General features: G+C 69.0%; 52 protein-coding genes and 1 pseudogene (1 of these 53 running past the window's edge). 19 read left to right on the top strand and 34 right to left on the bottom strand.

Features of this window, described 5'->3' with window-relative positions; all coding sequences use genetic code 11:
* Positions 1 to 293, bottom strand: the beginning of a protein-coding gene (locus ACFV1J_RS04840; RefSeq protein ID WP_385855785.1) for an SDR family oxidoreductase. 529 nt of this gene lie to the left of the window's left edge; the window shows 293 of its 822 coding nt (coding positions 1-293); the start codon lies at positions 291 to 293; its stop codon lies beyond the left edge, outside the window.
* 152 nt (positions 294 to 445) lie between these two features.
* On the opposite strand from ACFV1J_RS04840, the gene ACFV1J_RS04835 reads away from it, so the two are divergent.
* Entirely contained in the window at positions 446 to 973 is a 528-nt protein-coding gene (locus ACFV1J_RS04835) for a TetR/AcrR family transcriptional regulator (protein ID WP_385856001.1), read from the top strand.
* Between the two features lie 84 nt (positions 974 to 1,057).
* On the opposite strand, the gene ACFV1J_RS04830 is transcribed toward ACFV1J_RS04835, so the two are convergent.
* Complete coding sequence (locus tag ACFV1J_RS04830; protein ID WP_385855784.1) at positions 1,058 to 1,477, bottom strand: YybH family protein; 420 nt, start codon at positions 1,475 to 1,477, stop codon at positions 1,058 to 1,060.
* A 228-nt stretch (positions 1,478 to 1,705) separates the two neighbouring features.
* Entirely contained in the window at positions 1,706 to 2,353 is a 648-nt protein-coding gene (locus tag ACFV1J_RS04825; RefSeq protein ID WP_385855783.1) for a TetR/AcrR family transcriptional regulator, read from the bottom strand.
* A gap of 249 nt (positions 2,354 to 2,602) precedes the next feature.
* Here ACFV1J_RS04825 and ACFV1J_RS04820 point away from each other — a divergent pair, with 249 nt between their 5' ends.
* On the top strand, positions 2,603 to 3,163 hold the full coding sequence (locus ACFV1J_RS04820) for a GNAT family N-acetyltransferase (protein WP_385855782.1): 561 nt from the start codon (positions 2,603 to 2,605) through the stop codon (positions 3,161 to 3,163).
* 159 nt (positions 3,164 to 3,322) lie between these two features.
* Here the strand turns inward: ACFV1J_RS04820 and ACFV1J_RS04815 are convergent, their stop codons facing one another.
* Positions 3,323 to 3,958 carry an isochorismatase family protein gene (locus ACFV1J_RS04815; protein ID WP_385855781.1) on the bottom strand — a complete coding sequence of 212 codons (636 nt, stop codon included), beginning with the start codon at positions 3,956 to 3,958 and terminating at the stop codon, positions 3,323 to 3,325.
* A gap of 259 nt (positions 3,959 to 4,217) precedes the next feature.
* Here ACFV1J_RS04815 and ACFV1J_RS04810 point away from each other — a divergent pair, with 259 nt between their 5' ends.
* Both ACFV1J_RS04810 and ACFV1J_RS04805 read left to right on the top strand, forming a co-directional pair.
* Entirely contained in the window at positions 4,218 to 5,207 is a 990-nt protein-coding gene (locus ACFV1J_RS04810; protein WP_385855999.1) for a GlxA family transcriptional regulator, read from the top strand.
* Between the two features lie 277 nt (positions 5,208 to 5,484).
* Positions 5,485 to 6,021 carry a hypothetical protein gene (locus ACFV1J_RS04805; RefSeq protein WP_385855780.1) on the top strand — a complete coding sequence of 179 codons (537 nt, stop codon included), beginning with the start codon at positions 5,485 to 5,487 and terminating at the stop codon, positions 6,019 to 6,021.
* Between the two features lie 49 nt (positions 6,022 to 6,070).
* Here ACFV1J_RS04805 and ACFV1J_RS04800 read toward each other — a convergent pair whose 3' ends face one another.
* Both ACFV1J_RS04800 and ACFV1J_RS04795 read right to left on the bottom strand, forming a co-directional pair.
* A complete protein-coding gene (locus tag ACFV1J_RS04800) occupies positions 6,071 to 6,427 on the bottom strand; it encodes a hypothetical protein (RefSeq protein WP_385855779.1) in 357 nt (118 codons plus the stop codon).
* Between the two features lie 234 nt (positions 6,428 to 6,661).
* The gene (locus tag ACFV1J_RS04795) at positions 6,662 to 7,468 is read right to left on the bottom strand and encodes a PIG-L deacetylase family protein (protein ID WP_385855778.1); all 807 of its coding nucleotides are present in this window, start codon (positions 7,466 to 7,468) and stop codon (positions 6,662 to 6,664) included.
* A 219-nt stretch (positions 7,469 to 7,687) separates the two neighbouring features.
* Here ACFV1J_RS04795 and ACFV1J_RS04790 point away from each other — a divergent pair, with 219 nt between their 5' ends.
* Positions 7,688 to 8,887, top strand: a complete 1,200-nt coding sequence (locus tag ACFV1J_RS04790) for a glutamate--cysteine ligase (protein ID WP_385855777.1) — start codon at positions 7,688 to 7,690, stop codon at positions 8,885 to 8,887.
* A 48-nt stretch (positions 8,888 to 8,935) separates the two neighbouring features.
* Here the strand turns inward: ACFV1J_RS04790 and fabV are convergent, their stop codons facing one another.
* From fabV to ACFV1J_RS04770, 4 genes are all read right to left on the bottom strand, one after another.
* Positions 8,936 to 10,153, bottom strand: coding sequence for an enoyl-[acyl-carrier-protein] reductase FabV (gene fabV, locus ACFV1J_RS04785; protein ID WP_385855776.1), 1,218 nt, complete (start codon positions 10,151 to 10,153; stop codon positions 8,936 to 8,938).
* A gap of 167 nt (positions 10,154 to 10,320) precedes the next feature.
* On the bottom strand, positions 10,321 to 10,773 hold the full coding sequence (locus tag ACFV1J_RS04780; RefSeq protein WP_385855775.1) for a hypothetical protein: 453 nt from the start codon (positions 10,771 to 10,773) through the stop codon (positions 10,321 to 10,323).
* A gap of 60 nt (positions 10,774 to 10,833) precedes the next feature.
* Complete coding sequence (locus ACFV1J_RS04775) at positions 10,834 to 15,510, bottom strand: hypothetical protein (protein ID WP_385855774.1); 4,677 nt, start codon at positions 15,508 to 15,510, stop codon at positions 10,834 to 10,836.
* A 17-nt stretch (positions 15,511 to 15,527) separates the two neighbouring features.
* The gene (locus ACFV1J_RS04770) at positions 15,528 to 18,500 is read right to left on the bottom strand and encodes a hypothetical protein (protein ID WP_385855773.1); all 2,973 of its coding nucleotides are present in this window, start codon (positions 18,498 to 18,500) and stop codon (positions 15,528 to 15,530) included.
* Positions 18,501 to 18,509: 9 nt separating this feature from the next.
* On the opposite strand from ACFV1J_RS04770, the gene ACFV1J_RS04765 reads away from it, so the two are divergent.
* Complete coding sequence (locus ACFV1J_RS04765) at positions 18,510 to 18,851, top strand: hypothetical protein (protein ID WP_385855772.1); 342 nt, start codon at positions 18,510 to 18,512, stop codon at positions 18,849 to 18,851.
* Between the two features lie 207 nt (positions 18,852 to 19,058).
* Here ACFV1J_RS04765 and ACFV1J_RS04760 read toward each other — a convergent pair whose 3' ends face one another.
* The gene (locus tag ACFV1J_RS04760; RefSeq protein ID WP_385855771.1) at positions 19,059 to 20,159 is read right to left on the bottom strand and encodes a hypothetical protein; all 1,101 of its coding nucleotides are present in this window, start codon (positions 20,157 to 20,159) and stop codon (positions 19,059 to 19,061) included.
* A gap of 205 nt (positions 20,160 to 20,364) precedes the next feature.
* Positions 20,365 to 20,913, bottom strand: coding sequence for a MarR family winged helix-turn-helix transcriptional regulator (locus ACFV1J_RS04755; protein WP_385855770.1), 549 nt, complete (start codon positions 20,911 to 20,913; stop codon positions 20,365 to 20,367).
* 106 nt (positions 20,914 to 21,019) lie between these two features.
* On the opposite strand from ACFV1J_RS04755, the gene ACFV1J_RS04750 reads away from it, so the two are divergent.
* The 4 genes from ACFV1J_RS04750 to ACFV1J_RS04735 are packed head-to-tail and all read left to right on the top strand — an operon-like array spanning position 21,020 to position 24,808.
* Positions 21,020 to 21,937, top strand: coding sequence for an SDR family NAD(P)-dependent oxidoreductase (locus ACFV1J_RS04750; protein WP_385855769.1), 918 nt, complete (start codon positions 21,020 to 21,022; stop codon positions 21,935 to 21,937).
* 6 nt (positions 21,938 to 21,943) lie between these two features.
* Positions 21,944 to 22,819 carry an amidohydrolase family protein gene (locus ACFV1J_RS04745; RefSeq protein WP_385855768.1) on the top strand — a complete coding sequence of 292 codons (876 nt, stop codon included), beginning with the start codon at positions 21,944 to 21,946 and terminating at the stop codon, positions 22,817 to 22,819.
* Between the two features lie 10 nt (positions 22,820 to 22,829).
* On the top strand, positions 22,830 to 24,356 hold the full coding sequence (gene menE / locus ACFV1J_RS04740; protein ID WP_385855767.1) for an o-succinylbenzoate--CoA ligase: 1,527 nt from the start codon (positions 22,830 to 22,832) through the stop codon (positions 24,354 to 24,356).
* Positions 24,353 to 24,808 (top strand): MaoC family dehydratase, encoded by a 456-nt coding sequence (locus tag ACFV1J_RS04735; protein WP_385855766.1) that lies wholly within the window; start codon positions 24,353 to 24,355, stop codon positions 24,806 to 24,808. Before menE ends, ACFV1J_RS04735 begins: the two co-directional genes overlap by 4 nt.
* Here ACFV1J_RS04735 and ACFV1J_RS04730 read toward each other — a convergent pair.
* The 4 genes from ACFV1J_RS04730 to ACFV1J_RS04715 form a co-directional block, all read right to left on the bottom strand.
* The gene (locus ACFV1J_RS04730) at positions 24,799 to 25,725 is read right to left on the bottom strand and encodes a PaaX family transcriptional regulator C-terminal domain-containing protein (RefSeq protein WP_385855998.1); all 927 of its coding nucleotides are present in this window, start codon (positions 25,723 to 25,725) and stop codon (positions 24,799 to 24,801) included. The genes ACFV1J_RS04735 and ACFV1J_RS04730 overlap by 10 nt on opposite strands.
* 171 nt (positions 25,726 to 25,896) lie before the next feature.
* The gene (locus ACFV1J_RS04725; protein ID WP_385855765.1) at positions 25,897 to 27,411 is read right to left on the bottom strand and encodes an alpha/beta hydrolase; all 1,515 of its coding nucleotides are present in this window, start codon (positions 27,409 to 27,411) and stop codon (positions 25,897 to 25,899) included.
* A 524-nt stretch (positions 27,412 to 27,935) separates the two neighbouring features.
* Positions 27,936 to 28,634 carry a hypothetical protein gene (locus tag ACFV1J_RS04720; RefSeq protein WP_385855764.1) on the bottom strand — a complete coding sequence of 233 codons (699 nt, stop codon included), beginning with the start codon at positions 28,632 to 28,634 and terminating at the stop codon, positions 27,936 to 27,938.
* 299 nt (positions 28,635 to 28,933) lie between these two features.
* A complete protein-coding gene (locus ACFV1J_RS04715; protein ID WP_385855763.1) occupies positions 28,934 to 29,710 on the bottom strand; it encodes a DUF6333 family protein in 777 nt (258 codons plus the stop codon).
* Between the two features lie 350 nt (positions 29,711 to 30,060).
* Between ACFV1J_RS04715 and ACFV1J_RS04710 the strand changes: the two genes are divergently transcribed.
* The 4 genes from ACFV1J_RS04710 to ACFV1J_RS04695 all read left to right on the top strand — a co-directional run bounded on the left by ACFV1J_RS04710 (position 30,061) and on the right by ACFV1J_RS04695 (position 34,007).
* Positions 30,061 to 30,327: a DUF3761 domain-containing protein gene (locus ACFV1J_RS04710; RefSeq protein WP_385855762.1), complete on the top strand. Its 267-nt coding sequence runs from the start codon at positions 30,061 to 30,063 to the stop codon at positions 30,325 to 30,327.
* Between the two features lie 192 nt (positions 30,328 to 30,519).
* The gene (locus ACFV1J_RS04705; RefSeq protein ID WP_385855761.1) at positions 30,520 to 31,419 is read left to right on the top strand and encodes a hypothetical protein; all 900 of its coding nucleotides are present in this window, start codon (positions 30,520 to 30,522) and stop codon (positions 31,417 to 31,419) included.
* Entirely contained in the window at positions 31,416 to 33,401 is a 1,986-nt protein-coding gene (locus ACFV1J_RS04700) for a hypothetical protein (RefSeq protein WP_385855760.1), read from the top strand. The genes ACFV1J_RS04705 and ACFV1J_RS04700 overlap by 4 nt, the downstream gene beginning before the upstream one ends.
* Positions 33,402 to 33,509: 108 nt before the next feature.
* Positions 33,510 to 34,007: a TetR/AcrR family transcriptional regulator gene (locus ACFV1J_RS04695; protein ID WP_385855759.1), complete on the top strand. Its 498-nt coding sequence runs from the start codon at positions 33,510 to 33,512 to the stop codon at positions 34,005 to 34,007.
* Between the two features lie 29 nt (positions 34,008 to 34,036).
* On the opposite strand, the gene ACFV1J_RS04690 is transcribed toward ACFV1J_RS04695, so the two are convergent.
* Entirely contained in the window at positions 34,037 to 34,375 is a 339-nt protein-coding gene (locus ACFV1J_RS04690; RefSeq protein WP_385855758.1) for an ArsR/SmtB family transcription factor, read from the bottom strand.
* A 353-nt stretch (positions 34,376 to 34,728) separates the two neighbouring features.
* On the opposite strand from ACFV1J_RS04690, the gene ACFV1J_RS04685 reads away from it, so the two are divergent.
* Entirely contained in the window at positions 34,729 to 35,739 is a 1,011-nt protein-coding gene (locus ACFV1J_RS04685) for a zinc-dependent alcohol dehydrogenase family protein (protein ID WP_385855997.1), read from the top strand.
* A gap of 245 nt (positions 35,740 to 35,984) precedes the next feature.
* Positions 35,985 to 36,416, top strand: a complete 432-nt coding sequence (locus ACFV1J_RS04680) for a nuclear transport factor 2 family protein (protein ID WP_385855757.1) — start codon at positions 35,985 to 35,987, stop codon at positions 36,414 to 36,416.
* A 61-nt stretch (positions 36,417 to 36,477) separates the two neighbouring features.
* Here ACFV1J_RS04680 and ACFV1J_RS04675 read toward each other — a convergent pair whose 3' ends face one another.
* The 11 genes and pseudogenes from ACFV1J_RS04675 to ACFV1J_RS04625 form a co-directional block, all read right to left on the bottom strand.
* Complete coding sequence (locus ACFV1J_RS04675; RefSeq protein WP_385855756.1) at positions 36,478 to 36,708, bottom strand: e9imm peptide; 231 nt, start codon at positions 36,706 to 36,708, stop codon at positions 36,478 to 36,480.
* A gap of 67 nt (positions 36,709 to 36,775) precedes the next feature.
* Entirely contained in the window at positions 36,776 to 37,783 is a 1,008-nt protein-coding gene (locus ACFV1J_RS04670; RefSeq protein ID WP_385855755.1) for a hypothetical protein, read from the bottom strand.
* A 112-nt stretch (positions 37,784 to 37,895) separates the two neighbouring features.
* On the bottom strand, positions 37,896 to 38,090 hold the full coding sequence (locus tag ACFV1J_RS04665) for a DUF1918 domain-containing protein (RefSeq protein WP_385855996.1): 195 nt from the start codon (positions 38,088 to 38,090) through the stop codon (positions 37,896 to 37,898).
* Between the two features lie 114 nt (positions 38,091 to 38,204).
* Positions 38,205 to 38,954, bottom strand: a complete 750-nt coding sequence (locus ACFV1J_RS04660; protein WP_385855754.1) for an anti-sigma factor family protein — start codon at positions 38,952 to 38,954, stop codon at positions 38,205 to 38,207.
* A gap of 361 nt (positions 38,955 to 39,315) precedes the next feature.
* Positions 39,316 to 39,879, bottom strand: a pseudogene (locus tag ACFV1J_RS04655) (RNA polymerase sigma factor); the annotation flags it as partial.
* Between the two features lie 92 nt (positions 39,880 to 39,971).
* Positions 39,972 to 40,283 carry a hypothetical protein gene (locus ACFV1J_RS04650; RefSeq protein WP_385855753.1) on the bottom strand — a complete coding sequence of 104 codons (312 nt, stop codon included), beginning with the start codon at positions 40,281 to 40,283 and terminating at the stop codon, positions 39,972 to 39,974.
* A gap of 233 nt (positions 40,284 to 40,516) precedes the next feature.
* The gene (locus ACFV1J_RS04645; protein WP_385855752.1) at positions 40,517 to 41,533 is read right to left on the bottom strand and encodes a serine/threonine-protein kinase; all 1,017 of its coding nucleotides are present in this window, start codon (positions 41,531 to 41,533) and stop codon (positions 40,517 to 40,519) included.
* Complete coding sequence (locus ACFV1J_RS04640) at positions 41,530 to 43,392, bottom strand: ABC transporter ATP-binding protein (protein ID WP_385855751.1); 1,863 nt, start codon at positions 43,390 to 43,392, stop codon at positions 41,530 to 41,532. The genes ACFV1J_RS04645 and ACFV1J_RS04640 overlap by 4 nt, the downstream gene beginning before the upstream one ends.
* A gap of 453 nt (positions 43,393 to 43,845) precedes the next feature.
* Positions 43,846 to 44,256 carry a RidA family protein gene (locus ACFV1J_RS04635; RefSeq protein ID WP_385855750.1) on the bottom strand — a complete coding sequence of 137 codons (411 nt, stop codon included), beginning with the start codon at positions 44,254 to 44,256 and terminating at the stop codon, positions 43,846 to 43,848.
* 141 nt (positions 44,257 to 44,397) lie between these two features.
* On the bottom strand, positions 44,398 to 44,949 hold the full coding sequence (locus tag ACFV1J_RS04630) for a YcxB family protein (protein WP_385855749.1): 552 nt from the start codon (positions 44,947 to 44,949) through the stop codon (positions 44,398 to 44,400).
* A gap of 307 nt (positions 44,950 to 45,256) precedes the next feature.
* Complete coding sequence (locus ACFV1J_RS04625; RefSeq protein ID WP_385855748.1) at positions 45,257 to 46,462, bottom strand: macrolide family glycosyltransferase; 1,206 nt, start codon at positions 46,460 to 46,462, stop codon at positions 45,257 to 45,259.
* 179 nt (positions 46,463 to 46,641) lie between these two features.
* On the opposite strand from ACFV1J_RS04625, the gene ACFV1J_RS04620 reads away from it, so the two are divergent.
* Entirely contained in the window at positions 46,642 to 47,490 is an 849-nt protein-coding gene (locus ACFV1J_RS04620; protein WP_385855747.1) for a MerR family transcriptional regulator, read from the top strand.
* Positions 47,491 to 47,571: 81 nt separating this feature from the next.
* Here the strand turns inward: ACFV1J_RS04620 and ACFV1J_RS04615 are convergent, their stop codons facing one another.
* Entirely contained in the window at positions 47,572 to 47,760 is a 189-nt protein-coding gene (locus tag ACFV1J_RS04615) for a hypothetical protein (protein ID WP_385855746.1), read from the bottom strand.
* A 210-nt stretch (positions 47,761 to 47,970) separates the two neighbouring features.
* On the opposite strand from ACFV1J_RS04615, the gene ACFV1J_RS04610 reads away from it, so the two are divergent.
* Positions 47,971 to 48,717, top strand: coding sequence for an SOS response-associated peptidase (locus ACFV1J_RS04610; RefSeq protein WP_385855745.1), 747 nt, complete (start codon positions 47,971 to 47,973; stop codon positions 48,715 to 48,717).
* A 107-nt stretch (positions 48,718 to 48,824) separates the two neighbouring features.
* Here the strand turns inward: ACFV1J_RS04610 and ACFV1J_RS04605 are convergent, their stop codons facing one another.
* Complete coding sequence (locus ACFV1J_RS04605; protein WP_385855744.1) at positions 48,825 to 49,415, bottom strand: hypothetical protein; 591 nt, start codon at positions 49,413 to 49,415, stop codon at positions 48,825 to 48,827.
* Between the two features lie 203 nt (positions 49,416 to 49,618).
* Here ACFV1J_RS04605 and ACFV1J_RS04600 point away from each other — a divergent pair, with 203 nt between their 5' ends.
* On the top strand, positions 49,619 to 51,136 hold the full coding sequence (locus ACFV1J_RS04600) for a hypothetical protein (RefSeq protein WP_385855743.1): 1,518 nt from the start codon (positions 49,619 to 49,621) through the stop codon (positions 51,134 to 51,136).
* Positions 51,137 to 51,203: 67 nt separating this feature from the next.
* Here ACFV1J_RS04600 and ACFV1J_RS04595 read toward each other — a convergent pair whose 3' ends face one another.
* The 4 genes from ACFV1J_RS04595 to ACFV1J_RS04580 form a co-directional block, all read right to left on the bottom strand.
* On the bottom strand, positions 51,204 to 52,004 hold the full coding sequence (locus tag ACFV1J_RS04595) for an SDR family oxidoreductase (RefSeq protein ID WP_385855742.1): 801 nt from the start codon (positions 52,002 to 52,004) through the stop codon (positions 51,204 to 51,206).
* A 121-nt stretch (positions 52,005 to 52,125) separates the two neighbouring features.
* Entirely contained in the window at positions 52,126 to 53,109 is a 984-nt protein-coding gene (locus tag ACFV1J_RS04590) for a helix-turn-helix transcriptional regulator (RefSeq protein ID WP_385855741.1), read from the bottom strand.
* Positions 53,110 to 53,196: 87 nt separating this feature from the next.
* A complete protein-coding gene (locus ACFV1J_RS04585) occupies positions 53,197 to 54,099 on the bottom strand; it encodes an alpha/beta fold hydrolase (RefSeq protein WP_385855740.1) in 903 nt (300 codons plus the stop codon).
* Positions 54,096 to 55,691: an ABC-F family ATP-binding cassette domain-containing protein gene (locus ACFV1J_RS04580; protein WP_385855739.1), complete on the bottom strand. Its 1,596-nt coding sequence runs from the start codon at positions 55,689 to 55,691 to the stop codon at positions 54,096 to 54,098. Before ACFV1J_RS04580 ends, ACFV1J_RS04585 begins: the two co-directional genes overlap by 4 nt.
* Between the last annotated feature and the right edge of the window lie 168 nt (positions 55,692 to 55,859).

The raw sequence follows: 55,859 nt of genomic DNA, 5'->3' as shown, positions 1-55,859 counted from the left end.
CCCGCGCCCTGGCTGGACAGCAGAACGAGCCTGCGGACCCCCGCGGACTTGGCCGCTCCCACAACCCCCTGCGGATCCTCCCCGGCCACCAGCAGGAACACCGCCTTTGCCCCCTCAAGGGCGGGCCGCAAGCTCTCGACGTCCCCCAGGTCGGCTGCGACTACGCGCACGCCTGGAGGTACGTCAGTCTCGGTGATGCGGCGGGCCACGGCGGTGACCTGTTCACCCGCCCCGACCAGCATCCGCACCAGCGTCCGTCCGACATTGCCCGTGGCGCCCGTAACGACGATCACGACGACCCCCCATAGGTGAGTAATCAAGCGAGTTAGTTAGTTGACTGACTTACTGAATGGAAAGGTAGCACACCTCCCGGCTTATAGTTAGTCGGGTGACCAACTCACAGAGTGCGAGAGCGAAGAACGCCGGTGCCAAGCGGCAGCGCCTGATGGCCGCCGCCGCCCAAGTGGTGCATCAGCAGGGCATCGAGCGCACCACCATCGCCGACATCGCGCGCGCCGCCGACGTTCAAGTGGGGAACGTCTACTACTACTTCAAGACCAAGGACGAACTGGTCGCCGCGGCGCTCACCGAACACGCCCGCCAGCTGGAGACCATCACCGGCGAGCTGGACCGGCTGCCCGATCCGCGCGAGCGGCTCAAGGCTCTCGTACGGGGCTGGGTCGAGCAGCGTGACCTCGCGGCACGCTACGGCTGTCCCACGGGGACGCTCGCCATCGAGCTGGACAAGCGCGCGGAGGGCGGCCTGGACAGAGAGGCCGGCAAGGTCATCCGCCTGCTGCTGGACTGGGTGGCGGGCCAGTTCCGGGAGATGGGCCTGCCCGACCCCGATGGGCTCGCAGTGACCCTGGTGGGCGCGTACCAAGGAATGTCCCTGCTGACCAACGCACTGCGGGACCCACAGATCATGGTGCAGGAAGGCGACCGCTTGATCGCGTGGCTGGACACCCTCTGAACACCCACCGCTTCCAGGCACGGAACGGCTCCAGGCACGGAACGGCTCCGGGCGCTGAACGTCTCTGGGCGCTGCTCGCCGCGTTCAGCCGAGGCGGGACACCTGGTAGTGGCAGATGTTCCAGCCGTGGGACGTGTGCCTCACCAGCGTGCTGAGGAAGACGCTGACCGTCGGGCGGTCGGTGAACGAGAAGTCGACGGCCGAGTAGCCGAGCACGAGGTCGTGATCGGCGAGGTCGTCATCGGCGAGGTCGTCATCGGCGAACCGCCTGGTTTCGAGAATGCGGTACGCGGCCGTCATACCGAGCGGCTGGGAAGCGTAGTAGTCGGCGACGCCCTGTCGGCCGACGCTGTAGGGGCGGAGCCCCTGGAAGATCGCGTCCTCGGTGAAGAGGGAGGCGACGCGCTGGGGGTCGTGTGTGTCGACAGCCGCCTTCCACCGGTCGAGGACGCCGCGGAGGATCGCCTCACCGTCCGGCGTGCTGTTGTCCTTCGTGCTCTTCATGCCGGTCGAACCTCGTAGATCCACGGATGCACCGGACCGCTGCGGGCAGGTTTTCCTCGGCGCCATCCTGTAATGCCGCGTTGGTGCCGGACAACGAGACGCGCTCAGGTCTCCCGTTCGTCCGTCGTTCGGCTCACCTCTGGCATGGCACGACGCCGCCCCCTGCCGACGAACCCTACTGACTGGTCCGAGCGCGGCGGGGCCCAGGCGGCATGACCGGGCGGTGGGTCAGGTGCGGGGGAACTCCGGCGGCAGGCCGAGGGCGGCGGAGATCTGGCGCCAGATGGATGTCAGGGCGGTGTCCAGGCAGACGGTGGGGTCGTCCATCATCAGGCGGATGCCGTAGCCGTCGCTCAGGGCGAGTACGAGCGTGCTGAGCTCGTCCACGTCGGTCGGGGTGAACTCACTTGATTCGATGCCCCGTTGTACTGCTCCCGCGACCCATTGGTGGAGCTGGGCGTACAGGTCGACGGCGAAGGTTCGGGTGGCCTCGTCGCGGAGTGCGCGTACCCACAGTTCCTGCCACAGTCGCCAGTCCTGCTGCAGTTCGGGGTCGGTCGGCAGCAGGCTGCGGACGATGCGGGCGAGGATGACCGCGGCGGGCGCGTTCGCCGCGTCGCGTTCCAGATCGACGGCGGAGTGGGCGAAGGAATGGGTCATCGCCTCGGTGAAGAGCTTCTCGCGGGTGTCGAAGTGGTAGTGCAACAGGGCGGTGGACACCCCCGCGCGTTCCGCGACCATCCGCATCCTGATCTTTTCGAAGCCGATCTCGGCGATGGCCTGGCACGCGGCGGACAGGATGCGCTCGCGGGTCTCCTCCGTGCGCCCCTTGGTCTCCAAGGGGTATCCCCCCTGCTCGTCGGGTCGGTATGTCATGACCATCCTCTCTCACCGCTGCCTGACCGTGGCGCCCGCCTCGCCAGCTCGATCTTCCCCGCCCGCGTGGCGGCCTTCCCCAGCCGGTTCTCCACTCTTGACGCGGGCGTGGCCGCCTCGTCCGGCTGGTGCTCGTTCGGAACACGGGGACCATGGCTGGCAGGCACCTGGTCCTCGCTCTCCTCGGCAGCTCCTCGACCACTGGTAATTGCGTTGTCGAGGTGACGTGGTTCCGTCAAGATCTCGGCCATGGAGCAACCCGCTGCCATCCTCCGCTCGGACCTGGTCGAGCTGCGACGTTGGCGTACCCAAGACATCGAGATCCTGGACCGGTTGGTCATCGAGTCACGCGACCACTTGCTCCCCTGGATGCCCTTTGCGGCCAGCCACGACCGGAAGCAGGGCGAGGAGTGCCTGGCCCGGTGGGAGGAGGAGTGGGCGGCGGGGCAGGCGTACTCCTACGCGATCACCTCGGGCGGTGCGGAGGTCGGCAGCTGCAGTCTGATGCGCCGGATCGGTCCGGGCGGACTGGACATCGGCTACTGGCTCCACCCCGCGTGGACGGGGAAGGGGTTGGCCACCATGGCTGCTGCCGCCCTCGTCGATGCGGGACGCCGGCTGCCCGGCATCGATCGCATCGAGATCCATCACGACGAGGCCAACCCCGCGAGCGGGGCCGTCGCCCGGCGCCTCGGATTCACCGAAGTCGGGCACGTACGCCTGCCGGACGGGCCCGACACCCCGCACGAGACAGGCATTGATGTCATCTGGCGACTGCAGATCCACCCCTCGCCCTCACCGAGCCCCTGACGCCACTGGCGCCGCGGCAGCATGTGTGCGGCCGTGGAGGGGCCCGCCGCCCATGTGGGCGACGGGCCACCGGGGGGGGAGCGACTGCCGGCTCCTCCCCCGTCTCTGCTCAGGGCAGCCCAGACCAGCTCAGGTCTGCTCAGGTCTGCTCAGGTCCGGTCAGGTCAGCGACGAACCGGACGGGACGACGGCGCCGTACAGGTCGGCGATCGTCGCGAGCGCGCCGTGGTGGAGCTGCTCGGCGGACACGTCGGCCACCGCCGTCTGCAGGGGCCGCGTCGCGCAGGCGTCGGCGACGACGGTGGGGCGGTTGCCGCGCAGGAACGCGCCGGCGGCCGTGAAGGCCACGCACATGTGGGTCATGAACCCGGCGATGATGACGTCCTTGTTCCCGGCGGCGTCCACGTGGTCCCCCAGGTCGGTGTCGTGGAACGCGTTGGGCGTGGTCTTGACGACGACGGACTCGCCCTCGACCGGTGCCACCCAGGGGTGGATCCGGCCGATGTCCACGCGGATGTCGTAGGGAGTTCCCTCGCCACCGTCGTTGATGATGTGGATGATCTTTGCGCCCGCGTCCCGGGCTCGGGCCAGCAGTGCGGCCCCGGCGTCGAGGGCATCCTGCCACCCGGCCAGCTCCATCGCACCGCGGGTGTAGGTGTTCTGGTAGTCGATCAGGATCAGCGTCGCCTCGGACAGGGCTGCCGGGGTCTGATCAAATCCGTTGAGATCCCGCAGAGTTGTCGCAGATCTCGTAGCTGTCGTAGATGTCGTGGGTCTCGTAGATGTCGTGGACATTGCTGCTCTTTCTCGGGCTGGGTGCGAAAGGTTCGGGCCGCCGCGCGAAGGCAAGGTCCACGCTACGAATCCGCACTGCATGGCGGCAATGTCAGGTAACTTGCAGATACAGACATCGACTCCCTCGCCTCACCTCATCCCGATCGCATCGCATCGCGCCGCATCGCACCGCATCGCACCGCATCGCCTCGCCCTTCCCGCCCGGCCGGAGCCCCCCTTGAGCAGTTCGACCAGTTCGACCAGCTCGACCAGCTCGAGCATCAGCAGCGTCAAACGACTCCTCGTCGTCCTCCTCTTCGACGGCGTCGACCTGTTGGACGTCACCGGTCCCCCGGAGGTCTTCTCCCTCCTGCAACGGGAGACGGGCGATGCGACGGGCTACCACGTCGTACTGGCCGCCGAAACCATGGACCCGGTCACCACCTCGGCCGGGGTGCGGGTCCTCCCGGACATCACCTTCCAGGAGGCATCGGCGAGGAAGATCGACACGCTGATGGTTCCCGGTTCGGTCGAGGTCGACGACCAGCGCCGCGTGCGCGCGCTCACCGACCCCGCGGTGGTGCAGTGGGTGAAGACGCTCGCCGGACGGACGCGGCGTATCGCCTCCGTGTGCGTGGGAGCGCATCTCCTCGCAGCCGCCGGGCTGTTGGACGGGAAGCGCGCCACGACCCATTGGTCGACCGCGCAGCAACTCGCCGCCGATTTCCCGTCGGTCGAGGTCGACGCGGACCCGATCTTCATCCGCGATCAGCAGGTGTGGACCGGCGCCGGCATCACCGCCTGCCTCGATCTCTCGCTCGCCCTCGTTGCCGAGGACTTCGGCGAGGCCGTTGCGCTGCGCGTCGCCCGGCAGCTCGTGATGTACCTGAAACGGCCGAGCGGTCAGAGCCAGTTCAGCGTTCCGATCGAACCGGTCTCGACGACGAGGCGAATGGACGATCTCCGCCACTTCATCACGCGGAACATCACCGAACGCCTCACCGTCGCCGATCTCGCCGACCATGCCCATGTGAGCGAACGACAGCTGACCCGGATCTTCAAAACGGAACTGGGCACGACCCCGGCCGCCTACCTCGAATCGGCCCGCGTCGAGGTGGCCCGAAATCAACTTGAGTCAACGGATGACACCCTCGAACGCATCGCATCGGCCTGCGGTTTCCACACCACCGACACCCTCATCCGGGCATTCCGCCGCCAGCTCAATACGACGCCGACGGAGTACCGCAATCGGTTTCGGCATGCCGGTTAGCGGACCTCATGCGGCCAGAGCGGTCAGCATCTGGGCGCCGCTGTCCGACCGTTCTGGGTGGGAGAGTGCGAGCACCCACCCAGAACGGCTTGAGGGACCCACCAGTCCCTTGCGCGCCCTACGCACGCACGGTGACTCTATGCCGGAGAATTTAACGAGACATCAACGGTTCGATGCGAACGTGATAACGCGTCGGCCATTCTCGCGCCGGCGCATGAGGGCACGCTGGCCCGAATTGAATGACCCCTTAAACCGACGCCCCTAGGCTGGGGTCCGCATGCTCATGGCCGCCGTTCATGACCGCTGCTCATGGCCGCTATTCATGACCGCTGATCATGACCGCATGCTGATGTTCCGCATCCCGAGGAAGGAGACGTTCATGAGTGCCTTTCACCGTAGCGCGTCGCTGGTAGCGGCTGGTTTCGCCGTCCTGCTGACCGTGTCAGCGGCTGCCGAACCCGCCGTGGCCGCCGACCCGGTCCGTCAGCCCCTCTCCTGCTCGCCGTCGACGGCAGGCCCCTTCCTGCTGTGCAACGCCGAACGCAACTTCTCCGACACCTGGGACGGGCGTGCGCTGTTCCGTCTGACATCGGCCACCGCACGTGCTGGGGAAGGGAGTTACTTCCTGTACGTGCCGGAGACCGCGGCCGTCCAGAGCATCCCCCACAGCGGCCCGGAGGCACCCTCCGACTGGCGCGCCGTGCTGTTCACCATGCCGCGTTCGGCGCACCGCGTGGAGGTCCGCTTCGGCGATATCGACCGTCCCGAGACAGCCGAGCAGGTGGCCTGGGTGGAAGAAATCCCGGAAGGCTGACGGCGCTTCCGACCGAAGTTGAATCCTCAAGCCAATTCGAGAATGAGCGTCACGCGGCGAACCACGGAACGCGGCAGGTGTGCGGTGCCATGTCCTCCGGGCACATGGTCTTGATCACCGTTTTGCGGATTGCTCGCCAGGTCCGCAAGGAGCACGCCAACTGGACGCGCAGCTCGACCAATTCCCGCGTACCGCTGTGCTGACCGGGGTTTTCCCAGGCCCACTGGTCCGCCAGAAGGTCATACATGTCGGCGGTCGTCAGATTGCTCCCGGGAAGGGTGTGGAGGACGGCCTCCCCGATGATCCGGGCGCTCCGGGAATCCACGGCCTGGTCGATGAGTCCCCTGACCCATGCCAGCCCCTGCTCGTCCGCGTACAAGCCGAACCTCAGGGTGCGCGTCCTCATTCTCTCAAGCCTTCTCTATGGTCTTCATGGTGTTCATGGTGTTCCTTGGATGGGGCACGTGCACGGTAACCAGTCACCGCTGGTCGTTCACCTGCTTTTTGGGCTACGGAGAGGCACCGCGCCTGTGAACTCCCATTGCCGGCTCCTCACCGTCGACGGCCACGACCTGTACGTCCAGGGTCCCCGCGTCTTCGCCAGCCGTGGCAACCCGTGCGTGGCCGGTACGGCGGCCGACTACCTCGTCGACGGCACCGTGCCGGACAAGAACGTCCACTGCGCGGGGCCCGGGCTGCCCACGCCCTGAGCCGCCCCTACAGGCGCGGGGTCGTGGCGGATGTACCACTCGGTGGACAACAGCCGCTTCCTGGCGTCCCACGGAAGGCCGGCGATCACACCCGGCAGGGCTCCCCGCTCCACCTCGGTGCGATGGGCCAGCACGGCGGCGACCTTCTGCTCCAGCCAGGGACCGACGTCGACGGCGGCGGTGACCTGTTCGTCCGGCACGCTGTAGACCGCCTTGCGGGCACCGACCACCTCCGCCAGCGCCCGCACCACCGAGCGCGGGTGGGTGGCCAGGTAGAGCGCGCTCGGCCGCCAGGGGTCGCCGGCGTCCGGGTAGAGCTGGTCGAGCCCGGCCGCCTGGACGGCGAGCACGGTCACCCGGTGGGTGTGCACATGGTCCGGGTGGCCGGGCAGCCCGCCGTAGCCGTCATGGGTGACCACCACCTCCGGGCGGAACTCCCTGAGGTGCGCCACCAGCCGCCGCACGGCGTCGTCGAGCGGCGCCTCGACGAACGGCACCCTGCCCGGCGCCGACTGCGGTACCCGGGCATCGGCGTAGCCGAGCAGCCGCGGCTCACCGGCACCGAGGACCCGCAACGCCTCGGCCAGCTCCCCGGCACGCTGCGTACCCGCGGCCCAGGTGGCCGTGACGACGCCCGTACGCGCTCCCGCCGCCACGTGCCGGGCGAGCACTCCGCCCGCCGCCAGCGACTCGTCGTCAGGATGGGCAAAGACCCCGAGCAGACTGGGCACGGACATCGTTGGGCCACCTTCCAGTAAGGGAGAGTCGGATCACGGTCCACCGCCGCGGCTCATCATCCTCGCCGTCCACCGCCGGGACTCATCATCCTCGCCCTGCCTCGGGGCGGTGAGGTCGGGCAGCCCCTGTCAGGACACCTCACCCCTGACGTTGAACGGCGGTGGCCAACTCCCGTCGCTCCGTGCCGAGTTGCGTCATCCCTCGTGCACTATGGTCGCGTGGAGAGCGAAGCTGACCGCCCTGCGAACGCGAACCGCCGCCTTCCCACCACCACCGCAGCGGCGACCGAAGCCCCGCTGACACTGGGGGTGGAAGAGGAGTACCTGCTGGTCGACCCGGTGACCCGGGAAGTCAGCCCTCAGGGGCAGAAGGTGGTGGCCCAGGCATCCGCTTCCGGACTCGGGAACCGGGTCGGCACCGAATTGACGTGTTATCAGGTCGAGGCGCGCACCGAACCGCACACCCTCGTGGGGGAACTCGGGGAGCAGATCCGGTCGATGCGCGCCCTTGTCGCCGATGCCGCCGAACGCCAAGGTTTACGCCTGGTTTCCAGCGGTTCGCCCGTTCTCGGGCAGTCGGCTCCGCCGCCCATCTCGGAAGGACCTCGGTACGCACGGAGCGTCGCGACCTTCCGCGCCCTGGACGACGAGCAGACCGCCTGTGCCTGCCACATCCACGTGGGCATCGCGGACCTGGGCCGGGCGCTCCAGGTCAGCAACCACCTGCGGCCGTGGCTCCCCACCCTCATCTCCCTGATGGCCAACTCGCCGTACTGGTGCGGTCGGGAGACCGGTTACGCCAGTTGGCGCGTGATGACCTTGGCGCGCTGGCCGATCGCCGGTCCTCCGCCGTACTTCGCGTCTCCGGCCCATTTCGACGACCTCGTCGGCCGTGTCATCGAGACCGGGGCGGTCATGGACCGGGGCGGCCTCTACTGGGACATCAGGCCCTCCGGCCATGTGCCGACCCTGGAGATCCGGGTGGCCGACGCCGCTGCCACCGCTGACGAGACCGTGCTGTTCTCGGCCATCGTCAGGGCCATGGTCGCCACCTCACTGAAGGCCATCGACGCAGGAGAGCCGGCTCCGCGTCCGCGGCCGGAGCTCCTGCGGGCGGCCTGCTGGCGTGCCGCCCGCGACGGCCTGTCCGGGCAGAGCGTCGCGCTGCCCAGCAGCCGCCTCGTCCCGGCGGTGGCTCGGGTGGACCGGCTCCTGGCGTGGATCCGGCCCGCGCTGCGGGCCTACGGCGACCTCGAACGGGTGCGCTCCGGCTGGGCCCGACTGCAGGCCGTGGGCAATGGCGCCGACCGTCAACGCACCGCCGGTCAGCGCCGCCACAGCCTGTCCGATGTCGTCGACCACCTGATCGCCGCGACGACCCCGCCACCAAGACCGACACCGACCCCGACACCGAGTTAGAGGTGGACGCGGGCACCGGCCTGTCGGGGCTGAGCTGATGGGGTCGGGTCAGGCCCCGTGGCGGGGCCAGGGAACATCGGTGGCGACGGGAGCGGTGTAGTCGACGCCCGGCACGGCGAAACCGTAGAGGCGCTGGACCTCGCCGTGGAACCAGTCGAGGTCGGCGAGTTCGGCGATGTTGTCGGTGGTGGCGGCCTGCCAGCGTTCGGCGACCGCGGTCTGGACGTCGGGGGCCAGCTCCCAGGTGTCGAGGCGTACCCGGCCGTCGTCGTCCAGGTCCAGCGGGCGGGCGCCGGTGAGCTGGTCCCACAGGTCGGTCAGCTGGGCGAGCGGCGGCACCACTCCCTCGCCGAGGACGCCGCGCAGCAGCCCGACGTACAGGGCGATACCGGGAATGGCGGTGGAGGACTGGGTGACGGCGGCACCGTTGACGGAGGTCACCGCGCGACCGCCGACGAGCCTTTCCAGGCGCTCGCTCAGGGTGCGGGCGGTACCTTCCAGGTGGGCCTTGGCGGCGCCGATGGTGCCGTCGCGGTAGATCGCGGCCGTCAGTGGGGAGCCGATGTAGGACAGGGCCGCGGTGGTGAACCCGTCCGCGAGCAGCCCGCGGTCCGCGAGGTGGTCGATCCACCGCTCCCAGTCCGCACCGCCCATCACCGCGACGGTCTGCTCGATGTCGTCGCCCGCGGCGGGCTGGGTCTCGACCTCCTTGACCTCGCCCGCGCCCTGGTCGTCGAAGACCAGCGTCTTGGTGCGGTGGGCCTGGCCAATGGGCTTGAGTACGGAGGCGTAGAGCGTTCCGGTGTCGGGGTCGGTGCGGCGGGGCGCGGCGACGGAGTAGATCAGGTGGTCCAGGCGGCCGCCGAACCGCCGCTTGAGGAGGTCCGCGACCTGGTCCTTCATCTCGTCGGCGAAGGCGTCGCCGTTGAGGAAGACCATGTCGCTCCCCGTCTGGGTGGCGAGTTCGGCGGTCGCGGCGGTGCGGTACCAGCCGGCCGTCGCGGTACGCCGTTCGGTCGGGCCCTTCTCGAAGCAGACGCCGATGCCGCGGATCGCGGCCCGCCGGAGGCCGGCGATGGTGGCGGCGAGCCCGTATCCGGCGGACGAACCGATGACCAGGGCCACCGGGCCGTCCCCGGTCGGATCCGCGGCGGGTCCGGGCCCCGCCGCCTGCCACATGTCCTCGACCAGGCGCCGGCAGCCGGCCGGGTGGGAGTCGAGGAAGAGAAAACCACGATGACGTGGGGTGATGACGCGTTCGATCACGATCAGTCAGTCCTTAGGTCATTCGGACGTGAAGGTGCGACGCCGGCCTCGGCCGGCGCGCCTTGTGCACCTTTGACAAGTCTCTCCCCGCACCGACACGGACCGTGACACCAACGGGTACAGCGATGGCGATCTTGGATGGGAGCTTTTCCACTACGGGCTCGGCCTCACCAGGCCGGCGGCCGGGACCGGTCGCCGGCCTCGCTCTCCTCCGGCCACTCGAGGGGACGGCAGTCCGTGCGGTAGAGGACTCCGGGGTCCGGTGCGGACGCGTCGTCGTAGGGCCCGGGCCAGAAGCCCCGCCGGGTACGCGGAAGGGAGATCTCGACCAGCTTCCCGTCATGGATCATCCACAACCCGAAGCAGTCGTCCTCCTCGTCGTGTATCAAGATCTGCACCGTCTCCGGCCGGGGCCACGGCAAGGACTCCAGATGTCTCAGCAACCCCGATCTGCTGCTCACCCGCACGAACTCCGCGCCCCAGCCGAAGCCGTAGTTGCCGCCCGGGGACATCGCGTAGAAGATGCCCTTCCAGGTACGCGAGTCGTCGTACCGCGTCAGCGGCTCCATGACCTCGTCCGCGTCCTGTGCCAGCACGATGACTTCGGCGATTCTGCTCATGCCGGGAGTATCACCGCCGGTCCGGGATCCACCAAGTTGGTTTTGTCGCGTCAGCGCAGGTCAGCGGTCACGGAACCCGCCGCCTCCGCCACCGAACCCACCACCGAACCCGCCATGGTCGTGGCCGTCGTGATCGTGACCGTCATGGTCATGGCCGTCGTGATCGTGACCGTCATGATCGTGACCGTCGTGGTCATGGCCGTCGTGGTCGTCGTGCCCGTCATGGTCGCCGTCCGGGCTGCCCGGCCGTCGCGCGAAGGTGACGGTGTCGCAGTAGATGACCGGCCCGGGTGTGGTGGGCGGGGCAGTGGTGGCGTCGGGGCGGATGCCCTCGGTTTCGAGGACCACCAGGCGCAACGGCCCGCCGCGATGCCCGCGCGGTATCGGGATCTGGCCCGTGTAGAAGGGCGTTCGGGAGGACTCCGCGTCGACGGAGGTGAGTTGGACGGTGGTGTCTTCGAGGGTCACCCAGCCGAGGTCATCGTCGTCGACCAGGCTGTTCCGGCGTTGCAGCGTGGCGGTGATCCGCGGCGGCGGGGAGTCGGTGGGGTCCCAGGAGGGGCCGGTGAGGCTGATCGACAGCGGATCGTCGCGAATGACCCTCAGTTCGCGGTCGGGCAGGGTACGCACCAGGTCGGCGAGGACGACCGTGGAGATCTCGGCTCCTTGGACGGAATCCGGTTGGTAGCGGACCAGGGCGAGCCGAACGAAGGGCAGGCAGGCGTCCCCGGTGTCCAGATCCAGGTCGAAGAACCAGCGGCCGACCTTGTTCTCGTCCTCTCCGGGCTTCGGAGTGACCGCTTCGAACTGCGGGCTGAAGCCGACGACCCTGACCGGGACATCGCCCGACGGCGTGGGGAGGGAGAGCGGAGGGGACTGTCGCACCGCGTTGGTGAACATCTCCGGGGTCGGGGCGACGACCGACGCGGAGCGGTGGATGGGGTCACGGCCCATGAGGGTGACCACGGAGTCCCGTACGGACCTGGGGTCGCCTCCCGGCGGTTCGCCGATCACGACGCCGAGCAGTTCGCCGTCTCCGGACGAGAACCAGGGGCGGTCCACGTACACGCGGATTCCGCGACCGCGCCGTTGGTGGACGATGGGACCGGGCGGCCCGCCGACGTGCTCCAGGGTGAGCGTGGGCACGCAGTACAGCAGCCGTGGCGCCGCGGGGGGCTTGCTGCTCGGCACCGGGTATTCCTGCGCCGCTCCCTCCACGGTCAGCTTGTTCTCACCGGGCGCGGCGAACTGTGCCGGGAAGTAGTCGGCGAACTTGCTGCCGGCCACCGGGTGGTAGTGCACCGTCCGGTGTTTGGTGTCGCCGAACTCGTGCTTGGCGGGCTTGGGCGGCCCGGGCGGGGTGGGGTGCTGATCCGGGTGCGCCACCGCGTCCGCGGCATCCGCCTTCGCCTTGTCCTCCGCCGCCCGGGTGTTGAAGGTCAGGACACCGTCCCGGAGGAGGGCGGGTTCGGCGCCCGGAACGTCCTTCTGGCCCGCCGCCCACGCCGTCAGGACATCGAACACCGGGGCGGTCATCTCGCGCTCCATGCGGCCGTCTCGGCCGGCGTCCGTCACCTCGGTCCACTGGGCGATCAGGTCGATCCGGTCCGTAGTGGCCTCGTCCAGCGTGACGGAGCCGGCGAGGTGCTCGGCGGTCGCGCCGGGGTCACGGGGGATCGACGCCGGCGGTAGGTTCAACACCGGTGATTTCAGCGGCCGTTGTACCGCGTGGACGAGTGTCAGTTCCTGCCAGGGGGTGAACATCCAGTGCCGGCTGGCCGCGGCCAGAGCCAGCGTGTCATCGGTCCTCCGGACCTCCGCCGCTCTCCTCGCCGCCACGTCCCCCTCGGTCTCCGTCGCGCGCCTCGGTGCCACCGATTCCTGCTCTTCCCGGCACCACCCGGCCACGCCCATGAGGTTCTCGTCGAAGTCGATCCTGGAGCACACCCGGACGGTCGCCACGACACCCTTCGGCAGCGATACGGTCAGCACTCGGGACGCCTCGTCGAAGCGCGGCCGCCCGGTGCCTTCGGCCAGCCGCAGCCTCAGGGACCGGGGCCGATGCCAGACCTCGCCGTCCCAGGGGACCGGGAACGGCTCCCCGGCGGGCATCCCCGGCAGGTCCAGGAAGACGGCTCCCGTGGACAACGGGTCGGGGAGGTAAGGAAGTTCGACCTGCTCGCCGGTGTGCAGAACGGTGTTCACCGGGTTGTCGGGGTCCGCCGCCGGCGACTTGATCGGCTCCACTTGGACGTCCGGCTGGGCCGGGGAGGTGTCGCTCAACGAGCCGCTCTCCCGTGTGGCCAGATCGTAGACCGCGTCCTGCACGTCCTGATCCCTGGATCCGATGGCCTCGTCCAGCAGCCCGTGCCACTCGACGCACCGCAGCGACGCCTTCGGTGCCACCACATGGCGTTCGTCGGTCCCCCGGTACGGGCCGTGTCCTTCCGTGGTGACCAGCGACGACCGGTTGAAGTCGGCGGCGTACTGCTCAGCCGTCCGGCCGGCTCCGGTGCCGGCCGCGGTGCCGGTTCCCGTGCCGGTGCTGGTGCCGCCGGTGTCGCAGTCGACGGCGAAGCCGCTCTTGCGGCCGAGTTCGGTCAGAGTCGTGCAGCCGGGGTCACCGTCGGCATCCCCTCCCGAGAAGCCCTGGGCGCGCTGCTCGGCGGCGTAGGCGGCCCTGGTCTGGTCGCCGAAGAATCCGGTCGGACCGGCCGGGATGGGATGTCCCTGGTCGATGAGGGCCTGCTGGACGATGCGTACCTCGTCGTTGGTCATGCCGGGGTGGACATTGTCCAGATGGACGGTGATCTGTCCCGTCCCCGTAGTGGCCGGTGGCGGGCCGGATCCCGGGCTGCTCCGGATCACCATCCGGAAGGCCGAAGCGCCCTCCTCGAAGGCGAATCTGGGCACGACAGCCGGCGCCAGGACCGGCTCGAACCTCTGGAAGGGCTGCAGTCCGGCATTGTCGGGGAGCATCAGGGCCGCTGCGTCCTTCGGCGCGGCGGCGGTTTCCGCCTTCAGGGCCGCGTCGGCGTCCTCCCTGCTGAGGCCGTTGCCTGCCAGGTCGACGGTGCGCAGCCGTACGCGGTAGTGGTGGCCGAACCGCAGTCTGGGCAGCGAGCCGGGCTGTGCCTTGGACGTGATCTCCAGCGGCAGTTGTGTCTGCGCCGCGTTGTTGAGCGGCTTCGGCGGGTTGGGTGGGCGGTGGTCCTTGACGGAGCCCTCGTCGATGTCCAGTACCAGGCCCGGGCGGGGCGCGGACACCGACCATCCTTCCCAGGTGACCAACTGCTCGGGCACGTATAGATGGTCGGGGTTGTTGGCGTCGCGCGGAGGTGAGGCCAAATGGGCCTGGAAGAAACCTTCGTCGGAGGCTCTGTGCAGGACGGGCCCGCCGCGTGGCTGCCGGTACTCCACGACGCGCGCGTGCAGCGAGAACCATTCCTGTCGTTCGTCGTCCCAGATGTCCATACGGTGGCCGCGGATCAGGTCCTCGGCGACCAGTTCGGGGGTGGCCTCGGGCTCCTGCGCCTCGTGCGGGCCGGCGGCTCCCGGAGGTTGCGGCCCCGGCGAACCCTGTCCGTTCTTCTGCTGCTCGACCACGCGGGTGAAGGCACCGTCATGCTCGACCGCCCGCGTGAAGTCCTCCGTGAGGCTGTCCAGGCGCGCGTTCCTGACCAGTGATATCCCATGGGTACGCACCGGGGAGAGGCCGGTGGCGTCCTTGCCGGGCGAGATCATCTTGCGCGCGGCGCCGTCGATGTCGGCCTGCTCGACGGCGAAGGTGTCCTTCAGCGCCACCAGGCCGCGCGACGGCGGCGGCAGTGGCTCCTCGTCCGTGAGGGCCTTCGCCCCGGGCACGAAGGCATGGCGGTCCGGGAGGAAGACGTAACGAGTGCGGGGGGCCACATCGTGCGAACGATCCCGCAGTGCGGGGTCCCAGTGCGGGGTGACGGTCAGGATGCGCTCGCCCGAGGAGACCGGAAGCAGGCTGGTCGGCAGGACGAAGTCCAGGACGAGGCCGAGGGCCCGGAGCAAGGAGGGATGGTCACCGAGCGAGGTGAGCATCTGGTGGAAGTCGGGATCCTGCTTGGACGGACGCGGCCGCCGGATCGGCTCTCCGCTGGCGAGCGTTTGGGGAGGGGGCATGTTGAGTGTGTGGAATTCTTGCAGCTGGGCCAGCTGCGAAGGCATGGGTGGCGCGCCGTCCGCGGCGGGGTCGCCGGTCGCCGTGGTCTCGTCCCTGGTGGCTGCGGGGGCGTCACTCGCCGAGCGCAGCAGCGCCCTGGTGGAGGGCGGTGTCTCGGGCGACGTCTTGGCCGCTTCCACGTATCTTTCCCTGGTGAACGCGCCGACTTCGTTCGCCGAGTAGGTGTGGAACTTGTCCGGGTCGGTGTGGCTTTCGAAGACGTAGGGGTCCAGCGGCGTGTTCGTGCCGAAGAGGCTCTTCCACAGGTTGGTGTTGGGGGGCGGGCCCAGCGGCTTCAGGCCGGTGACGAAGGGCGTCGAGGTCGCGGAAGTGCGTGCCCCGGTGCCGAAGTCGAAGATGGCCGACTTGACCTTCTCCGTCCAGGGAAGGAAATCGGGGAAGTGCGGGCCCAGCGTGGTACGCGTCGTCGTTGCGTCGGACGTCACCAGTCGCGGGGCGATGAACACCGAGACGGTGGCTTGCGTGCCGTCCTTGGAAAGACCGGTGGGGAGAACGGTCCAGTTGATGTGCTGTTCGAAGTCCATGGTCGTCTCCCCGCGGCTCATGCGGCGAACGCCGCGCAGTACTCGCGCCAGTCATGTTCTTTCGAGATGCACTGGGCGAAGGTCGGGTCGCCCGGCGCGCCGGAGAAGCTCCGCTCCAGTTCGAGCGTGACGGACTTGCTGAAGAAGGCGATGCGCACGCTGACCGTGAGGCTGCCCCGGCCGCGGACCACTGACTGGCCGTCGTGCTTTTCGTAGCTGAGCTCCAGATAGAACTCGACGGACACCGTGATGATGCCCAGCACGGTCAGGAAACCGTTGCACCGCAGATATCCGCCCAGCTTGACGTCACCGTCGGCGAGCACGAAGTGGATGCCCGCCATGACGGACACGCCGCCGCTCGCGACCCCCAGGTCCAGTGCTGCGCTACCGCCGAACTCCAGCGCGCCGTCGACCTCCCTCACGCCGCTGGTGTCGACCAGCATGGAGAAGTATCCGCCGCCGCCGAACAGGGACACCGTGACGTTGAACGGGTGCTTCTGCTCGGATACCGAGAAGCGGAACGAGACAGGCTTGCCGTCGAAGGGAATCGCCACCTCCGCAGACAGGGCCAAGTTCGACAGCATGAAACCGCCGAGCGGGATGGAGGGCAGCGCGAGTTTGTAGCCCGCGCGGATACCGCTGGGCTGGACGTCCAGGAACGCGCCGGGACCGAAGACGCTGGCGGGCAAGGCGGTGCGCAGGCTGTTGAGGAACTCCAGCTCGCCCCGGAACTTGAGCTCCACGCCGGAGGCCGTCACCTCGGGTTTCTTGCCCGGCCCGGCACTGAACCTCAGCTCGGTGAACTCCACCCGGGCAACACCGAAGAAGTTCATCGCGAAGTTGCTCAGTTTGCCGTCCACAGTGGCCTTGTCGACGGCGTCCTTGGAGCGGACGGTGCGGGCGTCCAGTACCAATGAGGCCTTGGACACATCGAGGAGGGCGTCCGGGTCCGGCGTGTTGTCGGCCTTCTTCGGCGGCTCCAACGCAGGCTTCCACACATACCGCAGCTCTTTGCCCCGGCCGTCGGCCAGGTCGCGGATGCGCAGCACGGGCGCCGGCAGCTGACGGTTCGCGTCCGCGAGGATGGCCTCGATCTCGGCGTCGCCGAGCTGACGCAACGTGTCGAAGTTGTCCTTGACCAGGCCCTTCAGATACGTACCGAGGTCGATACCGAGCAATTGGGCGCCGCCGAAGGCCCTCTTGATGCTTTTGAGGTCTTTCGCGCCGACGACCGCCCCGGTGTTGGGGTCCGTGTCGAAGACGTCCGGGACGACACCTGCCCGGCTGGTGATGGTCTTCACCGCGGAGTTGGGACTGGAGAGCCCGCCGGCCTGCTCGGCCCCGAACGTGAGGGGGAGCGACGTGAGCAGATCCAGGTACGCACCCGCCGGATGTCCCGCCATGGTCTGCTGGAGATAGGTGGGGTTGAATTCGACGGGGAGATCACCGGCGTTCGGCGTGAACTGCTCGACGGCGGGGACCCGTACCGCCGCGGCGGAGACGCAGGGTTGTCCCACCCGAGGGGTGCCACCCGCCGCAAGGGCGCCACGCCGGGGGTCGAGCCTGAAGGTGCCGCTCCCGAAGGTGAGGGTTCCGACCGCGTGGCTGGTGCTGCCGGGAGCATCGTCGGGCGCCTTCGTCATGGCCATCACTTGGCCATGTACCTCCCGCCTCAGGCGCTTGTCCATCTGGTCCGCTGTTTGAGTCGCCGGGTTGTACAGGTTCGTCAATTGCTCCTGCTCATTGGCCAGTCCGTCAGGCACGAACACCAGCGGCATGGTGAAGCTGACCTTTCGCCCCTCCGTATCCGTGCCGATCAAGGTGAACTCGAAGTCCTTACCGGACCCGTTGAGCTTCACCCAGAACGCAGTGTTCTGCGGTTTTTCGGGCATGGGCTCGATCAGCGGTGTGACGCGGTCGGTGATGCGCAGTGTGCGGAACGGCATTTCGCGCCCTGCGTGCTGGTAGCCGGTATCGGCTCCGTACTCGACCTCCGGCTGCTTGACGACGATGTACTGCTCTTTGTGCAGGTACGCAACGATTCCGTCGTCCGGGCGCGCGATGAACCACCGCCTGGTTTCCGTCACCAGCAGGGATTCGTGACCGGTGGACACGCGGCCGTGTATCACGACCCGGACGTATTGGTCACGCCCCAGTCCCGTGATGTGGTCGTACGCCACCAGGTCGGGGAAGTGACGCCTGACCTTCTTGTACCGTTCCCGTTCCTCGTTGGTATCCGGCGGACTCCCCCATGCACCGTGCAGGTGGACCGAGGAGCCCTGAGGCGTGACGATGAACTGCTCGGCGTGCAACGGCGCGCTGGGTACTTCGATGGGCACGTCGCCGGGCGGCACCAACTCGACCCGGCTGGTGAGGGTGACGAGGTCCGCCATATTGTCGGCACTGATCGGACTGTTCCCGGGCGGCTCCCCCCGGTCCCCGGCCGTCGCGAAGGCCCGCAGCCGGACGTCGCCGTCCTTTTTCCCGTGCAACTGCAGCCGGGCGTGCCACAACGCGGCGCGCCCGTCGGCCTGTTGCGGTGAGGGGCCGACCCAGTCCACGGGGTCGTCGTAGGTGAGGAACAGCCGGGTGGGGAACTCGATGACGCTTCGGGGGAGGCCCTGGAAGACCGTCGACCCCGGCGTGTCCGGACTCTGCGGGCCGACGACCGGCACCGTCATCGGCACCAGGCCCTCCCAGGCGAGCAGCGCCTCCAGCGACAGATCCAGGCCGTCGATGTTGTCCGGGACCGAGAAAGCCAGCTGGGTCGACCCGGCGGTGACTGCCTTCATGGCTCCGAGGGCGGTGTTGGGCAGCTGCCCGGGTACCTCCTCCTGCACATGCTGCGGCGGCAGCCCCGCGAGGACGAACGCGGGCTCCGCCCGGTCCCGTCGCACCAGACGGCGGCCGTCGAAGCGCAGGTTGACCAGGGTGATGTCGACGACCAGCATGTCCGCCGGCCGGACCACCCGGAACGGCCCCTCCGCCACGTCCTCCTCGTGCGGCGGCTCGGGTTCGGGGGGCCGGCCGGGGCCGGGATGCGGGTGGGGCGGGCCGCCGAACCCCCCACCGCCGAAGCCACCGCCAGGGCCCCCGCCGCCCCCACCGAACCCGCCACCGCCGGGCCCCCCGCCTCCCCCACCGAAGCCCCCGCCCCCGAAGCCCCCTCCGAAGCCGCCTCCTCCGAAGCCACCACCCCCGCCCCCGAACCCTCCGCCGCCGGCACGGTCGCCGCGGTCGCCGCGGTGGTCGTCGCCGCGGTCATCGTGCTGGTCATCACCGGGATGGTTGCGCAGCTCTGCCCCGAGCCTCAGGGAGACAGGGCGGCGGGTATGGAATGACATGAGGAACGCCTCACCCGAGCTCATGAAACTGGTGAAGGGTCAGGGTCATGCACGTGGCGAGGTGCGCCGTGGGGAGGCACCTTCACCTCTTCTTCCATGCTCACTCCGGTGCCGGATGCCCGCCACTGGGGGCGGACGGCAGCCGGCGTTGCCTGAGCAACTGCCTCCCCGGAGATCCGCTACAGGCAGGGGATCCGCCACGGGTCACGGGATGCCAAGGAAATTGAGGAGGGTCCGACGCACCATGAACGCCATCGCGTTGTGCCGGTCGTTCAGGTTCAGCAGGTTCTGCCACACGACGAGGAATTGCTGGCCGGTGTCGTCGTGGGAGAGGACGGTCGCCTCGGAGGCGACGTCTCCCCCGGCGTTGAGAGGCCCCAGCCCGATCTTGGAATGAGTGATCGTGAAACCTGCGCCGAGGCCGTTGAGGCCCTGCCGGGCTCCCGTGGTCATGAACGAGGAGTCACCGGCGGACTGGGCGTCGGCCAGGAGGTCCCGCATGTCCGAGGCAATACCGTCAACACTGCGTGAGTCCAGTGTGGCGCCCTCGGTCAGCAGCGCGAGGAACCGCGTCATATCGATGGTGGTGGTCGCCTGCGCTGAGGGGCCGTCGTTCACGGAGGGCACCCGCACGGCGGGGAAGGGGTCGGGGGGACCGGGCTTGAACGTCCCGGCCAGCCAGATGCCCCGATTCGTCATCGGGTCGAAGAGACCGGCCTTGGCCAGCAGCCCATTGATCCAGCTGTATCCGAGCGCTTTGATCGTGGCAGCGGCATCGTCGTTGTTGCTGGGTACGATCATGCCCCGCACGTGTGCCGCGAAGGCGGCGTTGAACGACATCAGGCATCCACCACTCGCGAGGCCCCGCGGCGAATCGAAGATCCTGGGGTACTTCGGCACGCGCATCTGCTCGGTGATGCCCGCTTCACTCAGGAAACGAGGGGCGGCTTTCTGGATGTCCGCGTTGAAGGCCGACTTCACATCGTTGAACACCACGTTCGCCGAGCAGTCACCTTCGGTAATGGCGAAATCGGAAGCGCTCTGCCGCAGCTCAAAGGCGGCGAGCATGGCCGCGACCTTCAGCAAGCTGCCCGAGAAATGCATCTCCCCGTCACGGAAGCCGGCATAGGCGAAGGACGGGGAGGTGCCGGTCGGGTTCCGGACCGCTGCCACCGAGAGGGGGCAATTCAGGTGCACCCCCAGGGTGGGGAACGTAAGGCCCGTCTGTGCCTGGGCCGCTGTCAGCGCCACTGTCATCCCCGGGTCCGGCGTCAACAGATCCGGCAAGGGGTCGGGAAAAAGCATTGATGCCTCCTCAATGCCCGCCCCCTCAATCATCCGCGCACGTGACGATCGTAATAGCCCCTCGGTCGGGCGGCAAAAGCAGCTCAACTCGGCCGCGGTGCAGGAAAATTACCCGTAACGGAGACTCGTCCTCACGGGAATTGCTCGCCCTCCGTAGCCGCCACTGCCTGCGTGCTCCCTGAGCGCTACAAGGAGCACGGCCTCCTCACTCCAGCCCCGCCTCCGCGATCCGCAGCAGCAGCTCGTGCAGCGTCTTCCGCTCGGCCGGCTTGAGCGGATCCAGCAGCTCGTTCGTCACGCGCAGGCCCGATGCGTCGGTGTCACGGAGGAAGGCGCGTCCCTCCTCCGTCAGCACGACGATTCTGCTGCGCCGGTCGTCGGGGGCGGGTCGGCGCTCCACGAATCCCAGCTTCTCCAGATCGTCGACGAGGCCGACGATCGCGCTGGGGTCGTAGCCCAGCCGTGCGCTCAGTTCGCGTTGCAGGGCCCCCTCCGACGTGGCCAGGAAGCGCAGCAACGCGTAGTGCCGCAGGCGCACCCCCGACTCCTGGAGGAAGGCGTTGAACAGTTGCCCGGAGCGCAGCCCCAGCCGGTACAGGAGGTAGCCCGTGTCCGCGTGCAGTCCGCGCATCCATGGCTCGTGCGCGTCGATCGGTACGGGGGTCTTGGTACGCGGCTGGCGGGCGATGACGGACTCCCTGGTCAGGGCCCCGGAAGGGGGCGGAATTCGGGTGCTGAGCCCAGTCTGACGCATCGTGCCGGTCGAGAACAACTATTGACGACACCAATCATTGTTCTTACCTTCGATCTCGATGTCGCACCCCGAGCGCCGTGCAGGCGCCCTACGAAGGGACGGGTACGTGCCCACCATCGATCTCACCGGAAAGGTCGCCGTCGTCACCGGCAGCGGCCGGGGCCTCGGACTCGCCTACGCCCAGGCACTGGCCGCGCACGGCGCCTCCGTCGTCGTCAATGACGTCGACGAGGAGGTGGCGCAAGCAGCCGTGAAGTCCCTTACCGACGCGGGTGGTACGGCCGTCGCCGAGGTGGTGCCGGTCGGTACGGCCGAGGCCGCCGACCGCCTGGTGGCGCGTGCCGTGCGCGCATTCGGGCGGCTGGACGTCCTGGTCACCAACGCGGGCATCCTGCGCGACAAGGTCCTGTGGAAGATGACCGACGAGGACTTCGACGCGGTGCTCACCACCCACCTCAAGGGCACCTTCACCTGCGCCCGCGCCGCCGCCGTCCGCATGCGCGAACAGGGCGAGGGCGGCACGCTGATCCTGGTCGGCTCCCCGGCCGGCCAGCGCGGCAACTTCGGGCAGACGAACTACGCCGCCGCCAAGGCCGGTATCGCCGCCATGGCCCGTACCTGGTCCATGGAACTGGCCCGGGCGAACATCACCGTCAACGCGATCGTGCCGGTGGCCGCCACCGCCATGACCGAGACCATCCCGGCCTTCGCCCCGTACGTCGAGGCCATGAAGAACGGCGAGCCGCTGCCGGACTTCCTGCGCAAGGGCGAGGGCTTCGGCACGCCCGCGGACTGTGCGGCCCTCGTGCCGTTCCTCGCCTCCGAGGCGGCGCGCGGCATCAGCGGACAGGCGATCGGCATCGGCGGCGACCGGGTGACCCTGTGGTCACATCCGCGGGAGGTCAAGTCGGCCTATGCGGACGGTGGTTGGACCCCGGACGCGCTCGCCTCGGCCTTCCCGACGACGGTGGGGGCCGAGCTGGAGTCGGTCGGCATCCCGGCACCCACGTTCCCGGAGGCATGAGGCGTGATGGACCTGGAACAGCTGGTCGCGATCGACGTCCACACCCACGCCGAGGTCTCCGCCCAAGGCCACTCCTCCCTCGACGACGATCTGCACCACGCCTCCTCCGCCTACTTCAAGGTCGAGGGCAAGCGGAAGCCGACCCTGGAGGAGACCGCCGCGTACTACCGCGAGCGGAAGATGGCCGCCGTGATCTTCACGGTGGACGCCGAGTCCGCGACCGGCACGGCCCCCGTTCCCAACGAGGAGGTCGCGGAGGCCGCGGCCGCCAACTCCGACGTCCTCATCCCCTTCGCGTCCATCGACCCCTTCCGCGGGAAGGCGGGCGTGAAGCAGGCCCGCCGGCTGGTCGAGGAGTACGGGGTGAAGGGCTTCAAGTTCCACCCCAGCATCCAGGGTTTCTTCCCCAACGACCGTGCACTCGCCTACCAGTTGTACGAGGTCATCGAGGAGACCGGCACGATCGCGCTCTTCCATACGGGCCAGACCGGCATCGGCGCCGGCGTTCCCGGCGGGGGCGGCATCCGCCTCAAGTACTCCAACCCGCTGCACGTGGACGACGTCGCCGCCGACTTCCCGCACCTCAAGATCATCCTGGCGCACCCGTCCTTCCCCTGGCAGGACGAGGCCCTCGCGGTCGCCACGCACAAGCCGGGTGTGCACATCGACCTGTCCGGCTGGTCCCCGAAGTACTTCCCGCCGCAGCTCGTGCAGTACGCGAACACGCTGCTCAAGGACAAGGTCCTCTTCGGGTCCGACTTCCCCGTCCTCACCCCGGACCGCTGGCTCGCCGACTTCGCGAAGCTGCCGGTCAAGGACGAGGTGCGGCCGAAGATCCGCAAGGACAACGCCGCCCGGCTGCTCGGGCTGACCACGCCGTAAGGGGCCGTCGATGCGCAACGAGGGACTGGGGTCGTGGCCCGCACGCCGGGCCCGCAAGACCCCGCACCGCACCGCCTTGATCCACGGCGACACCGCGACCACCTACGCCGAACTGCATGAGCGCACCACCCGCCTCGCGCACGCGCTGCGCGACCGCGGCATCCGGCGCGGCGACCGGATCGCCTACCTCGGCCCCAACCACCCCTCCTATCTGGAGACGCTGTTCGCCGCGGGCACCCTCGGCGCGGTCTTCGTCCCGCTCAACACCCGTCTCGCCGGGCCGGAGATCGCCTATCAGCTCGCCGACTCCGGGGCGAAGGCCCTCGTCCACGGTCCCTCGCACGCGGGGCTGGTCGCGGGGCTGCCGGGCAACACCGACGTCCGTACGTACGTCGAGGTGGGCGCCGAGTACGCGCAGGCGCTCGACGCGGCGGCGGACGAGCCGATCGACGAGGCGGTCACCGCCGACGACACCTGCCTCATCATGTACACCTCGGGGACGACCGGCCGCCCGAAGGGCGCGATGCTCACCCACGCCAATCTGACCTGGAACGCGCTCAACGTCCTGGTCGACACCGATCTCACCGCCGACGAACGCGCCCTGGTCTCCGCCCCGTTGTTCCACACCGCCGGCCTGAACATGCTCACCCTGCCGGTACTGCTCAAGGGCGGCGCCTGCGTCCTGGTCGAGGCCTTCGACCCGGACGCCACCTTCGACCTGATCGAACGGCACCGGATCACCTTCATGTTCGGGGTGCCGACCATGTTCGACCAGGTGGCCAGGCATCCGCGCTGGGCGGACGCGGACCTGGCCAGCCTGCGGATCCTCAACTGCGGTGGCTCCCCGGTACCGACGTCGCTGATCGCCCGCTATCAGGAGCGTGGCCTGACCTTCCTCCAGGGCTACGGCATGACCGAGGCGGCGCCGGGGACGCTGTTCCTGGACGCCGAGCGCGCGGTCGACAAGGCGGGGTCGGCCGGTGTGCCGCACTTCTTCAGCGACGTACGGGTGGTCCGCCCCGACCTCACACCGGTCGACATCGGCGAGACGGGGGAGGTCGTCGTCCGCGGGCCGCACGTCATGGCCGGCTACTGGGGGCTGCCCGAGGAGACGGCGGCTTCCTTCACGGACGGCTGGTTCCGCAGCGGGGACGCGGCCCGGGTCGACGAGGACGGCTATGTGCACGTCGTCGACCGCATCAAAGACATGATCATCTCCGGTGGGGAGAACATCTACCCCGCCGAGATCGAGGACCTGCTGCTCACCCACCCCGGCATCGCCGAGTGCGCCGTGATCGGCGTCCCGGACGACAACTGGGGCGAGGTACCCCGCGCGGTCGTCGTGCCCCGCGAGGGCGCCGCCCTCGACCCTGACGCGGTACTGGCCTCGCTGGCCGGGCGGCTCGCCAAGTACAAGATCCCCAAGTCGGTGGTGGTCGCGGACGAACTCCCGCGCACCGCCTCCGGAAAACTCCTCAAGTCCCGGGTGCGCCAGCGCTTCGGATCGCCCAACTCGCAGGCAGGAAAGGCCATATGAGCATCACCGTCAACGGCATCGACGCACTGAAGCAGCTCGCCGGCAGCGACCTCGGCACCAGCGAGTGGATCGAGATCACCCAGGAGCGGATCAACACCTTCGCCGATGCCACCGGCGACCACCAATGGATCCACGTGGACCCGGAGCAGGCCGCCGCGGGCCCCTTCGGCGCCCCGATCGCGCACGGCTACCTCACCCTCTCCCTCTTCATCCCGCTGTTCACCGAGCTGCTGGACGTCCAGGGCGTCACGACCAAGGTCAACTACGGCCTCAACAAGGTCCGTTTCCCCTCCCCGGTGAAGGTCGGCTCCCGCATCCGACTGGCCGGGAGGCTGGCCGAGGTCGAGGACGTGGCCGGCGGGGTTCAGATCACCGTCGACGGCACGATCGAGATCGAGGGCGGGCCGAAGCCCGCGGCCGTACTGCAGAGCCTGTCCCGCTTCTACGTCTGATCGGCGCGGACCGGCACCATGTCGAGGAGGCGTTCCGAGGCGTCCTGGGCGAGCGGTGTGAGCCGGTCGTACACCGTCCGGAACGTCTTCTCGGCCTGTTCGGCCGGCCAGTCGTCCGGCAGGTGCCGGACCGGCAGGCGCGGATCCCGGCGGATGACCTGCAGCCACTCGGCCTGCAGCCGCAGCCGGAGTGCGAGCGCGGCGAGAGGGGGCTCTTCTAGGTGGGCCCCGCGCGCGATCCGGCCGGAGGCCGGGGAAGAGGAACCCGGCGGCTCCGCTCGGCCGGATGCCGAAGAAGCGTCGTCCGCGGCCTCCGGCGGCCTCGTCTCCCACGGCTGCCAGCGCCGTACGAACCCCTGGTAATGCCCGGCGAGTTCGGCCAGGTCCCAGGTCTCCCCGATCATCTCGCCGATGTCCATGCCGGTGTCGGCATGCGCCCGGAAGACCTTCACATGCGCGGCCAGGCCGAGCTCGGCCACCAGCGACGACACCTCCACCTCGCCGGGTGCGATCCACAGGCCGCTGAACAGCGGTCCGAAGCCGCTCCAGGTGAGCTTCGCCCGCAGGTCGTGGCGCTGGCGCTGCCAGGACTCGGGCAGCGAGAAGCCAAGAAGGGTCCAGGTGCCGTCCCACTCGCGGTTGACCGCGCCGGTCTGCCAGATGCGTCGTTCGCCGTCGCGCAGCACGGCCGCGGAGTCCTCGGTCAGACCGAAGTACATCCGGCGGCCCTCGCGCTGGCGGCGCAGCAGGCCGCGGTTCACCATGCGGGTCAGCGTCGAGCGCGTCGCCTGCTCACCGACCCCGGCGCGGGCGAAGACGTCGATGACGGTGCCCGAGTACACACAGACGTCCCGCCCGAGCACCTGGTCGCCCAGGAACGCCAGCAGGAGGGACTGGGGCCGCAACGACTCTTCCATGTTCACCGGTCCACCGTAGTCCTCACCGAAGTCCCGCTCCGGAGTCCGCTGCGATCAGTGCGTGACCTGGCCGTTCGAGCCGCCGGCGACCACCGCGACGCCCGAAGAAGAAGGCAAAGGCGAAGGCGAAGGCACACGCGCACGCGCACGCCCGACGCTCCGCCGGTGCGTTCACCCCGCGGATCGCTGCGTCCCCGTGCCGCGCCCCCGCACACCGACCAGCTCCGGAGCCGTGTAGCGGAGGAACACGGGGTAGCTGCCCTCCCCCGCCTCCTTCGCGGCCTGGTTGAGCTTCTCCGGCTCGGTGGCCGATCCCCAGTTTCCGCTGTCCAGGCGGTGTTCCAGAGCGTTCAGGGCAGCGAGCCAGTTGGCGGGCTTGAAGGTGCAGTGGCCGGTGGCCTGTACGTACGTCTGGCGCAGCATGCTGCCGTCGCCCGCGCGGCGCACCGTACGGGCGTACTCGTTCTCCTGGGGCGCCGGGTTCAGCGGGTCGTCCGTGGTGTGCAGGGTGAGGTTAGGCACGGCGAGGTGACCGGAGGGCACGGCGGTGCGCTCCATGTTCCGTACGGCGTCCGGGTCCGCCTCGATGTGGGCGTTGCGCGTGAGCTTGGCCAGGTCCTGGTCCAGATCGAGGCCCGCCTTCCGGTAGAGGGCCCGGACCTGCGGGAGGTCGCGGCTGTGCCGGAGCAGCCGGGCGTAGTCGACGCCGACGTTGGAGTAGACGGGGCCGCCCTGCGCCTTCTCCACCTGATGGCGCGCCCCGAGGGTGAAGGGGAGGGACGCCTTCACGAGCCCCTCGGCCTGCTGCTTCTCGCGTGCCGCGAAGTCGTGCGCCGGGGGCGGCTGCTGGCCACTGAACCAGTTGGGCTGGTTGCGCAGCGCCGCGACGAGCGCCGTACGGGCGCGTCCGTGGGGTGTCGACTGGGCACGCTGGACGGCGTCCGCGAGGGCCTTCCCGGATGCGGCTGCTTCCCCGTCGGAGGAGAAACCACTGATTTTGATCTGTGCGCCGGAACTGCCTGAACTGTTGGAACCGCCGGGACCGTTGGAACCGCCGGAGCCGTCGGAACTGCCTGAACCGCCGGGACCGCCGGAGACGAGCAGTTGGTTGATCGCGTAGTCGCCATCCGCCTGGTACTCGTTGAAGTCGATGCCCCCTGCCACGATGCCGCAGGCGGAGAGCGCACCGTCGACACGGCCCCGACCGTGCTGCGCGATGAGCGAGTTGATCAGCCCGCCCATCGACTCACCCCAAGCAAGGGTCCGCTTCGGGTCACGCACCGCGCCGACCTTCTTCCTGACCGCGCTGAGGGTGCCCAACTGATCCTGCACGGCACCGTTCACTGCCCACCGGGAACTGCCCGCATACGAGGAGCCAATCAGCGCATAGCCCCGCTTGAGGAGCGCATCGCGGGTCCGCGGGTCGGGGGCGTTCTGCGCCCGGAGCGGTCCGTAACCGTGCGAGAACAGCATCAGCGTGCCGTTGAAGTCCTCCGGCACATCGGCGATCCACCGGGCACCGTCGGCGAGCTCACCTGTGTAGTGGGTGGAGCGGGCAGCGTGGGTGGGGTGAGCGGTGGCGTGGGCGGTGGCGCTGGCGCTGCCGGCCCCGGTGTTCCCGGCTTGCGTCCCGGCGTCCCCGCAACCGGCGGTCACCACCAACGCGGCAGCACTGCATCCGAGCACGGCGACCACCGTGCGGGGGTGGCGGAGGGGTCGGGTGAGAGGGCGGGTGAGAGGGCCGAGGGGGGTGCGACGCGCGGGGCCTGGCGATGTCATGACGACTCCGTGGGTGGCTGGCGACGAAGGAACGACAGTAGGCAATTACCTGGCAGCGGTCAATGAACTGCCCAACATCTCGCGCCATCGTCTTGCCATGGTCATTGCCATCGTTACTGCCATCACCTTCACAATCACCGTCGCGATCACCATCACCATCGCCATCGTCTTTCGCCACCGTCATCACCATTGCCCTCGCCCCTACGGCCACAGGTGCAGCCTCACCGATCCGGGCATCGGCCCCACTCTCCGACGCGCCAGGACCTCACCGGGGAGTCGTCGCCGGCCCCTTCGCACGGCAGTAAGGCCCAGGACGCGGCGTCCTGGGCCTCACAGTGACCGGTTCTTAGGGAAGTGACCGACTTCCTAGAAGAGTGACCGACCCGCCGGGGAGTGACCGATTCCCCAGGGGAAGGAGTGCGCGGTGCGGATCAGTCCTCGTTGTTCGTCAGGCTGGCCCGGTAGGTGAGCCGGCCACCGAGGACGTGCTCCTGCTTGTAGACGGCCTTGCCGAAGGACGACACCCGCGGCTCGGCGGACCAGCCGGTCTGGGCGCCGAAGCCCAGGACGCTGACGCGGTTGTGGGTGACGGCGATGGCCGCGTTCGCATTGAAGGCCTTGGCGGTGGCGGTGGCTCGCCTCGGGCCGTTGCCGGCGGTCGGGTAGGCGATGCTGATGGTCTCGGAGGTGACCGGGATCTTGAAGATCTCCTCCGTCACGGTGAAGCGGACGGTGGTCGTCCGGCGCTTGTCCTTGCCCACGGCAGTGGCGGCCTTGGTGACGAAACGCACCTCGCTGTTGTACGGGTTGATGAGGGTGCGCGGCTGGCCGATGCGCCCCTCCACCCGGCCGAGGAGGGCCTCGTAGATCTTCCGGTTCTGCAGGTCCTTGACGAAGGTGGCCTTCTGACCATTGGACAGCGCCTTGAACCCCTTGAGGGTCTTCTTCGCCTCGGGTGTCGTCTGCTTCTTCAGGTACGCCTGGTAGGAGGCGACGGTCAGCTTGGCGGGCTTCTTCGCGACGACCTCGGAAGCGTCCGCGGCATGCGCCGTGGGAGCAAGGATCGCCGCGGAGGCGCCGACGGCTATGGCCGCGGTAGCAAGGCGACGGCTCGCGGTGCGGGTGAGCATAGGGGTTCCTCCCGTTGCGGAAGTGCTGCGTGTGGTGGTCGCAACGAACCTACGGAAGCACCGGGTTGGACGAAATCGTCTCTGAAGCCAGCGTCCTTTGGGGCATGGGCCATCCGATCAACTCCCTTTGGTTCAGGGTCATTGGAGGAGTAGGCCAGGGCATCCGTGGAACCCCGCTCCCCGGCGGAGCAGGTAGGTAACCGGGAACCCGCGCCTCGACAAGACAGCCCGACCCTCGACCGCCGCACTCCCTCCGCACACGCCTACGGTCCCGTGCCCCCCCGGTCCGCCCTCCTGGATCAACGCCCGAACCACACCTCCTCCAGGTCGAATGCGGCCCCCGACGTACGGCGGACGCGGAAGACGGAAACCTGCTGGCCTCCGGCGCCGGGGCCGACGCCGAGGCCGCCGGGGAGTCCCCAGACGGCGAGGATTCCGAGATCGGACCAGACGCGGTCGCAAGGCTCCTCATCGAGGTCGAAGCCCGCTTCCGCCGCCGCCTCGCGGTCCACGCCTATGGAGCGCAACACCTCTTCCGGGTCCCCGGCGAATTCCCATTCGTCGTCGCAGTCCCACCCCTCGGCGTACGACTCCACGCCGCCGGGCAGGTCCACCACGTCCAGGAGGTAACTGTTCCCGTAGTCCATCTCGACCGACCCGGCGATCCGGGCGTCCGGGTGCCGTTCACGCTGTCTCCGGACCTCCTCCGCCATGGCATACGTCAGGAGGTCACCACCGAGGGCCGGATCGATGATGTGGACGGCATTCCCCCAGCAGCCGACCGCCACCAGGTCCAGATCGGCGCGCACCTCCGGATCCGGCATATCTGCGACGAGCCGAACCGGCAACTGCTCCAGAACCTCCTCCACGGTGCCCAGCTCCTCCACGACCTGGCGGGCACGCACCGGGTCATGCGGCACCAGGGCCTGCTCCTCGGGTCCGTCCGGGTCAGGAAACGGCGGGAAACGGAGGGTCAGTACGGCACGGCTGCCGTACTTCGGCACCACCTCATCGGTTCCTTTCTTGGCCCCCTTCTCGGAGTCTCCTCCGGGTCCTTCGTCCCTCATCTCGCTCATTTCACTCATCATGATCGGAGCCTAACTCCCACCACTGACAACGCCTTTGGGACGCCTCAGCCGGCCGCCGCTGCGTCATGAGTGCCGGGCGGCGAGAGCACCACGCTGCCGGTCCGTGCCACCCCGGCCGCTGCTCGGCCAAGCACAGAAGCCGATCCCGCCACCGCCGATCCCCACCCTCGCCGAGCGATTCCTCGCCGCGCTCAAGGCCGGCGACGGGCAGGCTGGTCGTGAAACTGGGACGCTGATTTTTCCTGTATCACGGCGACGGACTTCAATGCCTATGTACGATACGGCGGACAAAGAGCACCATTGAGTGCCATTGAGCGCCATTCCTGTGGGGGGAATTCTTGAAGAGCCGTATAGCCGCCGCGGCGGCCGCCGTTGCCCTGGTTCTCGGGGCCGCCAGTGCGGCGGAAGCCTCGACGACGCTGCCACGCACGAACACCGCGCACAGGTGCGTGCACCACACCACCGGCGTATGCGGGTGGAAGGTCGGGAAAAAGCCGGTGGACCGTTACGAGAGCGCGCGCTGCAAGGACAACAGCCACTCCTACTCGCGCCACTCCAGCGGCACCTGCTCACACCACCACGGTGTGAAGTACTGGTGGAAGTGAGATAGCCGCGATTCATTGGGAACCACGCCCCCGTCTGCCGTGCGGACGGGGGCATCGACGTACTTGGGCAGTGGACCGCTCATCTCTGGACGGTGAACATCTCACCCTCCCCACGGGTGAGAACCCGGGCCCGCGGCCGTAGCCCGCCGCTCGTGAACTCGATTGTCAGTGGCCGGCTCTAGGGTGACCCACATGGAAGCCACGGCTTTGGAACAGAGACTCCGAGAGCATCCCGACGACGCTGCCGCATGGCGCGCTTACGCCGACGCGCTGCACGAACTGGGCGATGTCCGCGGGAAGTTGATCGAATGGGAACAGCGTGCGTGCATGGCGAGCGGCGCCGAGCGCGAACAACTCACCACTGAGATACAGCTGTTGTCCGAGGAGCACCAAGAGAGCTGGGACGCTGAGGTGCCCTCGGAGGTGACCGTCGAGGCGCGTCGGCACGGGTTCGCCACGAAGGTCGCCGTCGCATGGTCCGACGAGGCACCCGCCTTGATAGCGCGGGCCTTGCAGGGTCGCTTCGTGACCGCGTTGCGGATCAGGACGGGTAATGATCCGGAAGGCGAGGAATGGGGGCATGAGGAGGAGCATTGGGACGAGAACGGGCCGCTCATGCCGCCGCCCATCGAGGCCGACGGTCTCGCGAGCCTCGATCTCGGCCGGCTCGTCGAGCTCGACCTTTCGTACTTCCGCATCGGTGACCCTGGTGCCTTGGCCCTCGCCGCCGCGACCGGCAGCGGCCGGATCGAGACACTGGACCTGCGGTACTGCGCCATCGGCGACTCCGGCCTGGCGGCCCTCACCGCAGCCCCGCAGTTCGCCGAAGTCCGGAGCCTGCACCTCCAGTGCAACGCGGTCACCGCGGAGGGTGTGCGCTCGCTGAGCGGCTTCCCGCATCTCACGGAGCTCGACCTCCGGTACAACGAGATCGGTGAGGACGGCACTGACGCCCTTCTGTCGTCACCGTTCGTCGGCTCGCTCGACCGCCTGCTGCTGTACCGCGACGACGTCTCCGAGGCAGGCGTGAAGAAGCTTGCCGCCGCCCCTCAGCTCCCGACCACCCTGCGCAGCTACTGGAGGAGCGTGTGAGCGCCGAACTCCGCGATCGATTCTTCGCCCTGTCGACCGGTGAGGCGACCGACGAAGAGGTCGCCCGCTACCGCGCCGAGGTCGACGCGACCGACACCGAGCCCGCCGCGACGCTCGACGGGCTGTCGATCTCCTGGCACCCCACCGCGCGCCACAAGTCGGTGCGTTTTATCGACGCCCAGCGGATCGACGCCGACGTGCGCGACCTGTTCGCCCGGCCCAGCGAGGGCGCGCCGCACCTGGCCGCCGTCTTCGTCGATCCCCGCGAGCTGTCGTTCCGTACGTTCGAGAACATCGTTCCGCTGGACCGCCTGTTCGCGGACGTCCCCCTGGACCTGAAGCTCGCCGAGCCCGTCGAGCTCGGGCGGGAGGCGTACGCGCTGGCGCTGCAACTGCCGGATGCCGCCCGCGCCGGCCTCGAACGGCTCGACTCGCTGAACCTCTACGTCCCGCCGCTCAACGCCTCGTCGCGCGGCGGCGAACGCTTCATCTTCCACTCGGCGATCCTCGCCGAGGCGCTCACCAAGGCAGTCTCGGCGGCGATGCCGGAGGCGGTGCTCGACGGCTTCTCGCACGTGAACCCGGTCTTCCGCTGCAACCGTTTCGAGCCCGGTGACAGCAATTTCCATCACCACCGTGACACGCCCTACTACGACGCGGCCCGCGGGCATGTCTCGCGCTACACGGTGCTGCTCTACCTCACCGGGGGCTCCGCGGATCCCGCCCTGGACCTCGTCGGCGGGCCGGCGGTGTCGGAGATCGAGCCCCTCACCTGCGTGATCTTCGATCAGCGGTACGAGCACGAGGGCGCGCCCTACCGTGACGGCCGTAAGGTCTTTCTGCGTACCGAACTCGTCTTCCATGAGCCCGAGATCACCCACGATCCCGAAATCGGGGCGCTGTTCAGCAAGGCCTGTTATTGGACCGGCGAAAGCGTCTTCGCTCCCGAGCTCGCCCGCCATGCCGACGCGTACTACAACCAGGTCGCCGCAGCGCATTGGAACGGGCTGAGCTCCGGTGAGACCGGCGAGCCCTTCGTCCACAAGCAGTTCCGCGGCGTGCATTTCCTCGCGAACGGCTACGACTTCTGGTTCCCCAAGAGCGAGACCCTCTCGCTGGCCGAATGCGCCGCGATCACGCTGCTCGACTACTTCAATTGCAAGATCGGTGATACGGCGTTCCGCGATCTGTGCGAGACGGAGGTGGTCGAGGCGGAGAGCGCGGACGGCACCTGGATCCCCGCCTACCTCGCAGCCAAGCGCGCCGGGGCGGTGACCGCCGCAGGCGAGCCGGTCTCGTCGGACCCCGTCGTCTCGTCGTTCGACAAGTCGGTCCTCTTCCCGGACGGGGAAGAATCGGACAACGTGTGCTGCCCGTTCCACGACTACGGCAGATTCGACGCGACGCGTTTCGACGAGATCGTCGATCTCTACGAGCGCGCTCAGACCTTCGCGCAGGCGCACATCATGCCGGCGCCCATTCTGATGCTCGGGGAGGACGTGGTCCTCGATCCGGAGAAGTTCGTGATCCGGGGCAATCAGATACACATCCTCGGCAAAGAGCCGCTCACCCCCGTGAACTTCGCCGCCTGCTGGAATTCCGGCGGAACTCCCGACAACTACATCGACGTCGCGGCGACGGTCGGTGCGGCACACTTCCTCGTCCCGCCGATCGTCTTCAGCGAGACGGACGACTGCTACCACCTGCAGTTCGACTTCTTCCGCAACACCTGGATGGTGCAGCACCAAAAGTCGACCGTGCCCGTCCCCATGATCCGCCGGCTCACCGAGGTCGACGCCGAGGAACTCGACGAGGAAGAGGCGTACCCATGGATGGACGCCGTCGACCCCTCGCTGGTCACCGGCGCCTCCGGCGAGCCCACCGCCCGTACCCCTTGGTGGTCCGACGAATCGCCGCTCGTGGATGAGCTCTACGAGCGCATCAGCGAACGCCTCGAGTTCTACGACGAGGACGACTACTAGGACGACTACTAGGAGGAACGAAGGCCGGGTACGCACGTCGTGCCGCCGACACCTGCACCACTGTCCGCGGCACGACATACGCCCCGAGTCGCTGCGCCGGATGTGTCGGTGACTACCCTCTTCAAGCACTTCCCCTGCAAGGAATCCCTGGACTTCGACCAAGATGCCGATCTGGCAAGGGAGTTGATCGCCGCGGTGCGCGACCGCACCTCCGGTCAGTCGATCCCGCAAGCCCTGCGCGAGCACGTCATGACCGCGGCCAGGCCGCATGCGCTGGCGGCGGCGGCCCGGGCTTCCGACCTGCGATTCTCCGCCTCCGCCAGGATGGTCGAGGACACGCCGGCACTGCGCGACTACGCGCACCGCATGTGGATGCGCCACGAAACGGCGGTCGCCCGTGCCATCGCCGAGGAGACCGGCGTCGCCGAGGACGACGCCACCTGCGCCGCCCTGGCCCACTTCGCGCTGCAACCCCCGACTCTCCCAGCAATACGCCGACCCGCACCGCGCCGCGGAGCAGATCTTCACGCTCCTCGAACACGGCTGGGCAGCCACGCACCCTGGGGACTGATCCATCCGCGGGTTGCCCCCACCCGCCCAACCTGACTCCCGGGTGAGCTGGGCGGCTCCAGGCCTCAGTCCCGCTCGCGCTGCTCCATGAGGACGCCGAGAAGTCCCGGGAAGGCCTGCTCGAACTCCTCGCTGCGCAGTGCGTTCATGCGGGAAGTCCCCGCGTAGTACTGCCTGATGAGGCCGGCCTCGCGCAGGACGTGGAAGTGGTGGGTGGCGGTGGACTTGCTGACCGGCAGGTCGATCGTGCCACAGGCGAGCTCCCGGCGAGCGTCGTACAACTCGCGGACGATCCGACGGCGTATCGGGTCGACCAGCGCCTCAAGCACCTGCTGAAGGCTGATCTCCGTAAGGTCCGGGTGGGGCGGGACCCGCTCCTGCCCGCTTCGTCGTGCTACCGCCATCGCGCGTTGATCTCCCCTACCCGCACCACGAACTCCACAAAGCGCCAGCGTGACGCCGATCCACCTACGCCACACGCCACACGCCAACCTACGACGCACATCAAAATACGGCACTCATCAAAGTACGCCACCCATCAAGGTATGACGCACGCCAAAGTATGGCGACCTTCGAAGTATGATCGCTATCGAAGTTTGACAGCCGTCGTACCTTCCGCTTGAGTGAGGCGCAACGCGGTGGCGCGAACCTCCGCAGCCAACTCACGGCTGTCAACAACTCACGACTGTCGTCGACTCACGGCTGCCGCCAGCTCCCGTCTACCGCCAACTCACGTCTACGACCAGGGGGATGCATGATGACCAGAACAGTGCGGTTCCATGAGTACGGTGGCCCGGAGGTCCTGCGGCTGGAGGACGTAGAGGTCGGCGAACCCGGCCCGGACGAGCTGCTGATCCGTGTGGACGCGATCGGCCTCAACCGTGCCGAAGTACTGTTCCGCGACGGCAACTACATCGAACCGGTCAAGGAGTTCCCCGCCCGACTCGGCGCCGAGGCCGCAGGCGTGGTCGAGGCTGTCGGCGCGGACGTGACTGGATTCGAGGTCGGCCAGCCGGTCAGCGTGGTACCCGCGTTCTCGATGAACGACTACGGCGTCTATGCCGAGCGCGCACTCGTTCCCGCCTCCGCGGTGGTGCACCGCCCCGACGGGCTCGATGCGGTCGGGGGCGCCGCGGTGTGGATGCCGTACCTGACCGCGTACGGGGCGCTGGTGGAGGTCGGCGGGATGCGTGCCGGGGACACGGTCGTACTGACCGCGGCCTCCAGCAGTGTCGGGCTCGCCGCGATCCAGATCGCCCACCGCGTCGGGGCGGTACCCATTGCCACCACCCGCACCGGCACCAAGAAGGACGCGCTGCTCAAGGCAGGAGCAGCCGACGTGATCGTGACCAGCGAAGAGGACGTCGCTGCGCGCGTGCTCGACCTGACCGGAGGCCGGGGCGCCGAGTTCGTCTTCGACGCGATTGCCGGGCCCGGTGTCGTGGACCTGGCCAAGGCGGTCGCACCCGACGGCACGCTCTTCCTGTACGGCGCACTGAGCGGCGAGCCGACCCCCTACCCAGGGTTCGAACTCGGCATGCCCGCCCTGAACATGCGCACCTACACCGTCGTACGGGAGACGACCGCCGACCCCGAACGGCTGCGCCGCGCCGTGGCGTTCGTCTCCTCAGGCCTGCGTTCCGGCGCGTTCCGACCCCTCGTCGACCGCACGTTCCCCTTGGGGGACATCGTCGAGGCCCACCGCTATCTGGAAGCGGGTGCCCAGGTGGGCAAGATCGTCGCCACTGTCGACCATGAGGACCACTGAGGACCACTGCAACACGAACGCGCACGCCCCTCGCGCTCGCCATGACCTCCCGGGCAAGACCCTTGAGCGCAAAGGGAGATGAGGCTCGCGACAGGGCCGCACGCTCCCACCTCTCCAGGGAAGCCACTATTCAAGTTTGACTAGCAGCCCCAGCGGACCTACTCTCTTCTCCCCCAGTAGTCAAACTTGATGAACTCTTACTACGCGATGCGTCGAGCGTCCGAAAGTTTTGAAGAGGAGCCAGTGTGACCGTTCTGCCCCAGACCGGGTATGTCCCGACCGCCGAGGACCGTGCGAGCCTGGACGCCTGGTTCGCGGAGTACGACGCCCAAAGCGCGCAGCGCAACATCGAGCGGATGGCCGATATGGCGGTCTTCCCCCTCAACCTCGTGAGTGACGACCAAGCCGGCAACGGTCGTTCCGCACAGTGGGACCGCGAGCAGTTCGTCGCCACGATGAGCCATGTCATGGGTGACGGGACCGAGGACATCGCGTTCGAGTCCACACGCACGCCCGTCTTCCTCTCCCCCGCCGTCGCCGTGGTCTTCACGGACTCGACCATGACGACCGAGGGCCGGACCCAACAGCTGCGCTACGCCGACATCTTGATCAGGCGGGATGGAAAGTGGGCGTTCCAGACCATGGTCCAGGGCGGCTGGGGCGACAACCTGGGCTGACTTCGAGCCTGTGCCCCGCCTGTATGACGACGGGGAGCGAAGGCGGCTGAGGGCTGGCTGCTCACAGGGCTATCGGTCGATGGGCCAGAGCTCGATCGACTACCTCATCGGCCGAAAGTTCACGCTCCGGGGGCCAGAAGATCAAGTCGCTGACGTAACCGGACGGACACGCCAGGGCCCTGTCGAGCCTCTCCAGCCAACTGTCGACCTCCTCATCGGAGGCGTAGTCCGCAACCATGATCCGCTGCACGAGCGCGACCGCCTCCGAGCGGCTCATCTCCACTTCACTCATCCCGCCCCTCTACCCGTGCTGCACTCGTCCGGTCCCCTTGCGCCCGAGTCACCCCAGCGAGACGCATTCACGCCTCGATGCGCAGCCAGGTGTCCCCCGTGCGGAGCCACAGGTAGCCGTCGCGGCCTTGGCCGCAGTACAGGACGACGCGTCCGGGCACGCGGAGCTTCCGGCGGCTGGTGACCGTCCAGGTGGTGCCGGCGGTGCCGGTGGCGCCTTCGAGCTCGGCGCGGATGAGTTCGACGGACCGCTGGTGGTGATTGCGGACGGTCATCACGGCGCGATGGCCGCGGACGGCGAACCCGTCCGGTTGAGGGACGGGACTGCGGTAGCTGGTCACTTCGCCGGTGGACGGGGTGATCCGGGTCAGGTACGTGCCGGCACCGTGGCCGCCGCCGGAGTACCACACCAGCCAGACCCGTTCGCCTTCTGTGGCGGCGGCACAACCGTCCAACGGGTAGGAGGGCAACCGCCCTTCGGGAGCCCAGATCGCCCGGCCCTCGGCATTCCAGCCCGCCATACCGGCCGCTGACTCCGGGTGGCCGCCGTAGATGCCTTCGTCTCCGTAGGTCGCCCAGATTCCTCCATGGCGGTCGGCGAGGAGAGTGGAGAGGTCGTCGCCGATGCAGAACTCGGCTTCTGGCGTCCCTGAGGGCGAGAACACCACGGCGTTGGGTGTCCAGGGGCCCTCGGTCGCCCCCTCCTCGGTCTTGCTCGTCGTGCTCGTCTTGCTCCTGAAGGTGCGGCCGGCTGCCATCAGGAATCGCGACTCCGGCAGCAGGACCAGGTGGCCGGGCCGGAGCGGGATGTTCTCCAACGGCGTGCGCCGCTCGCCCTGCGCGGTGACGGTGACCAGCTCGCCGCTGAACGGTGCCTCCGGCCTCCACCCGATCCACCCCTTGACGTAACGAGAGCGGCTCAGATGCCGCCGGTGAACCAACAGGACCGCCAGTTCACCGGCGGGCCCTACGCTCCACCACAGGGCCCGCCACCCTCGCACGGCATCGGCGGCGGGCAGCCGCCAGACTCTGCGTATGGCGGCGTCGGAACGGGCGGTCGCGGGCCGAAGATTCATAAGGAAGACGCCTCAGGGACTCCAGGAGCTCTCGCCGCCCGAAGAGCGCTACCTTACCGACCCGCGAGCCGCACCGCCGTCGCACGCCAAACGCCCCCGCCGCCCCCTGGACTCAGGCTTCGGCTGCGAAAGGCCGGACCACCGTGTCCGGGCCGGGCGACATGATGGTCTCGTGCCCGTCCTCGAAGCGCACCCGGTACGGCGGGCTGCCGTTCGTTCCCAGCACCTCGATGACCTCTGCTGTCCGGTCGTGCTGTCCGACGATGCGCCCGTGAATGAGCAGCCTGTCACCTACGCTGACCTGCATGATCATGCCTTTCTGAAGACCGGTTCCGGCCCGCATGGCATCCCCGTACCGGCACACCGATATGCAGGGTGTCACCGGATCGGACGTAGCGTCACTTTCCTTGAGCCTGAGTGATCACTGCGGAGGGAAGTGCGCGGTGGCGAGGACGCGGCCGTCGGTCGAGGTCAGGCGGGCGCCCGAGAGCGTGGAGGGGTTCACGGAGGCGGGGGCGCCCCAGTAGGCGTAGCCGTCGCGAACGTGGAAGGTACCGAGTCGGACGGTCGTGCCGTTGGTGCGCTCCAGTGTGCAGGTTGCCTTTCCGCTGTACCGGATGCCGGCGTCGGCGAGATCGACGGACATGAAGACCCAGCCGTGCGGTCCGGGATGGGCGTAGATCTCGCCGACCGATGGGCGATGATCCGCACCGGCTGCGATCAGATGTGCCCGCAGCATTCCCGTCCCCGCCTGGACGGGCGATGCGGGACCGGCCGCCACGTTTTCGATGGCCGTACCGACGGCCCAGCCGCCGAACCCGAAGCCCAGCGCGAGTGCGGCCGCGGCGGCCGCGACCCGCAGCCGTACGCCGTTGCGGAAGCCCGCGCGCCGAAGCCCGGCGGCCCGGGCGGTCTCGCGTCCGTCACGCGCTGCCTGGGCCTGGGTCAGCCGCCTCGCCACCCGGGTTTCGAAGCCGGCCGGCGGCTCGCTACCGGGCACGAGGGACAGCAGTCCGTCGCCGACGAGGGCGAGCTGCTCGATGTACTCGCGGCAGTCCGCGCAGCGGTCCAGGTGAGCGGCGGCCTCGGCCCGCTCCCGGCCCGACAGCACACCAAGGGCCAGCTCGGCACCGGTCTGGTGCAGCTGTTCGCAGGTCAGGTCGTTATTCATGGCCGCCTCGCTTCGGAGACGCGGGATGCGGATCGACGGGATGCGCAGACGCGGTATGCGGTTGCGTGGGTTGCTGGGCCGGGCGTGTGGAGTTCGCGGGTTCGGTCGGGTTCGTGGCTTTGGTGGGGTTCGCGGGTTGGGTGGAGTTCGCTGACCCGTTGGGATTCGTGGATTCGGTGGAGTTGGCGGACTCGTTGCGATTCGTGGACTCGTTGGGATTCGTGGACTCGTTGGAGTTCGTGGACTCGTTGGAGTTCGTGGGCCCGTTGGAATTAGTGCGCTCGGTGGTATGCGCGGATTCGGAATGTGTCGGGTGCGGGTGGGGGTGGGGGTCGGGATGGGGATGCGGCGGGGCGGGGTTGGGCGAGGTGAGGGTGGTCCGCAGTTTGCCCATTGCGGTCCTGATCCGCGTCTTGGCGGTCCCCAGCGGGATGTGCTCCCAGTCGGCGACCTGCTGGGCGGTCATTCCGTAGATGCCCGCCATCACCACGGCGCGGGCCTGTTCGCCCGGCAACTGCGCCACCGCGGCCCGCAAGGCCACCGATGCCTCGTCGGCAAGCGCCTGTTCCTCGGGGGTATCGGTCACCGCGCCGAGGAGGGCGTCGAGGTCCTCGGGGGCCACCGGCTCCGGCCGACGCGACCGGACGGCGTCGATGGCGAGGTTGTGGGCGATGGTCGTCAGCCAGGTCGTCACCGATCCGCGGCGTGAGTCGTAGACCTGGGCATGGCGCCACGCACGCTCGAAGGTCTGCTGGGCGATGTCCTCGGCGAGCTGCGCATCGCGGGTGACCGCGAGCGCGACGCCGAAGACCGTGTGCTGGAAACGCCGTACGAAGGTGACGGCAAGCTCTGGATCACCTGTGGCCAGGCCAGCCAGCAGCGCCTCGTCGGGGATCCGTCCGACCGGGAGCTGCAACCTCTGCATACCCTTGTGTACGGTCCGCCCCGGCCAGGGGATTGCCCGGCGGTTACGGAAGACCACGCATTCATTCTCCCTCTACCTGTGGCTATCTGTTGCTACCGAGCGTGCACGGGCGCGGTCGGCTGCGTGACGGAAGCGGGTGGGGTGCGCATTTTTGCCACGCCGCACCAGGCGACGAAGGCGGCGACGAAGGCCACTTCGGCGACCATGCACAGGACGCCGTACGGGGGTTCCCAACCTTCTTCCTGGTAGTTGGGCAGCCCTACGGTACGGGACAGTGCGAAGCCGAGAACCATGCCGCCGCTGACCACTGTGCCGAGCAGCCACGCCGGTACGGGGTTCCGCCGCGCAAGACCGGCCGCTGCGACGAGAAGTGCCACACTGCCGATGAGGAACATGATTCCCATGTAGGGAACCTCTTGAAGATGTTCGGGGACGAGGAGGAGATGGGCTACCGCGCTGAGGAGCGCGCAGACAGCCGCAACTCCCCTTAGCGAAGCCTCAATTGGGCGCGAAGACATCGGGGCCTCCTCCCTGAGCTCGCCAGGTCAGCTCTGTGGGGGTACTTGGTGTCTGGGGACTGGTGTCTGGTCTCTGTGGTCCGGGGACTGGTGTCCGGGGACTGTGTCCGGGGACTGGTCTATGGGGACTGGTCTATGGGGACTGGTCTATGGGGACTGGAGTCTGTGTCTGGTGTACGTAACGAGCGTGGTGAATGGTTCATGATCGCCGTCGATGCGTCGACCGGCGCTCCGTGCCGACCCTGCGGCAACAATCCGTCCAGCACTGAGAGGAGTTGGACGAGCGAGGGCCGGGCGCGCGGGTCGGGAGCCAGGCAGCTGTCGATGGCCGCTGTGAGGGCGTGCGGCAGACGCCGGCGCGTGCTGACGGACGGCGCTCGCCCGTCGAGCTGGGCATAACGATCGGTGTCTGTGTTGGTGTCTGTATATGTGTTGGCCTCGGCCTCGGTGTCGGCCGCGGCCTCGGTCTCGGCCTCCGTCTCGGTCTCGTCGAAGGGAACGTAGCCGGTGGCGGCCTCGTACAGCGTGCTGCCGAGTCCCCAGACGTCGGTCGCGGGGGTGAGCATTCCGCCGCGGGCCTGCTCGGGGGCGAGGTAGCAGAGGGTGCCGATGCCCGGTGGGGCGGGGCCGGGTGGGCGGGCGATGCTCAGGTCGAGGACCTTGGCCCGCCCGCAGCCGACCACGATGTTGGACGGCTTCAGGTCCAGGTGCAGCAGGCCCTTGCCGTGCAGGTAGTGCAGCGCCGAGCACAGGTGGAGGCCGAGGAGGGCGAGGTCGTGGGCGGCCAGGCGGCGGCGTCGGATATCGATGAGGTGGGCGAGGGTCTCGCCGGTGAGCGTCTCCAATACGACGTACGGTTCCGGAGTTTCGCCGGTTTCGTAGGCGCGGACCAGGTGCGGGTGGGTGAAGGTCTGGAGCCAGCGGCCCTCCTGCAGCAGTCGCTCGCGCAGCCGCTGCTCGCCTCGTCGGTCCGGGCGCAGCACCTTCACCACGCATCGGCACTCCCGCTCCTGGCTCCAGGCGTCGTAGAGGTCCAGCCAGCCGGTGCGGCAGAGGGGGGCGAGGACCTCGTAGCCGGGGGCCACGGCGGTTCCGGCCGCCAGCGGTGGCCTCGCGGGGATCGGCGTACGGCTCATGAGAGCACCTCGGCCATCGAGGCGCCGCCGGGCCCGTGCAGCCGGTAGAGCCGTGCGTACGCCGCGCTACGGCGGAGCAACTGGTCGTGGGTGCCGCGGTCGGTGATGCGGCCGCCCTCCAGGAAAACGATCTGGGTGGCGTCGCGGACCGTGAGCAGGTTGTGGGAGATGAGGATCGTGGTGCGTCCGCTCATCAGCAGGCGCAGCGGTCCGAGGATGCGCCGGCCTGATTCCGCGTCGAGGCCGGTGGTCGGCTCGTCGAGGATGAGGAGGGGGGCGTTACGGATCATGGCGCGGGCGATGGCGAGGCGCTGCCGTTGTCCGCCGGAGAGCAGCCGGCCGCGCTGGCCCACCACGGTGTCGTAGCCCTGGGGAAGTTGGCTGATGAAGCCGTGTGCGTCCGCGGCGTGGGCGGCCGCGACGATGTCGTCGTCGGTCGCGTCGGGGCGGCCGTAGGCGATGTTGTCGCGCACCGTGCCGTGGAAGACGAGGGTCTCCTGGAGCAGTACGGCGACGTTGTTCCGTAGGTCGTCCAGGCGCAGATCGCGGAGATCGTTCCCGTCGAGGTGGACGGTTCCGTGGTCCGGGTCGTAGAAGCGGAGCAGCAGTTTGGCGACGGTCGACTTCCCGGCGCCGCTCGCCCCCACCAGTGCCAGGGTCTCGCCGGGGGCCACGCCGAACGAGACCCCCGAGAGGGCCGGCCGGGCGGTCCCCGGGTAGCGGAAGGAGATGTCGTCGAACAGGACCTCGCCGCGGGCGTGCCCGAGCTCACGAGGGGCCGGGGCCTGGACGACCTGGGGCCGCTGGTCGAGCAGTTCGATGATCCGCTCTGCGGCGGCGGACGCCGAGTAGAAGGTGTTGCTGAGGCCGGAGATGCCGCGGATCGGACCGTAGAGCCTGCTCAGCAGGGTGAGGAACACCATCAGGCCGCCCAGGGTGAGGCGGCCCTGGGTCAGTTCCCAGGTGCCCAGGCCCATCACGAGCAGCGCGCCGGCCAGCTCGATGACGTCGATGACCGTGGCGTACACGGCGCCGATACGGGCCGACGCCATGGCGGCCCGGAACCGGCCGAGGTTCTCGCGCTCGAACCTGCCGTGCTCCCACCGCTGCCGGTTGTACGCCTGCACGAGGACGATGTTGCCGAGGGCCTCTTCGGTGACCGCGCTGACCGAGCCGCTGCGGCGCCGCCGCTCCCGCGAGGCGGCCTTCACCCGTCGGGAGAAGCGTCGGGCGGTCCACCAGAACAGGGGCGCGATGATCAGGGCGAGGACGGTCAGGTCCCAGCGGAGGTAGAACAGCAGGCCGAGGAAGATCCCGAGCCGCATCACCTGGGCGAACGCGTTCACGATCCCGGAGAGCAGGAACGTCTCGACCGCGTCGACGTCCCCGGTCACACGGGAGAGCACATCCCCGAGCCGTCGCCGCTCGAAGAATCCGAGCGAGAGTCCTTCGACATGACGGAACAGATCGGACCGCATTGCCAGCAGGAACCGTTCGCTGACCCAGGTGGAGGTCACGTCGTCGGCGAAGGCGAGGACGCCGGCGACGAACGTGAACGCGAGGTAGGCGAGGGCGATCGGCAGGAGGAGGTGGAGATTGCGCGGGATCAACATGTCGTCGATGACGATCTTGAACAGCCAGATCTCGGCCGCGTCGACGACGGGGCTCAGCACCACGAAGGCCAGGATCACCAGCAGCCAGCGTCGGCCGCCCCGGGTGTACGGCCAGAAGCGCCGGAATATGTCGCGCAGGGGTACGGGCGGGGCGGGCTCGACGATGCCGTCCGCGGTGCGGCCTCCGCCGTCGGGATCGTCGGCGACGGACAGCAACCGTCGCAGGGCCGACCGGAGTCGGGCCACAGCAGAAAGGCGCCCGGGGGGACGCGTTCCAGCCTCTCCCCTGCCTTCGCCTTGCGCGTCACCGGGGGACGAAGCGATCGGCCGCGGGCTGCTCATGTCGCCGCACGCCTTGTGCCTCACCGACTGGTGCGGCCGGGCGGGAAGCCCGGCCGCTGACAGTCACCAGGAGTGCTCAGTACCCCCCTCCATGATCGTCGTGGTGACCATGGTCGTTCCCGTGGCGCCGACGCCGGCGCCGACGGCGGTCGTGGTCATGTTCGCTCGTGTCCCTGCGCCTGCCCGTCGTCGAACGGTCACGACGGCTATGGCCCAGCGCGGGAGCCAGGTTTTCGAGGACTCCCATGCTCTTCCCTTCTTCGTGCCCCCCGCGAAAGCCCCCCTGGAACCACCCATCAACCACGTATACGAAAGAAAGTTGAAAAGGGATTTATTCGGCACACGAGCCAACCCGACTCAGGAATCGAGTACGGCGGCGACGGCCTCGATCTCCACGAGCTGGTCGTCGTAACCGAGCACGGTGACGCCCATCAACGTGCTGGGGACGTCATGGTCGCCGAACGCGTCCCGGACCACCTCCCATGCCGCCACCAGGTCCTGCTGCTGGTGGGAGGCGACCAGTACACGGGTGCTGATGACGTCGTGCAGCTCCGCGCCGGCGTCCGCCAGCGCGGTCCGGAGGTTCTCGACGGCCTTGGCCGCCTGCCCGGTGACGTCTCCGATCGCCGCGGTGGATCCGTCCTCGTTCAACGGGCAGGCCCCGGCGAGGAAGATCAACCGCGCTTCGGCGGGGGCCGTGGCCGCGTAGGCGTACTCGGCGACATCGGAGAGGGAGGCGGAACGAATCAATGTGACGGCACGAGGCACGGACATCCCTTTCGCGGTGTGTACAAGGCGCCCGCACCCTCTCAAAGATCCGCTCCGCGTTCGAGCGATTTTGCCGACCGCGGCGTCGGTCCCGGGCCCGCCCCTTGGCCCCGGGACCGCTCCTTGGTCTTGACCCGTTCCTCAGCCCCGGGCCCGCTCCTTGGCCCGGACCCGCACCTTGGGCCACACCCGGGTGGCGTGCCCGGTGAGGAGGCCCCTCAAGCGGTCGATGTCCTCCGGGTCCGCGGCGCCGCGTTTGGGGAGCACGACGAAGCCGACACCGTATTTGTCGGGCGTCATCAGGACGAACAACGCGTCGGTCTCCGCGTACCGGGTGAGCATCGGCCACCGGTAGGTCGTATCGGTGTCCCGCGAGGCCACCCGCACGCCGCTGCTGTCCACGACGGCCCGGAATTCGCCCTGCGGAGCGAGCATCCGATGGATCTGGCGGCCCTGGAGGGTGGGCACCAGCAGATACACCCCGACGATCAGGGCCAGCGCCGTGAGACACAGCACTATCAGCCGGGGATTGGGGCCCCTCGGGCTCATGAACGCCACCACGAGAGCCTGCAGCACCACGACGCCGCTCGCGATGATCACCCAGTTCTGCAGCCGCCCCGCGGGCGTGGCACGCTTCCGCACGCGGATGGCCGCCGCCGCGTCGGCGACCGTCGGTAGGTAGGCCAACTCCACTGCGCGCGTTTCCTGCACCCTTACCTACTCCCAGGTCGTACCGGTCTTTCCCTGCGTCGAGCCGAGAGCGTAACGGGAGCCACCGACAGTCGAGCGGGAGGGTCACCACCTGGAGGGGGTCACCACCTGGAGGGGGTTACCACCTGGAGGGGGGCACCGCCTGGAGACGGGGCAGGTCGCGGCGGCGGCGCCCCTCGTTCGTGACGGACGGGGTGTGCCGGGCGGCACCGTGATGCCGCTCCCTGCACACCCCGCCCTCGCAGCGGTGGCCGTGGTGGCCGTGGTGATCAGCCTTGTTCGGCGGCGGTCAGCGCAGATAGTCCTCGATCACATCCGCGCCGCGGGCGGCGCCGCCGCTCTCCCGGACGACCTTGCGCATCCGGTCGAGGTTGGCGCGTACCGTGGGGTCGGTGGCGACGCGGGTGACCGCGGCACGCAGCGACTCCGCCGTCACCGACGCGGCGTCCAGTCGCTCACCGAGCCCCAGTTCCTGCACCCGGCCGGCGTTGGCTGCCTGCTCGGGCATCTGTGGGACGGCTATCAGACCGACCCCGTAATACAGCGCCTCCATCGTGGAGTTCATGCCGGTGTGGGAAACGAAGGCATCCGCATGGCGGAGCACCGCCAGTTGGGGAAAGTGCGGTCGTACGTCGATGGTGGGCGGAATATCGCCGAGTTCGGCGAGGTCCACATTGCCCACGGTCATGGCCACTTGGTACGGGCCCTGCCCGAATGCCTCGATGCACGCGCGGTAGAACTCGGGCCGGTCGTTGAAAACCGTGCCCAGCGAGATGAACAGCACGGGGGCGTCGGGATCGGCGGGCGACCACGGCTCGTCCTGCTCACGGCTGCCCAGCGAAGGGCCGATGAAGTGGAAGCGTGCGTCGAAGGTGTCCCCCGCCGGCTGGAACTCCCTGGGTATGAATACCAGGTTGAGCTTTTCGGTCACGTCCATGAGGTGTGCCGGGTCGAGCTCAACACCGTGTTCGGCGGAGAATTCCGCGCACTCAGGCCCGAGAGCGGCGGTGAAGGGGTTGGTGTTCGTGGGGATGTCGTCGTCGACGCTTTCGCCGCCGCGCTGGCTTTCCATGAAGTTGGCGAAGAGCGAGAACGACTCGTTGGAGGCAAAGTTGGGAATGAGACGTACGGCGGGAATGCCCAGCTTCTCGGCGACGACGCGGGCCGACCAGTTCATTGCGTCGTAGCAGATCGCGTCCGGCAGTTCGGTGACGCAGTGCTCCTGCAGCACGGGGTACGCCGAGCTCATTGCCGTGAACAGATGGCGCATGAAGGTGGCGATCTCGGCGGGGCCGAACTCGCGTGGCGGCGTCATCATTTCCCACGACGGCAGCTCCACCCAGCGCGCGCCCGCCCGGATGACCGCTTCGGAATGTTCCGTGCTGGTGGCGTAGTCCACTCGGTGTCCCCGCCGTACGAGTTCCTCGACCAGCGGGAGGGTCGGGTTGACATGCCCGTGCCCGGCAAGGGTCACGAATAACAGGTGTTTCGGCATATCGCACACTCTACCGAGGCGGTATTTTCCCCCTGCGCTCGGGCGGATGGTCGGGCGGCCCACCGGTCGGGCGGGCAGCGGGTCAAGTGGGCGTGCAGCGCCCGTAGTTGGCCAAGCGTTCCGGCCGCCACGTCATGCGCGGCTTGGGCGCGCTCTCGGCCACATGAGACGCTCAGCCGATGCAGAACGACGCCCATGAGCCGGAATCCCCCCGCACCGCGGAAGGCGGCGAACCGATCGGCCCCGAGGGCCTCACCGTTGGCCGGGCGGCCTCGCTGGTCGGAGTCAGTGTGAAGACGCTGCACCACTGGGACGCGATCGGTCTGGTGCGTCCGAGCGACCGCACCTGGGCCGGCTACCGGGTCTATTCGGGCGACGATGTCGCCCGAATCCACCGGGTCCTCGTCTACCGGGAACTCGGGCTTCCGCTCGCCGAGATCGGACGGATCCTGGAGGACCCGGATACCCGAGCGCGCGACCATCTGCGTCGGCAGCGGTCAGAACTCGTGGAGCGCATTTCCCGATTGCAGAGGATGGTTGACGCCGTCGATCGCATGCTGGAGGCCTCCAGGACGGGGATGCGATTGACTCCCGAGCAGCAGGTCGACATCTTCGGTGCCGACTGGCAGCCCGCCTGGGTGGAGGAGGCCGAGGAACGCTGGGGCGAGAGCGCGGAGTGGGCGCAATATGCCGAGCGGGCCGCCGAGATGACACCGGAGGACTGGAAAGGGATCGCGGTCACGACCGAGGCTCTGCACGCCGACCTCGCACGTGCGTACGGTGCCGGCGTCGCCCCCGGTTCCGAAGCGGCGAATGCCCTCGCGGAGCGACACCGCGCGCTGATCTCCACGTACTTCGACTGCACTCACGCGATGCAGGCGTGCATCGGGCGGCTGTACGTCCGCGAACCCGGCTATGCCGAGTACTACGACGCGATCGCCCCGGGCCTGACCGTCTGGCTGCGCGACATCATCTTCGCCAATGCCGGAACCCACGGCGTCGACCCGGAATCCGCGACCTGGGAGTAAGGGGGCGCACCTCGTCCCGGCGGGAGCGGTTGCCTGCCGGGAGGGACGGTTGTCTGCCGGGAGGGGCGGCTTTCTGCGGCCTCATTCCCTGGCCCGTCCGTCCAGGAATGCGATCAGGCTCGTTTCGCTTCGTTCGAGACGTTCGCGTTCGTCTCGGGGCAGCGAGGCCAGGGCGTCGACGAGGGCCCGCTTCCGGGGGACATGGACCATGGAGCCGATGTAGACGCGACAGACGGAGCACCAGGCGAGTCCGATACATCGCTCGAACATGGCAGAGTCCGGTGGATGGGCGCGGTACCGGTACGAGCGGACCGGCTCCCCGCAGGCGGCGCAGATCCGCCGCTGGTCCCCGTCAGGAAGCGTGGCAGGGACCGTCTCCCAGCGTCCGACCTTGAGCCAGCGCCGCCGCTCGTCCCGTGCTCTTCATGTCGCCACAGGGAGAGCATGCACCACACAGGGCGCACATGCCACAGTGGGGGTATGTGCGGTCGATACGTTGCCACGCGCAGTCCGCAGGATCTGACCGGGCTGTTCCACGTCACCCGGTGGAACCCGGAGCAGCTGCTGACCCCGAGCTGGAACGTCGCGCCCACGGATGACGTCTGGGCGGTGCTGGAGCGTCCTGATCGCGGGACGGGCGAGGTGGAACGGCAGCTGCGGGCGCTGCGGTGGGGGCTGGTGCCGTCCTGGGCGAAGAGCGTCGACGTCGGCGCCAAGATGATCAATGCGCGGATGGAGACGGTGCACGAGAAGCCGGCCTACCGCCGCGCCTTCGCCAAGCGCCGTTGTCTGCTGCCGGCGGACGGCTTCTACGAGTGGCAGGCGGTCCCCACGGAAGGCAGGGCCAAGCCCCGTAAGCAGCCGTACTTCATCAGCCCCGAGGACGGTCAGCTGATGGCGATGGCGGGGCTGTACGAATTCTGGCGCGACCCGGACGTGGCCGACGACGATCCGGCGGCCTGGTGGACGACCTGCACCATCATCACCACCGAAGCCACCGATGCGGCCGGCCGGGTCCACCCGCGCATGCCGCTGGCCATCGCCCCGGCCCACTACGACGCCTGGCTCGACCCCACCCACCAGGACCCCGAAGAGCTGCGCGCCCTCCTGAGCACCCCCGCCGGCGGACGCCTCACTGCCCGTGCCGTCTCCCCCGCGGTCAACGACGTGCGCAACAACGGCCCGCACCTCCTGGACGACGCCCCGGCCGGCGGCCCGGGTGCCTGACGGCCGGCCCCTGCGGCAGGCCACCCCGCGTAACCCACCGCAGGAAAAGCCCGGATCGGGCAGGACGGACCTGGGCGAGCGGTTGTGGTCCCCGATGGCATCACCTCTCAGTGGCGGCTGTTGAGGAACCCTATGGCGACCGCTCCCCACCAGCACATTTGAGACACCGCCGCGGTGGCGGCGCCCCACCAAAGGGTCCGTGGCCGCAGCGCCGGTGCCGCGGCCTGCGCGGTTGCCGCAGGGCGGGCCAGGCGCCGGGCCAGGACGCGGGCCTGCAGGCCGTTGAGGGTCAGGACGAGTACGAGGGCCAGCTTGGTACGGGTGAGGGCGGAGCCGAGCTCGGGGTGGAGCAGGGCACCGCTGCCGACGAGGCCCGCCAGCCCCGTCCAGACCGGCGTGTGGAGCCGGTCGGCCGTGGTGAGGGCCTCGGCGAGGGTGCATCTGCCGGTCAGCCACAGCAGCCCGTAGTAGTCGACCACCAAGACCGCACCGAACCCGAGCGCCATGGAAGCCAGGTGGACGAAGAGGGCCACCGTGTGCAGAGCGGGGTCGGGGTGTAGGTGGGCGGAGGCCCACAGGCAGAAGGTGAGGGTGAGGACGGCCAGCAGCCCCGCGACGCCCACGGCCCACCACGAGTCGTGCAGCCGCAGCCGTGGGGGTTGATCTGCGGCGGTGGTGGTTGCGGACAGGGATTGCACGTCGAGCTCCAGGCGGGAATGGCCGATATCGGAGGTAAGGCTTACCTAAGAACTTGGGGTTTGGTCAATAATGGAGGGCGAGATGCCTAATATGGGCGCATTTCGCCGACTTAAAGCCCCCATACCCCACATATCCATCCCCTCGTTCGCTACGCGCAATCTCCGAAACGGTCGCTGTCAGTGGTCGCCCCTACAGTGTCCGCATGGTGCCTGAGACACAGCCTGAGACACAGCCTGGGACACAGCCTGAGAGCTCCCCGCAGCAGCTGCTTCAGCAGTGGATCGGCGATCTGCCGTATCAGCTACTGCTGTTGGAGAAGGTGCTTCTGGGCAGGAGCACTCCTTTCGACTACTCCCCCGAGTCGCTGGAGACTCTGGAGGCCCGCCTGCTGGAGCACCACGACTCCGTTCAAGAGCCCGAGAAGCGGGCGGAGTTCGTGGAGAGTGCGATGGCCTATCTCGGCGAGGTCCTGCTGGGTATAGCGGGCGGTGGTTGGGGCTGGAACACCCGGCCGGTCGACGACCGTCCGGGACAGCCGGTCGTGTGGCCGGATCCGGATCTCGAACTCTCGCCCATCGCACCACGGTTGCTCATCGCGCACGCCCTCCGGGTCCGTACCGGCACCGCGTTCGCCCATGAGGTGGAGCGGCTGAGGGAAGCGGTGTCCGCGCTGCAGGACGAGGTCCCGGGGTGGAAGCCGGTCAAACAGCACACGCCGCGTGTCGACCCCACGGTGCCGATGCCGGAGGATCCCGTGCTGACGGCCTGGCTGGCGGAGCGGAGGAAGTCGCTCTCCGCCTGGGCCAAGGACGCGTTCAACGGGGCATGGCGGTGGCATTTCCACCCGGACACACTGGACTGGTTGGAAACCGTCGTACGGCAACGCTTCGCCACGGTGGAGGAGTTCGACGCGGCCCAGGAGGACCCGTTCGTGCAGGGCGCCTGTTGGTACTTGGGTGAGGTGATCCGGCGCGTCAAGGGGGCAGTGTGGCAGTACATACCGTTCGATCCGGACGCCGAGCCCGGGGCCCCGGGGTCGCGGGAGAGCCCGTGGACCGAGGTGCCGTTCGTGGACCAGCCGGACAAGCGGGTCGGCGGCGCGGCGATTCCGCTGGGGTGCCTGCGTGAGCTGTTCCTTACGGAGGAGAGCCTCCGGGACGTCCTGATCTGGTTCAGGGCTTCGTCGTACGCGCAGGTGGGAGCGCTGTTGGCGCGGATGGGCATGGTGTCGCAGGAGAAGGTCGACAGCGTCCTCGACGAATACGCCGACTTTGCGCACAACGAGCTGCCACCCCATGAAGTGGCAAGCGCCCTCAAAGAGTTCGGTGTGGCGGTATCGGCCCACGGGGACGATGTCGACGACCTCGAGGAGAGCTACGCGGGCATCCTGGCAGAGGCCGAGGCGCTCACCGACGGCGCGGTGACCATCACCGACGTCCAGCTGCGTACGGACGAGAAGCTCGGCGAGGTCCTGGAGTTCAAGCGCAACGGCGTCGTGGTGATCCAACAGACCGAGCACGAGTCGGATGACTACCTGGACCACATGGCGATCATGGAGTTCATCGGGCACGTCGATCCCGACCCCGACGACGACCCCCGCCGGTTCCACCTGGTTCAGTTCGTACGCCGCAGGGAGAGCAACTACGACAGCTACTTCCTGTTTGCCACGCCCGACCAGGCGACGGCGCTGGAGAAGCAACTCGGCCTGGAAATGCGCTGAACGAGTCTTCGTCTGTGAGTCCGGTGGTTCGTTCGGTGGATTTGGTGGATTTGGTGGATTTGGTGGATCAGCGTTGTCCGGCCGGGCGGATGACGAGTTCGTTGAGGTCCACGCCGGGTGGTTGGGCGATGGCGTAGGAGAGGGCGTCGGCGATGCTGGTCGGTGGGATGGAGTTCGCGCGGTAGGTGCGCATCGCCTCCCGGGCGGCCTGGTCGGTGATCGAGTCGGCCAGTTCGGACTCCACGACGCCTGGGGAGACCGTGGTGACGCGGATGCTCGGGTCGAGTTCCAGGCGGAGGCCCTCGGTGAGGGCCCAGGCGGCGTACTTGGTGGCGCAGTAGACCGCACCCGTGGGCACGACCTGGTGGGCGCCGATCGAGGCCACGGTGATGAAGTGGCCGCCACCCTGGCGCTGGAAGTGGGGCAGGGTCGCGGCGATCCCGTGGAGGAGGCCGCGGACGTTCACGTCGATCATGCGGTCCCAGTCGTCGGTCTGAAGGGCGTCCAGGCGCGAGAGGGGCATGATTCCGGCGTTGTTGATGAGGACGTCGATGCGGCCGTGCCGTTCGACGGCCGCGTTCACGAAGGCGGTGACGTCCGCGCGGTCGGTCACGTCGAGGCGGTGCACATCCGCCTTGCCGCCCGCGGCCTCGATCCCCTGCGCGACCTCGTGCAGTCGGTCCTCGCGGCGGGCGCCGAGGACCACCTGGTGACCCTCGCGGGCCAGGCGTTGTGCGGTGGCGCGACCGATACCGCTGCTCGCGCCGGTGATGAGGATGACTTTGGCGGGGGTGGGCACGGCGGGGGCGGGAACGGCGGCGGCGCCCGGCGCGGGCGTGGTGGTAACTGCGGTTTCCTGAACGGGCATGGGTTCTCCTGAGCGGGATGGTGGGGCGGCGCGCGGGCCTGGCGGCACGGCGGCAGGACGGCAGGACGGCATGGCGCATCGGCGGCAAGCAGCAAGGGCCGATGCGCGGATCGAAACGGGATCAGGGCCGGCGCGGGTCCGTGTCGGCGGCGGGATCAGGTGCGGGGTCGGCGGCGGGATCGGCGGACTCGGCGGCCGGGCCGGCCCCGGCGTCGGTGTCGGCGTCGGCGTCGGCCTCGGCGGGGGCGTGGGGAGCGGCGGTGAGGCTGCCCAGCAGGGAGAGTGCTTCCTCGGAGCGGCTGGCCGGGGCGGCCTGGTAGACGACGAGCTGCTGGCCGTGGGCGCTGTTCACGGTCAACGACTCGTAGTGCAGGGTCAGTTCACCGACCAGTGGATGGTGGAAGCGTTTGGTCTCGTGGGTCTTCCGGCGGATGTCGTGGCGGGCCCAGAGGCGGCGGAACGTCTCGTTCCTGAGCGACAGTTCGCCCACCACCTCGATGAGGCGGGGGTCGTCGTATGCGGTGTCGTCGTATGCGGTGTCGACGGCCGCGCGCAGGCCGGCGACGGTGTTGACCGCCACCCGCTCCCAGTCGGGGTAGAAGTCGCGGGCGTCCGGGTCGAGGAACACGAGCCGGACCAGGTCGCCGCTGTAGGTGTGGCCGTCGAACAGCGCCTCGCCCAGGGGATTGGCGGCCAGCACGGTCAGGCAGTGGTCCAGGACCACGGCGGGGGTGTGCGGCCAGGCGGCCATCATGCGCAGCAGGTGGGGGCTGACCTGCCCGCGCCGGGCGGGCCGACGGCGTCGGACGGCGGACGGGCGGGCGAGCCGGTGCAGGTGCGCGGTCGCGTCGTCCTCCAGCTCCAGGGCGCGGGCCAGTGCGTCGACCACCTGGGTCGAGGGGTGGCACTCGCGGCCCTGTTCCAGCCGTACGTAGTAGTCGGTGCTCACGCCGGCGAGCCGCGCCACCTCCTCGCGCCGCAGCCCGACCACGCGGCGGCGGGCGCCGGCCGGTAGGCCCAGGTCCTCGGGTCGGAGGAGCTCGCGGCGGGCCCGTAGGAAGCGCCCGAGGAGGTTCTCCGTGTCGATCTCCGTGTGGATCTCCATGGCATCGAGGCTAGGGCCGGAAGCGGGGTGCGCACGACCCCGGAAGGTGGGCGTAACACTCCTACCTTCCGCTCCTCTTGGCGCCCCTCACACCTCGCCGTGCCCCAACAGCGCGCGCAACACGGCTTCCGCGTGTGTCCAGAGGAGCAGCCCGCCGGCGTGCCGGACGATGTGGCGGTGGGCCAGGGGCAGGTCGCGGACGAGGGGCTCGCTCAGGTGGTGTGAGTGGAACACGCTGGCGTCGTCCTCGCCGTACCAGAGGTCGACCGGGACGGTGATGTCGGTGAGCGTGAACGGCCAGCGGTCCATGGTCAGTACGGTGTCGCGGGCGAAGCCGCCGGGGCCCTGGGCGAAGCCTTCCTCGATCGCCCGGCGGAAGGCGTGGGCGAAGGCCGGGTGGCGGAAGACCGCGCGGTCGGCGGGGGCGCAGCCGGCCGTCACCATGTCCCACATCGCAGCGGCGCTCCCGGAGGCGGCGACCGTCGCTTCGGCGCCTTCAGGGTCGTGGGCCACGGCCGTCACGAGGGCCCGTACGTCCGGCGCGAGGGCGTCGGCCAGTTCGGGTGCGGACGGTTCGGCGCTGCCCGAGACGGCCGATACCGCGGTCGCCAGGCCGTGGGCCGCGCAGGCCAGCGCGAAGGGGACGCCCTGGGAGTAGCCGACCAGGTGGGGGCGGCGGATGCCGCGGGCCGCGAGGAGGGCGGCCACATCGTCGGCCCAGTCGGTCAGGGTCCGGCCGGGCGCGGGGTCGGAGGCGCCGAGGCCGGGGCGGTCCACGGAAAGCAGGCGGACGCCCAGGTCGTCGAGCAGATGCGTGCCGAACCCGAGGGTCCGGCCGGTGGCACCCCCGGGGCACAGCAGCACCGGCCGGCCCTCCGGCGGCCCCCATTCCGCCCAGGCCAGCCGGCGGCCGTCGGGCAGCGCGGTGCGGCCGAGCCGGGCGGGGGCGTCGATTCCCAGTGGGAGCCCTTCGTGTGCGGCGGGGGTCATGCGAGGGCCACGAGGTCGGCGTACTCGTCGCCCCACAGGTCCTCGACGCCGTCCGGGAGGAGGATGATCCGCTCCGGTTGGAGGGCGTCGACGGCGCCCTCGTCGTGCGTCACCAGGACGACCGCGCCGGTGTAGGTGCGCAGGGCGCCGAGGATCTCCTCGCGGCTGGCCGGGTCGAGGTTGTTGGTGGGTTCGTCGAGCAGCAGGACGTTGGCGGAGGAGACGACCAGGGTGGCGAGGGCGAGCCGGGTCTTCTCGCCGCCGGACAGCACCCGGGCGGGTTTGTCCACGTCATCGCCGGAGAACAGGAACGAGCCGAGCACCTTGCGGATCTCGGCCAGGTCCATGCCGGGCGCGGCGGTGCGCATGTTCTCCAGTACGGTGCGGTCGCCGTCGAGGGTCTCGTGTTCCTGGGCGTAGTAGCCGCACTTGAGGCCGTGTCCGGGGATCACCTTGCCGGTGTCGGGGGTGTCGACGCCGGCGAGGAGGCGCAGCAGGGTGGTCTTGCCGGCGCCGTTGAGGCCCAGGATGACGACCCGGGAGCCCTTGTCGATGGCGAGGTTGACATCGGTGAAGATCTCCAGGGAGCCGTAGGACTTGGAGAGGCCCTCGGCGGTGAGCGGGGTCCGGCCGCACGGTGCGGGCTCGGGGAAGCGGAGTTTGGCCACCTTGTCGGCGTGCCGCTCGGGCTCCAGGTCCTGCAGGAGCTTCTCGGCGCGGCGGGCCATGTTCTGTGCGGCGACCGCCTTGGTGCCGGCGCGCAGCCGGTTGGCCTGGTAGCTGAGGGCCGAGGCCTTCTTCTCGGCGTTGGCGCGCTCGCGCTTGCGGCGGCGTTCGTCGGCGGCCCGCTGGGCCTGGTACTGCTTCCAGCCCATGTTGTAGACGTCGATGGTGGTGCGGTTGGCGTCCAGGTGGAAGACCTTGTTGACGACGGTCTCGACGAGGTCGATGTCGTGCGAGATGACGACGAACCCGCCCTGGTAGGTCTTGAGGAAGTCGCGCAGCCAGAGGATGGAGTCGGCGTCGAGGTGGTTGGTGGGCTCGTCCAGCAGCAGGATGTCGGCGTCGGAGAAGAGGATCCGGGCGAGTTCGACGCGGCGGCGCTGGCCGCCGGAGAGGGTGTGCAGGGGCTGTTCGAGGACGCGGTCGGGCAGGCCGAGGCTGGCGGCGATGGTGGCGGCCTCCGCCTCGGTCGCGTATCCGCCCTTGGCCAGGAACTCGGTCTCCAGCCGCTCGTACCTCTTCAGCGCCTTCTCCCGGGTGGCGCCCCGGCCGGTGGCGATCCGCTCCTGGCACTCGCGGATCGACCGGAGCACGGTGTCCAGGCCGCGGGCGGAGAGCACCCGGTCGAGCGCCAGGACGTCGAGGTCGCCGGTGCGCGGGTCCTGCGGCAGGTAGCCGATGTCGCCGGTGCGGGTGACGGTGCCGTCGGCGGGCAGGCCCTCCCCCGCGAGGACCTTGGTGAGGGTGGTCTTGCCTGCGCCGTTGCGGCCGACCAGGCCGATGCGGTCGCCGCGGGCAACGCGGAAGGACGCCGACTCGATGAGGACGCGAGCGCCGGCGCGCAGTTCGAGACCGGTGGCGGTGATCATGAGAAGTGGGGCTCCAGGGCCGTAGTTCGGGTGGTGCGAGGGGTGGGCGTGCGGCGGGGGGGGGGGGGGGTGGGGGCGCCCGCCCCCGCCCCCCGGGGCGGGGGGGGGGGAGGGGGCGGGGGGGACGGGTCCCCCGGGCCGAGGGGGGGTAACGACACACGGGGGGTG

It is taken from the genome of Streptomyces sp. NPDC059649 (assembly GCF_042734445.1).
In the GTDB taxonomy this organism is placed as follows: Bacteria; Actinomycetota; Actinomycetes; order Streptomycetales; family Streptomycetaceae; genus Streptomyces.
This window is presented reverse-complemented; position numbering and strand designations above follow the sequence as displayed.

What these genes read in the sequence shown, in the direction of transcription:
- ACFV1J_RS04585 (WP_385855740.1), bottom strand. Translation starts at nt 54,099, where the DNA reads ATGACCCCCGCCGCACACGAAGGGCTCCCACTGGGAATCGACGCCCCC.
- ACFV1J_RS04760 (WP_385855771.1), bottom strand. Translation starts at nt 20,159, where the DNA reads ATGCTTTTTCCCGACCCCTTGCCGGATCTGTTGACGCCGGACCCGGGG.
- ACFV1J_RS04835 (WP_385856001.1), top strand. Translation starts at nt 446, where the DNA reads ATGGCCGCCGCCGCCCAAGTGGTGCATCAGCAGGGCATCGAGCGCACC.
- ACFV1J_RS04645 (WP_385855752.1), bottom strand. Translation starts at nt 41,533, where the DNA reads ATGAGCCGTACGCCGATCCCCGCGAGGCCACCGCTGGCGGCCGGAACC.
- ACFV1J_RS04690 (WP_385855758.1), bottom strand. Translation starts at nt 34,375, where the DNA reads ATGGCGGTAGCACGACGAAGCGGGCAGGAGCGGGTCCCGCCCCACCCG.
- ACFV1J_RS04815 (WP_385855781.1), bottom strand. Translation starts at nt 3,958, where the DNA reads ATGTCCACGACATCTACGAGACCCACGACATCTACGACAGCTACGAGA.
- ACFV1J_RS04720 (WP_385855764.1), bottom strand. Translation starts at nt 28,634, where the DNA reads ATGCTCACCCGCACCGCGAGCCGTCGCCTTGCTACCGCGGCCATAGCC.
- menE (WP_385855767.1), top strand. Translation starts at nt 22,830, where the DNA reads ATGCGCAACGAGGGACTGGGGTCGTGGCCCGCACGCCGGGCCCGCAAG.
- ACFV1J_RS04745 (WP_385855768.1), top strand. Translation starts at nt 21,944, where the DNA reads ATGGACCTGGAACAGCTGGTCGCGATCGACGTCCACACCCACGCCGAG.
- ACFV1J_RS04755 (WP_385855770.1), bottom strand. Translation starts at nt 20,913, where the DNA reads ATGCGTCAGACTGGGCTCAGCACCCGAATTCCGCCCCCTTCCGGGGCC.
- ACFV1J_RS04650 (WP_385855753.1), bottom strand. Translation starts at nt 40,283, where the DNA reads ATGGGAATCATGTTCCTCATCGGCAGTGTGGCACTTCTCGTCGCAGCG.
- ACFV1J_RS04595 (WP_385855742.1), bottom strand. Translation starts at nt 52,004, where the DNA reads ATGCCCGTTCAGGAAACCGCAGTTACCACCACGCCCGCGCCGGGCGCC.
- ACFV1J_RS04600 (WP_385855743.1), top strand. Translation starts at nt 49,619, where the DNA reads ATGGTGCCTGAGACACAGCCTGAGACACAGCCTGGGACACAGCCTGAG.
- ACFV1J_RS04795 (WP_385855778.1), bottom strand. Translation starts at nt 7,468, where the DNA reads ATGTCCGTGCCCAGTCTGCTCGGGGTCTTTGCCCATCCTGACGACGAG.
- ACFV1J_RS04685 (WP_385855997.1), top strand. Translation starts at nt 34,729, where the DNA reads ATGACCAGAACAGTGCGGTTCCATGAGTACGGTGGCCCGGAGGTCCTG.
- ACFV1J_RS04805 (WP_385855780.1), top strand. Translation starts at nt 5,485, where the DNA reads ATGCTCATGGCCGCCGTTCATGACCGCTGCTCATGGCCGCTATTCATG.
- ACFV1J_RS04730 (WP_385855998.1), bottom strand. Translation starts at nt 25,725, where the DNA reads ATGGAAGAGTCGTTGCGGCCCCAGTCCCTCCTGCTGGCGTTCCTGGGC.
- ACFV1J_RS04620 (WP_385855747.1), top strand. Translation starts at nt 46,642, where the DNA reads ATGCAGAACGACGCCCATGAGCCGGAATCCCCCCGCACCGCGGAAGGC.
- ACFV1J_RS04825 (WP_385855783.1), bottom strand. Translation starts at nt 2,353, where the DNA reads ATGACATACCGACCCGACGAGCAGGGGGGATACCCCTTGGAGACCAAG.
- ACFV1J_RS04780 (WP_385855775.1), bottom strand. Translation starts at nt 10,773, where the DNA reads ATGAGCAGAATCGCCGAAGTCATCGTGCTGGCACAGGACGCGGACGAG.
- ACFV1J_RS04715 (WP_385855763.1), bottom strand. Translation starts at nt 29,710, where the DNA reads ATGAGCGAGATGAGGGACGAAGGACCCGGAGGAGACTCCGAGAAGGGG.
- ACFV1J_RS04800 (WP_385855779.1), bottom strand. Translation starts at nt 6,427, where the DNA reads ATGAGGACGCGCACCCTGAGGTTCGGCTTGTACGCGGACGAGCAGGGG.
- ACFV1J_RS04665 (WP_385855996.1), bottom strand. Translation starts at nt 38,090, where the DNA reads ATGCAGGTCAGCGTAGGTGACAGGCTGCTCATTCACGGGCGCATCGTC.
- ACFV1J_RS04590 (WP_385855741.1), bottom strand. Translation starts at nt 53,109, where the DNA reads ATGGAGATCCACACGGAGATCGACACGGAGAACCTCCTCGGGCGCTTC.
- ACFV1J_RS04615 (WP_385855746.1), bottom strand. Translation starts at nt 47,760, where the DNA reads ATGTTCGAGCGATGTATCGGACTCGCCTGGTGCTCCGTCTGTCGCGTC.
- ACFV1J_RS04675 (WP_385855756.1), bottom strand. Translation starts at nt 36,708, where the DNA reads ATGAGTGAAGTGGAGATGAGCCGCTCGGAGGCGGTCGCGCTCGTGCAG.
- ACFV1J_RS04820 (WP_385855782.1), top strand. Translation starts at nt 2,603, where the DNA reads ATGGAGCAACCCGCTGCCATCCTCCGCTCGGACCTGGTCGAGCTGCGA.
- ACFV1J_RS04670 (WP_385855755.1), bottom strand. Translation starts at nt 37,783, where the DNA reads ATGAATCTTCGGCCCGCGACCGCCCGTTCCGACGCCGCCATACGCAGA.
- ACFV1J_RS04705 (WP_385855761.1), top strand. Translation starts at nt 30,520, where the DNA reads ATGGAAGCCACGGCTTTGGAACAGAGACTCCGAGAGCATCCCGACGAC.
- ACFV1J_RS04660 (WP_385855754.1), bottom strand. Translation starts at nt 38,954, where the DNA reads ATGAATAACGACCTGACCTGCGAACAGCTGCACCAGACCGGTGCCGAG.
- ACFV1J_RS04580 (WP_385855739.1), bottom strand. Translation starts at nt 55,691, where the DNA reads ATGATCACCGCCACCGGTCTCGAACTGCGCGCCGGCGCTCGCGTCCTC.
- ACFV1J_RS04610 (WP_385855745.1), top strand. Translation starts at nt 47,971, where the DNA reads ATGTGCGGTCGATACGTTGCCACGCGCAGTCCGCAGGATCTGACCGGG.
- ACFV1J_RS04735 (WP_385855766.1), top strand. Translation starts at nt 24,353, where the DNA reads ATGAGCATCACCGTCAACGGCATCGACGCACTGAAGCAGCTCGCCGGC.
- ACFV1J_RS04625 (WP_385855748.1), bottom strand. Translation starts at nt 46,462, where the DNA reads ATGCCGAAACACCTGTTATTCGTGACCCTTGCCGGGCACGGGCATGTC.
- ACFV1J_RS04775 (WP_385855774.1), bottom strand. Translation starts at nt 15,510, where the DNA reads ATGGACTTCGAACAGCACATCAACTGGACCGTTCTCCCCACCGGTCTT.
- ACFV1J_RS04830 (WP_385855784.1), bottom strand. Translation starts at nt 1,477, where the DNA reads ATGAAGAGCACGAAGGACAACAGCACGCCGGACGGTGAGGCGATCCTC.